Source organism: Acidobacteriota bacterium (genome assembly GCA_016196035.1).
GTDB lineage: Bacteria > Acidobacteriota > Blastocatellia > RBC074 > RBC074 > JACPYM01.
Window position 1 is genome coordinate 1 of record JACPYM010000036.1, and the last position, 57,671, is coordinate 57,671.

At 59.2% G+C, this 57,671-nt stretch carries 32 protein-coding genes and 1 riboswitch (1 of these 33 running past the window's edge); of the genes, 19 read left to right on the plus strand and 13 right to left on the minus strand.

The features are described from left to right. The 3 genes from HY011_12800 to HY011_12810 form a co-directional block, all read right to left on the minus strand. The coding region (locus tag HY011_12800) for a hypothetical protein (GenBank protein MBI3423809.1) at positions 1 to 5,588 on the minus strand (5,588 nt) is incomplete at its 3' end. A gap of 582 nt (positions 5,589 to 6,170) precedes the next feature. Beyond that, positions 6,171 to 11,909 carry an SBBP repeat-containing protein gene (locus tag HY011_12805; protein MBI3423810.1) on the minus strand — a complete coding sequence of 1,913 codons (5,739 nt, stop codon included), beginning with the start codon at positions 11,907 to 11,909 and terminating at the stop codon, positions 6,171 to 6,173. A gap of 357 nt (positions 11,910 to 12,266) precedes the next feature. Continuing rightward, positions 12,267 to 15,191 carry a VCBS repeat-containing protein gene (locus tag HY011_12810; protein ID MBI3423811.1) on the minus strand — a complete coding sequence of 975 codons (2,925 nt, stop codon included), beginning with the start codon at positions 15,189 to 15,191 and terminating at the stop codon, positions 12,267 to 12,269. Positions 15,192 to 15,422: 231 nt separating this feature from the next. On the opposite strand from HY011_12810, the gene HY011_12815 reads away from it, so the two are divergent. From HY011_12815 to HY011_12825, 3 genes are all read left to right on the plus strand, one after another. Next, on the plus strand, positions 15,423 to 15,821 hold the full coding sequence (locus tag HY011_12815; protein ID MBI3423812.1) for a hypothetical protein: 399 nt from the start codon (positions 15,423 to 15,425) through the stop codon (positions 15,819 to 15,821). 304 nt (positions 15,822 to 16,125) lie between these two features. Further along, positions 16,126 to 16,500, plus strand: coding sequence for an RNA-binding protein (locus tag HY011_12820; protein ID MBI3423813.1), 375 nt, complete (start codon positions 16,126 to 16,128; stop codon positions 16,498 to 16,500). A gap of 96 nt (positions 16,501 to 16,596) precedes the next feature. Further along, positions 16,597 to 17,841, plus strand: coding sequence for a DEAD/DEAH box helicase (locus tag HY011_12825; GenBank protein MBI3423814.1), 1,245 nt, complete (start codon positions 16,597 to 16,599; stop codon positions 17,839 to 17,841). A 231-nt stretch (positions 17,842 to 18,072) separates the two neighbouring features. Here the strand turns inward: HY011_12825 and HY011_12830 are convergent, their stop codons facing one another. Then, positions 18,073 to 22,662 (minus strand): S8 family serine peptidase, encoded by a 4,590-nt coding sequence (locus HY011_12830; protein MBI3423815.1) that lies wholly within the window; start codon positions 22,660 to 22,662, stop codon positions 18,073 to 18,075. 1,011 nt (positions 22,663 to 23,673) lie between these two features. Between HY011_12830 and HY011_12835 the strand changes: the two genes are divergently transcribed. From HY011_12835 to HY011_12845, 3 genes are all read left to right on the plus strand, one after another. Beyond that, the gene (locus HY011_12835; protein ID MBI3423816.1) at positions 23,674 to 30,651 is read left to right on the plus strand and encodes a PAS domain S-box protein; all 6,978 of its coding nucleotides are present in this window, start codon (positions 23,674 to 23,676) and stop codon (positions 30,649 to 30,651) included. Between the two features lie 51 nt (positions 30,652 to 30,702). Then, positions 30,703 to 31,329 carry a response regulator transcription factor gene (locus HY011_12840; protein MBI3423817.1) on the plus strand — a complete coding sequence of 209 codons (627 nt, stop codon included), beginning with the start codon at positions 30,703 to 30,705 and terminating at the stop codon, positions 31,327 to 31,329. A gap of 366 nt (positions 31,330 to 31,695) precedes the next feature. Beyond that, positions 31,696 to 33,141 (plus strand): hypothetical protein, encoded by a 1,446-nt coding sequence (locus tag HY011_12845; GenBank protein MBI3423818.1) that lies wholly within the window; start codon positions 31,696 to 31,698, stop codon positions 33,139 to 33,141. 49 nt (positions 33,142 to 33,190) lie between these two features. On the opposite strand, the gene HY011_12850 is transcribed toward HY011_12845, so the two are convergent. From HY011_12850 to HY011_12860, 3 genes are all read right to left on the minus strand, one after another. Beyond that, positions 33,191 to 34,228, minus strand: a complete 1,038-nt coding sequence (locus HY011_12850) for an RluA family pseudouridine synthase (GenBank protein ID MBI3423819.1) — start codon at positions 34,226 to 34,228, stop codon at positions 33,191 to 33,193. A 176-nt stretch (positions 34,229 to 34,404) separates the two neighbouring features. Then, complete coding sequence (locus HY011_12855) at positions 34,405 to 36,189, minus strand: methyltransferase domain-containing protein (GenBank protein MBI3423820.1); 1,785 nt, start codon at positions 36,187 to 36,189, stop codon at positions 34,405 to 34,407. A gap of 59 nt (positions 36,190 to 36,248) precedes the next feature. After that, positions 36,249 to 37,445, minus strand: coding sequence for a glycosyltransferase family 4 protein (locus HY011_12860; protein MBI3423821.1), 1,197 nt, complete (start codon positions 37,443 to 37,445; stop codon positions 36,249 to 36,251). A gap of 103 nt (positions 37,446 to 37,548) precedes the next feature. On the opposite strand from HY011_12860, the gene HY011_12865 reads away from it, so the two are divergent. Further along, entirely contained in the window at positions 37,549 to 38,580 is a 1,032-nt protein-coding gene (locus HY011_12865; protein MBI3423822.1) for a DUF1698 domain-containing protein, read from the plus strand. A 259-nt stretch (positions 38,581 to 38,839) separates the two neighbouring features. Here the strand turns inward: HY011_12865 and HY011_12870 are convergent, their stop codons facing one another. After that, positions 38,840 to 39,190 (minus strand): histidine triad nucleotide-binding protein, encoded by a 351-nt coding sequence (locus HY011_12870; protein MBI3423823.1) that lies wholly within the window; start codon positions 39,188 to 39,190, stop codon positions 38,840 to 38,842. Between the two features lie 256 nt (positions 39,191 to 39,446). Between HY011_12870 and HY011_12875 the strand changes: the two genes are divergently transcribed. Then, the gene (locus tag HY011_12875; protein ID MBI3423824.1) at positions 39,447 to 40,181 is read left to right on the plus strand and encodes a glutaminyl-peptide cyclotransferase; all 735 of its coding nucleotides are present in this window, start codon (positions 39,447 to 39,449) and stop codon (positions 40,179 to 40,181) included. A gap of 77 nt (positions 40,182 to 40,258) precedes the next feature. Here HY011_12875 and HY011_12880 read toward each other — a convergent pair whose 3' ends face one another. The 4 genes from HY011_12880 to HY011_12895 form a co-directional block, all read right to left on the minus strand. Continuing rightward, positions 40,259 to 41,665 (minus strand): sigma-54-dependent Fis family transcriptional regulator, encoded by a 1,407-nt coding sequence (locus tag HY011_12880; GenBank protein ID MBI3423825.1) that lies wholly within the window; start codon positions 41,663 to 41,665, stop codon positions 40,259 to 40,261. Positions 41,666 to 41,834: 169 nt separating this feature from the next. Beyond that, positions 41,835 to 42,506 (minus strand): SOS response-associated peptidase, encoded by a 672-nt coding sequence (locus tag HY011_12885; protein MBI3423826.1) that lies wholly within the window; start codon positions 42,504 to 42,506, stop codon positions 41,835 to 41,837. Positions 42,507 to 42,604: 98 nt separating this feature from the next. After that, positions 42,605 to 42,832: a cysteine-rich CWC family protein gene (locus HY011_12890; protein MBI3423827.1), complete on the minus strand. Its 228-nt coding sequence runs from the start codon at positions 42,830 to 42,832 to the stop codon at positions 42,605 to 42,607. 161 nt (positions 42,833 to 42,993) lie between these two features. Continuing rightward, entirely contained in the window at positions 42,994 to 45,456 is a 2,463-nt protein-coding gene (locus tag HY011_12895; GenBank protein ID MBI3423828.1) for a TonB-dependent receptor, read from the minus strand. Between the two features lie 46 nt (positions 45,457 to 45,502). Beyond that, positions 45,503 to 45,675, minus strand: a riboswitch (cobalamin riboswitch). Between the two features lie 309 nt (positions 45,676 to 45,984). Between HY011_12895 and HY011_12900 the strand changes: the two genes are divergently transcribed. The 10 genes from HY011_12900 to HY011_12945 all read left to right on the plus strand — a co-directional run bounded on the left by HY011_12900 (position 45,985) and on the right by HY011_12945 (position 55,858). After that, on the plus strand, positions 45,985 to 46,374 hold the full coding sequence (locus HY011_12900; protein MBI3423829.1) for a GntR family transcriptional regulator: 390 nt from the start codon (positions 45,985 to 45,987) through the stop codon (positions 46,372 to 46,374). Further along, entirely contained in the window at positions 46,374 to 47,435 is a 1,062-nt protein-coding gene (locus tag HY011_12905; GenBank protein MBI3423830.1) for a hypothetical protein, read from the plus strand. The genes HY011_12900 and HY011_12905 overlap by 1 nt, the downstream gene beginning before the upstream one ends. A gap of 20 nt (positions 47,436 to 47,455) precedes the next feature. Then, positions 47,456 to 49,378, plus strand: coding sequence for an alpha/beta fold hydrolase (locus HY011_12910; GenBank protein ID MBI3423831.1), 1,923 nt, complete (start codon positions 47,456 to 47,458; stop codon positions 49,376 to 49,378). A gap of 42 nt (positions 49,379 to 49,420) precedes the next feature. Then, positions 49,421 to 49,825: a VOC family protein gene (locus HY011_12915; GenBank protein ID MBI3423832.1), complete on the plus strand. Its 405-nt coding sequence runs from the start codon at positions 49,421 to 49,423 to the stop codon at positions 49,823 to 49,825. Beyond that, positions 49,822 to 50,895 (plus strand): isocitrate/isopropylmalate dehydrogenase family protein, encoded by a 1,074-nt coding sequence (locus tag HY011_12920; protein MBI3423833.1) that lies wholly within the window; start codon positions 49,822 to 49,824, stop codon positions 50,893 to 50,895. Before HY011_12915 ends, HY011_12920 begins: the two co-directional genes overlap by 4 nt. A 156-nt stretch (positions 50,896 to 51,051) precedes the next feature. Then, positions 51,052 to 52,116 carry a hypothetical protein gene (locus HY011_12925; protein ID MBI3423834.1) on the plus strand — a complete coding sequence of 355 codons (1,065 nt, stop codon included), beginning with the start codon at positions 51,052 to 51,054 and terminating at the stop codon, positions 52,114 to 52,116. 29 nt (positions 52,117 to 52,145) lie between these two features. After that, positions 52,146 to 53,888: an arylsulfatase gene (locus HY011_12930; GenBank protein ID MBI3423835.1), complete on the plus strand. Its 1,743-nt coding sequence runs from the start codon at positions 52,146 to 52,148 to the stop codon at positions 53,886 to 53,888. Positions 53,889 to 54,022: 134 nt separating this feature from the next. Then, positions 54,023 to 54,883: an AraC family transcriptional regulator gene (locus tag HY011_12935; GenBank protein ID MBI3423836.1), complete on the plus strand. Its 861-nt coding sequence runs from the start codon at positions 54,023 to 54,025 to the stop codon at positions 54,881 to 54,883. Further along, complete coding sequence (locus HY011_12940) at positions 54,880 to 55,338, plus strand: hypothetical protein (GenBank protein MBI3423837.1); 459 nt, start codon at positions 54,880 to 54,882, stop codon at positions 55,336 to 55,338. The genes HY011_12935 and HY011_12940 overlap by 4 nt, the downstream gene beginning before the upstream one ends. A 25-nt stretch (positions 55,339 to 55,363) precedes the next feature. Further along, positions 55,364 to 55,858, plus strand: a complete 495-nt coding sequence (locus HY011_12945) for a cytochrome P460 family protein (protein ID MBI3423838.1) — start codon at positions 55,364 to 55,366, stop codon at positions 55,856 to 55,858. 110 nt (positions 55,859 to 55,968) lie between these two features. Here the strand turns inward: HY011_12945 and HY011_12950 are convergent, their stop codons facing one another. Further along, a complete protein-coding gene (locus HY011_12950; GenBank protein MBI3423839.1) occupies positions 55,969 to 57,228 on the minus strand; it encodes an RNA polymerase sigma factor in 1,260 nt (419 codons plus the stop codon). A 126-nt stretch (positions 57,229 to 57,354) separates the two neighbouring features. Here HY011_12950 and HY011_12955 point away from each other — a divergent pair, with 126 nt between their 5' ends. After that, a protein-coding gene (locus HY011_12955) for a hypothetical protein (protein MBI3423840.1) crosses the window boundary here: on the plus strand, positions 57,355 to 57,671 show its 5' portion. Its footprint extends 91 nt past the window's final position; only the first 317 of its 408 coding nucleotides appear in the window; its start codon is at positions 57,355 to 57,357; the stop codon falls past the right edge of the window.

Consider the following 57,671-nt stretch of genomic DNA (forward strand, 5'->3'; position numbering starts at 1 on the left):
ATGTCGTCCTGCTGCCCGTGCGTGACGATCATGTTTTGCCCGTCGCTGCTGCGCCGCACGAACCAGGTGCCGCTGCGGCGGAAGACGCCGATGTCGGTCTTGCCATCGCCGTCGTAATCACCCGGCGTGGGAATGTCGAAATACGGCGCATAGTTCGCGCCCCAGAATTGCAGGATGGCCTGCCCGTCGGAAGATTTGCGGATGTACCAGATGCTGTCGGCCCCGCGCCAAATGGCGTGATCGGCCTTGCCATCGCCGTCGTAATCGCCCGGCACGATGTCGTCGAAGTAGGGCGCATACCCCGCGCCCCATTGCTGCGTGACAGTCGCACTGTTGCTGCTATTGAACACCGTCCAATTCGGGAAGGGCGGCGCGGCGGTGGGACTGAAGACGCTCAGATCGGTTTTGCCATCGCCATCGAAGTCGGCTTTGACCGCGTTGCGCCTGACTGTCAGCGTGAAGCTGGCATCCGTGCCTACGCCGCAATTGTCGGTCGCGCGGATCGTGATCGTATGCGCTCCTAACGGCCCGGCATTGCCGAGCGTCACGACACCCGCCGCATTCACCGTAATCGTGCCGGTGTATGTCCCCTGGCTTTGCACGACGACGGTGTTGACCGAGCCGTTATCGCTCGGCCCGCTGGCCGGATTGATATTCAAGCCCCCGTTCAAGGCCGCCGATTGATTGTTATACGTCAACGCCGGTGGCGTATTGGCCGTGACATTGACGGTCAAATCGCCCGTGCCGGTCAGGCTGCCATCCGAAACCTGGAAGCGCACCGTGCCGGACGTCGCCGTACACCCCGCGCTGACCAGCGCCGTGATCGTGCCGCCAGTGTTAGTGATCCCCGTAACGGTGATGCCGGTCGCCGTGCCGCCCGCGATCTGTGTGACGGTCAAACTGCCTGCCGCAGTCGAGGCATCGGCGGCAGTGCCGACCGTGACCGCCGCCCCCGCCGGGCTGCCTTGTTGCCGCGAAAGGGCGGCGGCGGGCGTAAAGGTCGGGGCTGTGTTCGAGACGTTCAGCGTGAACGTGCCGTCGGTCGTCGCGCCGCAGTTGTCGGTGGCGCGCACCATAATCGTGTGCGAGCCGGGCGGATTGGCATTGCTGATGGTGACCGCGCCCGTGCCGTTATTGACCGAGATCGTGCCGGTGTAGGTGCCCTGGCTTTGCAACACAATCGAAGCGACGTTGCCGTTGTCGCTGGGGCCAGTGGAGGGATTGACCGTGAGCGCGCCGCCCGCCGCCACGTTTTGAGGCGTGCTATAGCCCAGCGTCGGGGCAGTATTGGCGGTCACGTTGACCGTCAAATCACCCGTGCCGGTCAGACTGCCGTCGGAAACTTGAAACCGCACGGTGCCGCTGGTCGCGCCACACGCGGCGCTGACTTGCGCGGTGATCGTGCCGCCGGTGTTGGTGATGCCGCTGACGGTGATGCCGGTCGCCGTGCCGCCCGCGATTTGGGTGACGGTCAAGGAACCCGCCGCCGTTTGGGCGTCGGCCACGGTGCCGACAGTGACGGCTGCACCCGCCGGGCTGCCTTGCTGCCGTGTGAGCGCCGCTGCCGGCGTAAAGGTTGGCGCTGTGTTGACGGCCGACACGGTCAGCGTAAAGCTTGCGTCAAAGAAGGCGCCGCAATTATCGGTGGCGCGAATCGTGATCGTATGCGTTCCCACCGGCATGGCGTTGCTGATCGTAACCGCGCCGGTTCCATTGTTGACCGAAATCGTCCCGCCGTATGTGCCCTGGCCTTGCAGCACAATCGTGTTGACCGCGCCGTTATCCGTTGGCCCGGTCGCCGCGTTGACTGTTGTCGCCCCGCCTATGGCTACGTTGGCGTTGGCATAGGTCAGTGTGGGCAACGTATTGGCCGTGACGTTGACGGTCAAATCGCCGGTGCCGGTCAACGCGCCATCCGAAACCTGAAAGCGCACCGTGCCGGAGGTTGCCGTGCAACCGGCGCTGACCTGCGCGGTGATCGTGCCGCCGGTGTTGGTGATGCCGCTGACCGTGATGCCGGTTGCCGTGCCGCCCGCGATTTGTGTGACGGTCAACGAACCTGCCGCCGTTTGCGCGTCTGTCACCGTGCCGACCGTGACCGCCGCGCCCGCTGCGCTGCCTTGTTGCCGTGAGAGCGCCGCTGCGGGCGTGAAGCTCGGCGCGGTGTTATTGACCGTCAGCGTGAAGCTGGCATTCGTCGTTGCATTGCAATTGTCAGTGGCGGTGACGGTGATGGTGTGTGTGCCAAGCGGCGCCGCGTTGCTGAACGAGACTACGCCGGTAGTCGGGTTGACCGAAATGGTGCCGGTGTAGGTGCCTTGCGATTGCAGGCTGTAACCAGTGATCGAACCGTTGTCGGTGGCCGTGGTGGGCGAATTTGTGGTGGAACCGCCGCCATTCACCGCCGCATTGGCGTAAGCCAGCGTCGGCGCGGTGTTGGCCGTCACGTTGACCGTCAAATCCCCAGTGCCGGTCAGACTGCCATCCGAAACCTGAAAGCGCACCGTGCCGCTGGTCGCGTTGCAAGCGGCGCTGACTTGCGCGGTGATCGTGCCGTTGGTATTGGTGATGCCGGTGACGGTGATGCCCGTCGCAGTGCCGCCCGCGATTTGGGTGACGGTCAGCGAACCAGCGGCGGTCTCGTTATCCGTTACCGTGCCGACCGTGACTGCTGCGCCTGCCGCGCTGCCTTGTTGGCGCGCAATGGCGGCAGCGGGCGTGAAGGCCGGCGCGGTGTTTGACGCTCCGGCACAGTTGCCGGTGAAAACCTGGGCGCGAATCAGCCAGTCGCCAGGGGCGGCGCTGAAGGTGGCGCCGTTGTCAGAGGAAATGTAGGAACGATTCGCGGTCAGTGTGCCATCGTGCAAACCGGAGCAAGTATTGGTTGGGAAGCTGAAGCCCACCACGAAGTCGCCGGAGTTGATCGTGACCGGGGTAATCGCATAGCTGGTAAATGACCCCAAGGCGCCGACGGTGGCGTTGACGGATTGGAAACTCACTCCATTGATGTTGGTACTGCCGCTGGGATTCGGGGCGGCCACCACGGTAAAGGCCGTCCCTTGGGCAATCCCTTGAAAGCCGCTGAATTCAACCAGGACATTGCTCAGCGTGGCGGGGTAGGCGGACGGGGTGGTGCGCACTACGTAATACGCGCCAGCGCCAAAACCATTGCAATTCGAGCCGAAACCGCCGTCGTAAGTCAGGGTCACCGCGGCATTGGGGCAGATGATCAGCGCCGCGGTTTGCAGATTGGTGCAACCGGCTTTGACGATGGTCAGCGGGCCGGTCGTCGCGCCGGCGGGCACGGTCAGCGTGATTTGCGTATTGCTGTTGACGGTGCAATTGGCGCTGGGGCAATTCACATTCGCGCCGGTGAAATTGACCGCCGTCACGCTGGTGAAATTGATGCCGGTCAACACGACCTGGCCGCCGATGTTGATAATTGGGGGACTGAAGTTGCTCACCGCCGGACAGCCGTCGCCGGGCGTGAGGCTGAAATCAGCGTCCGAAATGTCGAAGTAAATGTTGCCGAGAGCTTCGACTTTGACACGCGCCATCGTGCTGAGCAGGCCATTGGGAAAGGTGACGCTTTGGCTGCCGTCGTTCGGCGTGCTGGCGGCCAACACGATAGGGAACGTGTTGCCGCCATCGGTCGAGAGTGAAAGCTTGACGTTGGCCGTATTGATCGGCGCGCCGCTGGTGCCCGCCACATTCCAGGTTACAGCGGTCGCCGCGCCGCCGGTGATGTTGTTGGCGCCATTCGGAGAAGTCACCGCAAAAGGGCCTGAAGGGCCATCCACCGTAATCACGGCAGTCGCTTCGTTGACGCCGCCGCCGCCAGCGCGATTGTCACGAATCGTCGCGCGGAAGTTCATCGTGCGCGCCACGCTCGGCGGGTTCTCGCCGGTAATGAACCCACCCACGGTCGCGGGCGGCACATTGGCGTTGTTCAGAATGTAGGTCAGGCTCGGAAACGTGCGCGCCGGACTGCTAGCGGCTGGGTAGGGACGAAAGAGCGGGCGCGTCGTCGTGTTTGGGTCCCCCGCCTGATCGCCGTAGAGCGGATTGGGATACAGCGAACCGCCCGCGTCTATTTGATCCCAGGTGTAAGTCAGATTGGGCACGTCAGCGACATCGGCATCCGCGCCGCTGGCCGTGAGCGTAAACGGCGTTTGTTTCGGGATGGTGAAGTTGCCGCCCGCCGTGACCGTCGGCACGTTGTTGCCAGTGGCAATCCAATTCCCGTTGTTGCAAGTGGCGGCGGCGAGGATCGTCGTGATTTGCGCAAAGCTCCCGGCGTGCAGCCTGAATTCTTTCCCGGACAGATTGTTGGTGGTGCAAATTCCGCCATAAGACATCAGCGTCGAACCGCTGGCGACCTCGTAGGCCGTCGCGCCGGAACGGTTACCCGCCGCGCAGTTGCCCGAGGCTTCCAGCGCATTGAAGGTATGCGAAGCGCCCAATTCATGGCCGAATTCGTGGGCGATCACGCCCAGTTGGCCCGATTGGCCGGACGGGCCGCTAAACAAGGTCGAGCCTTGGGCCTTGCGCTGCCCGCCGCTGGAAGCCGAGCTGTCACAAACAATACCCACACCCGCCAGGCCAGAGCCGCCTGAAGCAATGGTGCCAAAGACGTGGCCGATGTCGAAATTGGCCGAGCCGATGTTCGCGCTCAGCACGGCTGGCACCTCGTTGATCATCGTGTTGTTGTTACCGTTGGTGAAGCCGTCTGGTTCCGCCGTAAAGATGACCGTGTTATTGGTGCCGACCAGCACCAGCCGCACGGCGACTTCCTTTTCCATGATTGCATTGATGCCACTCAGCCAGGTGGCCAGCGACGCTAACGTGTTGGCGACCGTACCGCCGCCGAGATTGGCTTGATTCGTATATTCCACGGTCGTCGCGATGGCGACGCGGTACACGCGCAACGTCCCGCCGACCGACGCCGCTGGCGCATTGGGCGAGGTGGGGCGGGCGGCTCTGGCTTGCTCTTTCTCATCCACCAAACAACGCAATTCCTGCGCGTCCGCCGGCAAATCCTGGCTCGCATAGCTGACATAGGTCTTGATGTCGTCAGAGTGGGCGGGCTGAATGCTGACCGCGCCGTTGTTGGTCAGCACAAAGGCGTGAAAGCCGCGCGGCGACCAAAGCAGGCGCGCAGTGACGGCGGGATTGTCCAGCCCTTGAGCGCGATAGGTTTTGATCGTTGGAAACTTCGCCGCGAGCGCCGGTTCCATCAGGGGAGATTCCTCGATTTGGAAACGCTCGAGTGCGCCCCCAGGCATCGGCAAGGCGAGCACGGCTGTATTGTTGCCCGGCGCGGTGAATTCGCGCGGGGCGCGGCTGAGCACTTCTTCGAGCGCGTTGCTGTTGAGTTGCCAGGCTGTCAGTTGCCCCGCTCTGCCTTCCGCTTGGGTGGTGCCGTTGCGCTGCCAGATCACAGCCGGCGAACTTTGGCTGCCGGGACTGGCTGGGGTGGCGGCCTTGGCGCGCCAGGGGTACCAGTTGATTCCGAAAGCCAGCGAACCTGTGGTCAAAAACAACAGCGCAAAAAGAAAGTGGCGGCGATGGCGAAGCGGGAATTTCATCGTTTTTCTCCTAGTACTCCATCAAGCTGAAAATGAGGGATGTAGGGCGGGATTAAATCCCGCCCTACATCCCGGATGCGCTCTCAGCATCCATCACTTACAGCTTGATGGAGTACTAGCAGACGAGAGCAAGAATTTGTGTAGGGGATAGCTCCAACGCGCGCGTTGAAACTGCGGGCAATTGTCATAGGTGAGATTTCAGGCGAGCAAGCAAATCAATCACTCTGCTGGCGACTTTCCGACGCTTGCGTCACACATCCTCTCATTGGCTAAGGGGGAAATAAAAGGAAAAAGTGTCCTCTAAAAAGAAAAATTCAGGACTTACGCAGAACCATTGCCACAGAGGCACGGAGTCACAGAGGAAAGGCCTGCATGACTGGTAAACTCTCGCTTGCTCTGTGTCTCCGTGCCTCTGTGGCAATGGTTCTGCGTAAGTCCTAAAATTGAGCGCCTTCTTTGACCCGGCCCGCCCACGCAAAGGAACAGCGGCACAACGGTGAACTGGGAAACGCCCTCATCGGGTGTAAGCCTTGTCGCGTCATGTCGCTGTTCCTTTGCGCCGCGTGCTTATGTGCTTTCTCGTCAACGCACGCCATAAGCCGGCACAGGCACATCGCCATTTTGCCCCTGGTTTTGAATCAGAAAGCTGCCGTTGCTGCTGCGCTTGACGAACCAAGTCCCAGAGCGTCGCCAGACCGCAATATCCGCCTTGCCATCGCCGTCGTAATCGCCCGGTGTCGGCACATCGAAGTAGGGCGCGTAATTCGCCCCCCACAGATCGAGGATAAAACCGCCATCACTGCTTTTGCGGATGTACCAGATCGAATCCGCCCCGCGCCAGATCGCCAGGTCGGCTTTGCCATCGCCGTCATAATCCGCCGGTACCGGCGTGTCGAAATACGGCGCATAGCCCGCCCCCCATTGGATGCTCGTCACGGTGTTCGTTGAGCTGTTCAGGATGAGCCAGTTCGGTGTGGGCGCAATCGCGCCGGGCCGGAAGACGGCCAAGTCGGTCTTGCCATCGCCATCGTAATCGGCAGGCACTGGGATGTCGCCGTTCTGGCCGTGCGTCTGAATCAGGAACGAGCCATTCGAACTGCGTTTGACATACCAAGTGCCATCGCGCCGCCAGACGGCGATGTCGGTCTTGCCGTCGCCGTCGTAATCACCCGGCGTGGGAATGTCGAAATACGGGGCGTAGTTCGCGCCCCAGAATTGCAGGATGGCTTGGCCGTCGCTGCTCTTGCGGATGTACCAGATCGAATCCGCGGCTTTACCATCGCCGTCATAATCACCGGGCACGATGGTATCGAAATAGGGCGCATAACCCGCGCCCCACTGCTGCGTGGCGGTTAGCCCATTATTGCTGTTGAGCACCATCCAATTCGGCACGGGCGGGGCGGCGCTGGGGCTGAAGACGCCCAGATCGGTTTTGCCATCGCCATCGAAATCGGCTTTGACCGCCAGCCCGCGATTTTGCGTCACCGTGAACGTCTGCCCGGCGATGGTCAGCGTGCCGCTGCGTTGCGGGCCGGGGTTGCGCGCAACGCTGAACATCACGGTGTTGTTGACATCTGAAAGGATAGTCAGCCAGGGCGCATTGCTCGCTGCCGTCCAACCGCAAACGCCGGGCGTAGTGACGGTGACGCTGCCAGCGCCGCCGCTGCCGGGAAAAGTTTGACTGGTCGGATTGATCGCGTAACTACAACCTGACGACTGCGTCACGGTCACGGTCTGTCCGGCGATGGTCAGTGTGCCGGTGCGCGCGGGGCCGGTGTTGGCGGCGACGGTGTAATTGGCCGCGCCGCTGCCGGTACCGCTGGCGCTGTTCGGCGTGATCCAAGCCACATCGCTGGTGGCGGGCCAGGCGCAACCGCCGGTCGTGGTGACGTTGCTGCTGCCATTGCCGCCCCCCGCGCCCAGGTTGGCGCTGGTTGGGCTGATGTTGAAGGTGCAGCTTTGCGCTGCTTGCGAGACGCTGACGGTTTGACCGGCCACGGTCAGCGTGCCGCCGCGCGCGGGGCCGACATTCGGCGCGACGGTGAAATTGACTGTGCCGTTGCCCGCGCCGCTCGCGCCGCTGGTGATCGTGATCCAGGGTACGTTGCTGCTGGCCGTCCAACCGCAGCCACCAACTGCGGTAACGTTGGTGCTCGCGTTGCCGCCAGTGCCCGCGACGTTGTGGTTGGTGGGTGCCAGGCTGGTCGTCGTGTTGACGGTCGTTTGCGTGTCCGGCGGCGCGGCCGGGTTCGCTTCAAAGTTGCCCGCCCGATCGCTGGCAATGCTGTAGAAGCGATAGGTATGTCCCTGTTCGCCGATGAAAAACGCCGACGTGGCCGACGTTGAACGATACGGTGAATAAGGCCCGCCGTTGTCAGAAACGTAAATCAAAAAGCCGCCGATGCCGGAATCGGGGTCGCTGCCCGACCATTGCACGTTGAAGCTGGCGCACGAATTCGCGGGCAACGCCGTGACCTGACTGGTGGGCGGCGTGATGTCAATCGTGTTGCTCCACACCGGCGTATCAATCGGCGGGTTCGCGTCAAAAACAATCCGCGCCTGATTGGTGATGACCGTGCCGGTGGTGAGACCCGCTTTGGGCGCGACGGTGAAGAGCACGCGGCCTTCGCCTTGTGGCGAGGTGACGTTGGGCGGCAGGAAGCCCAGCACCGGGTTGGTGGTCGGTTGCCCGGTGGCCGGATCAATCGAAGCGAACGTCCACGTAATCAAGCCTGTGCTTTGATTGAAACTCACGTTGATGCGCGCGAACAAATTCGTCTGCGGGCGCAGGTCAACATCGGTGTTGAAAGTTTTGCTGCCCGGCGGCGGAATCACCAATTTGTTGCCGAAAGCGATGGGGCCGAGTTCAAAGGTGCTCAACTCCACCTTGGCCGGGTCGAGTTGATCGGTGATGACCACGTCTTGCGCGGCGGCGGTAGCTTCCGCTTTGTTCTCGAATAGGACGGCGTAAGACAGCGTGGGTTGGATGCCGATGTAATGTTGCGCGCTGGCGCCGTCAGGGCCGAGCTTCAGGTTAGGATCGCCGGAGACGATAACCTGACCTTGCTTGCCCGCGCCGCCGCCGTTGCCGAAACAATTATCGAAGAAGTTAATCGCGGACGTGGTGCATTGAAAGACCGCAAAAACTTCTCCGATAGGCGAACAATTGATAGCCGCGTGCACACCGCCCCAGGCGATCCCGGCAAAAGTACCAGCGACATCGCCACTGCCCGTGCGCGGATCAAAGCTTGTCGCCGCTAGTGAAGTCAGCGCTTGCCCGCCAAACGCCGCGAGCGAGTCGGCGCACAGCAGCGGCGGAAACGCTACGCTCCCGCAATCAAAGACCAAACTGATGAAGGACTGAATGCACTTCGGCGAAGGCGCGAAGCCAGCCTGCGGCGCATTCGGCGCGTTGGGGGAATTGGGCGGACGTGGTGCGCTGGGGAAGGTCATCACCAACGGTATACCGGGCGTCGCCAGAATGTTGAACTGCGCGTGGGCGTATGTGAAGACATCGGCTACGCGCAATTTAACGGTGACCTCGCGCACACCGCCTGCCGGTACCATTGGGTAAAGAATAACGCCTTCGTTGCGGCCGTTACTGCGCGTTGTGAATGACGCCTGGCTGTAATCAACCGGCGGGACGCCCGCCGGTTGCGGCGGATTGATGATGGTAAAGCCCGGCGTCAGCGTGATGAAATCCGGCACCGAAACTCTGACCGGCACGACAAAGGCGTCCACATTGCCGCGATTGCCGCAGACAATGGTGTAGGTTTGATCGCGCCCGCCTCTGAGGTAGTTATAGCCCAGAATCTCGGTATAGAGTTGCGGCGCGCGCCCTTCTTCGACAGTGAAGCCGCTGGTGATGGTACGCGTTTGGCCGCCGGGATTGGTGACGACCACGTCATACACGCCGCGCGCCTTGCCCGTCAGATCGAAGGTCGCATTCATCCGGTTGCCGAATTCATAAACCGCAACCTGCTCGCCCACGATGTCCGGCTGCCCCGTCCGAACCAGCTTGATTGTTGCGCCAATGTTCATGCCAGTACCGAAAATCACGCAAGATGCTGTGCCGGTGTCGCCGCCGCGATTGGCTCTGATCTCGGTCAACGCGAACATGCTTTGCTGGCCGCCCAGCTTGGTGATGAACACGTCATCACCCGCGCTCAAGGTTGGTTGCAGGTTGGTGACCACCGGAAAGTTCGTCGAACTGGTGACGCCGGTTACGTAGATGTTGCCGTCGCTCGTCGCCGTCAAGCTCTGCGCGACGTCGTTGTTGTTGCCGCCAAGAAAGGTGGAAAAGAGCCGCGCGGTGCCGGTCGCATTCAATTGCGTGACAAAGGCATCGCTCGCGCCGCCGCCGTAAGTGAGTTGCACCGCGCCGGTCAAAGGGAAATCTGTTGAACTGGTCGCGCCGGCCACGTAAGCATTGCCAGCTCCATCCACGACGACATCCAGGCCAAAGTCGCTGCCGTTGCCGCCGAGATAGGTTGAGTAAACGAGCGCCGAACCCGTGGGGCTGAGCTTGGTAATAAAGGCATCGCCGTTGCCGCCGTTGGCCGGTTGCAGCGGATTTCTCGTCGGGAAGTTGGTAGAGGCCGTGTCCCCGGAAAGATAAGCATTGCCTGCCGCGTCCACAGCCAGCGCCAGGATTTCGTCTTGGGCGTTGCCGCCCAGATAGGTCGAATAGAGCAAGGCGTTGCCCGCCGCATTGATTTTGGTCACAAAGCCGTCCCGCGACCCTCCGCCAAAAGCCGGCTGAAAGGCGTTCAACACCGGCAGGTTGGTCGAATTGGTTGGCCCGGCCAGATAGATATTCCCCGTGCTGTCCACCGCCAACGCATCGCCTACGCTCAGCCCCGAACCGCCATCATCGCCGTTGCCGCCGAAGTAAGTGGCATAGAGCAGCGAAGCCATGCCCGTCTGGGTCGTATCGAATTTGGCGACGAATTCGTCCAGGTTACCACCGTTGGTGGCTTGCAACGGATTTTTGACGGGCAGGTCGGTTGAATTCGTAATGCCGCTGACCCACACGACACCGGCGTCATTCACGGCGAGATCGCGGCTGTTCTCGAAACCCGTGCCGCCGAAGTAAGTCGAATAGAGCAACGCATTGCCCGCCGGATTGAGCTTGGCGAGCGAGCTATCATAAAAACCCGTGTTAGTCGTGCGGAAGGCATTGGCCGTCGTCGGGAAATTGGTTGAAGTCGTGGTGACCGCAACATAGACGTTACCAGTTGCGTCTACGCCCAAAGCGCCAGCCAGGAGGTCATCGCCGTTGCCGCCGAGATAGGTGGAATAGACGAGCGCCGAACCCGCCGCATTCAGCTTTGTGATAAAGGCGTCGCGGCTCCCGCCGCCGTAGTTGGGTTGCAGCGGATTGGCGCTGGGAAAGTTGGTGGAGGTCGTGAAGCCCGCCAGATAGGCATTCCCGTTGTTATCCACGACGACACGCTCGCCGGTTTCATTGTTGTTGCCGCCCAGATAGCTGGAATAGATGATCACCGGATCAATCACCAGCGGCAACTCTTTGTCGTAAGCATCCACCGCGAAGCTGACTTCATTCGCCCCGCTCAGCACATAACGTCCGGCGAGTTCTGTGCGTCCGCCCGACGTTTGCTGATAAACCACGGGCGCGCGAAAGCGCGGACCCTCCGGTTCGTCCTGCAAACTCAATTCGCCGTTGTCGGCCACGCGCAACGCGCCCGCGCCGCTTACCGCCAGCTTGATGACGTTGAGATCAGCCCCCGGCGCGACGATCAAGTCGTATTCCACCTGCCGCCCGTTGCCATAAAAGACCAGATCAATCCCAGGATAGATTGCGCGGTAGCGTACTTTGGCGTAGGTCGGTACATTGGTGCGCCACTGGCGTGGGTCGTTGCCGATGAAGTGATTGTTTTGGCCCGGCAATTCATCTACGCCCTCGACCAACGGCGCGGGGTTCGCCCCGATCAGGCGCAACCGCGTCACCTGGGAATTGCGGCGTGCGGCATGCGGCGAGTGGAGTGCGGAGTGTAGTGTTTGCGCTGTCGCAGACGGCTCAGCGGTTGGCCCCGCGAACGTTTGCAGCACGATCTCATCCGCTGTCAGTGACAGGCTGTAGCCGTTGCCGCGCGCGCGGAATTTGACTTGGCTGTCGGTTTGGCCTTGATTGGCTTCAAAACTGAGCGGCAGTTGGCCAAAGGCCGCCAGCGAGGGAGCCACCGGCGTCGGGGAGGCGTTGGCATGCGGCTGTTTAGCCCACCAACCCACACTCAGCAAGAGCAGACTCAGCGTGCCGAAAAGGGCGACTTTGAATGAACTAGCGGGCTTGAACTGCATGAATCCTCCTTAAAATACGAGCTTAAATGCGGGCAGATGTAGACCTGCCTGCGGGTGTCAACGAAGCAGACTTGGCTAGGCTTCGCTGGCGTTTAACGGGCTTGAACAAACGCCACGGCGGTGCCGTCTGCCAACCTGAATTGCCTCTGCCCGGTAATGCGCAAACCGGTCGCGCATTGGCTCAGTTAGAGCAAAGTATTTTTATGTGCAGTTGAATTCGCTCGGTTGGTTGGCCCGGAGGAGGTTTTTCGTTTTGGCGGAATACAGGGGTAACAGCAAAATAGATAACGCCCGCTTCCACGTGTTTAGATTACACGCGGAAGCGGGCGTTAAGTTTGGAACAAGGCCAGCGCGGTGTTACCGCACGCCAAACGCGGGCACGGGCACATCCCCGCTTTGCCCCTGGTTTTGGATCAGGAACGAACCATTGCTGCTGCGTTTGACGAACCACGTCCCTGAACGTCGCCAGACTGCAATATCCGCCTTGCCGTCACCGTCATAATCCCCTGGCGTCGGAATATCGAAGTACGGCGCATAGTTCGCCCCCCACAAATCCAGCATTGGGCTCCCCGGATTCGCGCTCGGCCGGATGTACCAAATCGAATCCGCGCCGCGCCAGATCGCCAAGTCCGCCTTGCCGTCACCGTCATAGTCCGCCGGGACTGGCGTGTCGAAGTACGGTGCATAGCCCGCCCCCCATTGAAGACTGGTCACTGTATTCGTCGAACTGTTCAGGATGATCCAGTTCGGCACAGGCGCAATGGCGTCAGGCCGGAAAACGGCCAAGTCAGTTTGGCCATCGCCGTCATAATCCGCCGGCACCGGGACGTCGCCGCTTTGCCCAAACACCTGAATCAGGAACGAGCCATTCGAACTGCGTTTGACATACCAGGTGCCATCGCGCCGCCAGACGGCGAGGTCGGTCTTGCCGTCGTTGTCATAATCGCCGGGCACCGGGATGTCGAAATACGGCGCATAGTTCGCGCCCCAGAGATCGAGAATAGCGCCGCCATCCGAAGATTTGCGGATGTACCAGATGGAATCGGCGCCGCGCCAGATGGCGTGATCGGTCTTGCCGTCGCCGTCGTAATCGCCCGGCACGATCACGTCGTTATAGGGCGCATAACCCGCGCCCCATTGCTGCGTAACGGTTGCACTATTGCTGCTGTTGAACACTGTCCAATTCGGCGTTGGCGCAATGGTGTTGGGGCTGAAGATGCTCAGATCGGTTTTGCCGTCGCCGTCGAAATCGGCCTTCTTGGCGCGCACGATGCCGCCGCCGCCGCCGGAAGTGATCGTGAAGTTGGTGTTGGAAATATCGAAGAAGATATTGCCCAGCGCTTCGACTTTGAGGCGCGCCTGCGTGGTCGGCAGGTTCGGGATATTGATGATGGCGGAGCCATTGTTCAGCGCGCTGCCGGCCAACACGATTGGGAAGCTCTGCCCGCCATTAGTGGAAAGCGTAATCTTCACATTGCTGCAACTGACGGGCGCGACGTTGGTATTGGCTACATTCCAGGTGACGAGTTGCGCGGTTCCACCTGGGATGGTGACGGGCGTGTTCGGTGCCGTCACGACAAAGGGGCCGGCGTCGGCGCGCGTGAAGACTTGCAGCGTGGCATCTTGAATGCCGCCGCCGCCCGCGCGGTTGTCGCGCGCGATCACTCTGAAATTCAACGTGCGCGTCGTCGTCGCCAACGCTTCGCCGACGCTGCTGGTGTTGGCCAGCAAATCGGCGAGCCTGGGAATCGTGCGCGTCGGCCCGGTCGTGGGGTTATACGAACGCATGATCGGGCGATTGCCATTGTCAGTGTTGGGCGGGGCCGCCGTGCCGAGATCGTATTGTTCCCAGCAATAGCTCAGTGTGTCGCCGTTCACATCGCTGCCCGACGCGGTTAAGGCAAAGGGCGTTTGCGCGGGAATCGTAAAGCTGGCACCCGCGTTGACCGTGGGCGGGTTGTTGCTTGTGCCGGTAGCAACCGCGCAGCCACCGCCGGTGCCGTTGATGAAGGCGTAAATCTCTTCCAGGCTTTTGGCGTGAAAGTAATCATCGCTGTGCGGTTGCAAATCCTCTGCGCCGCAGATGCCGGCATAGGCCATGATCGTCGAGCCGCTGCCGGTTTCGTAGGCTGCCGCAGCGGCGCGATTGCCGCTGCAAGAGCCGGTCGTGCCGTTGAAGGTGTGATTGCCGCCAAATTGATGGCCCATCTCGTGGGCTACGTAATCAATGTCGAAGCCGTCGCCGACGGGCGCTGAATTGCCCGTCACGCCGCGCGCTTTGCTGCCGCTGACGCAAACGGAACGCAAGCTGGCAACGCCGCCACCGCCCGTGCTGAAAACATGTCCGATGTCATAGTTGGCCGCGCCGATCACGCTGTCGAGCGTCGTCTGATTCTGGCCCAGCATCGTCGAGCCGCTGCTATTTGTGTACGGGTCAGTCGCGGCATTGGTGAAGATGACGCTGTCATTGTTGGCGACCAGCACCATGCGCACGGCGACTTCGCGTTCGTAAACGCCGTTGACGCGATTCATCGAAGTCACCATCGCGGACAGCGCGCCTGCCACCGTGCCGCCGTGGAAGGCTGTGTATTCGCCCGTCGCCGCGAGCGCCAGCCGATAGGTGCGCAGCGTTGTGCCGCCGGTTAAGAAGGGACTGGCGGGCGGCGCGGGCGAGGCCGCCAATTCGCTTTGCGCGAAGCATTCAACCGCCCAACCCGGTTTGCGCAATTCGTGCTTGGCATAGCTGAGATAAAAATCCGCATTGCCTCTGGCCAACGGGTCAATGTAAGTGGTTTCGCCCGCCGACAAAATCATGGCGTGAAAGCCGGTCAGCGTGACATCGAACCGCACCGAAGCGGTTGGGTCATCCAGCCCTTGCCCGTAATAGGTTTTAAGGGCAGGGAATTTGGCGGCCAGTGCCGGCGCCATAATCGGCGCTTCGACAAAGCGGAAACGGCCCATGCCGTCTGCGGGCAGGGGCATCTCGATGATGAGCTGTTTGGATTGTGCTTCCGGCGTGCGTTCGAGCGGTGCTTGCGCCAGCAGTTGGGCCAAGGCGGTTTGGTTCAAACGCAACCCGCGATAAGTCAGCGGGTGCACCCAGCGCTCACCGCTCACGCCGTTGAGTTGCGTCGCGGAAACATCCTGCCAGAGCGGCTCGCTTTGCGCGGCGGCTTGGCTGGGTTGAATCAGAAAATGTTGGATGAAGACAGCGAGGCAGAAGGCCAGTGTCAGACCTGCGCTGAAAACGTGCAGGCGAAGCTTGCGGGGGAAGTGTCTCATTGAAGTTTCCTCTTAAGGACATGCGAATTTGCGATGGATTGTGGGGTTAAGGCGGGCTAGGTTACACGGCGTTTGGGGGTGAGTAAAGTCGGGCGGCCCAATGGCAAAGATGGTTGGTAAAAGTAATGTGGACGCCGCTATAATCGCCGCTGTTCACTCTGTTGGAAGTGAACGGACAGCCCAATGAGCGCAACCAAAACCCAAACGTTTCGCAGTCGCTAAGGAGGCAATATGAAGATGAAGCCGTTATTGATAACGCTGGCATTGTTGGCCGGACTGGCGTGCTCCAGCTATGCTCAAACAACAGAGCCGTCAAAGGAGGCCGGAACCGGAGTTTTGCAGAATGTGACTTTCAAGGATGTCGAGGTGAAAGATGCGATCAAACAGATTGGCCGAACCTTGAAGGTGAATGTGGTGTTTGATGAATCAGTTCGAGTACAACTCAAATTAAACATCGAGCTACAGGATGTGACACTGGAAGCCGCACTGAAGATTATTTTTATTCAGCAAAAACTTCGTGCCAGTTGGATCGAGGAGCGAACTATCATCGTGTATAGCGACTATCAGCAAGCGCGGGAGCGATTCCAGGAGTTCAAGGTTTGGGAGCCAAAGAACAAGCTTAGCAAGTGAGGAACGCAATCAATCAAGCACCAGTTCGTCCGCCAATCGGCTGGCGCTGAGGGATTGCATCTGCGAGGTTAATCGTGCATAGTGCAAGCGTTCATTCCTTCTCTCGCGCATCAACGGTGATGCGCCACCAGCCTCTCCTTCAGAGTGGCGGCGTTAATTGGATAGTTCGAGAGCAGGCCGATCACTAACACAGAAGCCGTTCCTCTGAACGTCCGAACGCAAGCCTTCGCTGCTACCGTTACACCGAAGCCCCTTACATTCGAAGCTTCTCTTAACACTCCTTAGAGGAGAGGTATATCCACCTATGAAACTTTATGTTGGCAATTTGTCGTTCCAAACTTCAGACGGAGAATTGGAAGAATTGTTTTCCGGTCTGGGCACGGTAAATTCAGCCTCCGTGGTCACCGATCGTGACACGGGCCGTTCACGCGGTTTCGGCTTTGTCGAAATGTCATCGCGCGAAGAAGGTCTGGCCGCCATTGAGCAACTCGATGGGCGCGAGATCAATGGCCGCAACCTGACCGTGAATGAAGCCAAACCCCGCGAGAATCGCGGCGGTGGCGGCGGCTTTGGCGGCGGCGGCGGTCGTGGCGGCGGTGGCGGTCGTGGCGGTGGCGGCGGTCGTGGCGGCGGTGGCGGTTACGGCGGCGGCGGCGGCGGCGGCCGTTCGCGCTACTAAGCTCGCCTAACAGTCAGGCACGGGTCGTGGAGCGTGCGTCACGACCGCGACCCGTGCTTCTGCATGGTGAATTTATGTGGCGCGATAAGGAATGCAATGAGTTTTTCAGAATTGGGACTCGACGCCGCGTTGGTGCGCCGTTGCGAGTCTCTTGAATACACCGAGCCGACGCCCATTCAGGCTGCGGCTATCCCGTTGGTTATCAGCGGGTCAGATTTAATCGGCTGTGCCGCGACAGGCACAGGCAAGACAGCGGCTTTTTTACTGCCGCTGTTACAAAGATTGGCGGGTCCTACTTTTCCGGGTAAACCGGCCAGTAAGTCAGTGCGTGCGCTCATTCTGGCGCCGACGCGTGAATTAGCCGGACAAATCACCGCCAGCTTGCACGAACTGGACGGGTCGCAACGCACGAAGGTTGCTACGCTGACCGGGGGCGCCAGCATGACACGGCAACGGGCGGCGTTGTTGCGTGGCCCCGCCGTCGTTATCGCCACGCCCGGACGTATGCAGGATCATTTGGATTCCGGCCTGCTCAGTCTCGCACAGGTTGAAACGTTAGTGTTGGACGAGGCCGACCGTATGCTTGATATGGGTTTCTGGCCAGCGATTCAAAGGGTGCTGGCGCGCTTGCCTGTGAAGCGGCAAACGCTGCTCTTTTCCGCGACGATGTCACCGGCCATCGAACGCATCGCGCGGCAGAATATGCGTCAGCCGCAATTGATCGAAGTCAGTCCGCGCGGCAAGGCTGCGATCACTGTCACACAGAAAGCCTATCCGGTTGCGCTGGAATCCAAAAATGCGTTGCTGTTCGATCTGCTTGAACGCGAGCGGTTCGAGCGTGTGTTGGTGTTTACCCGCACACGGCGCGGGGCTGAACGCCTGGCCCGACTCTTGTCGGCGCGCAAACATCAGGTCGAGCGCATTCACGCGGATCGCTCACAACCCCAACGCGAAGCGGCTTTGCGCAGCTTCAAAAATGGCGGTTGCCGTGTGCTGGTGGCGACCGACATCGCCGCGCGCGGGATTGACGTGGAGGCCATCTCGCACGTCATCAATTTCGATGTGCCGGTGGCGCCCGAAGATTATGTCCATCGCATCGGGCGCAGTGGCCGCGCCGGTAACGAAGGGCAAGCTATCACGCTGGTCACGCTGGCCGAAGAACCGGCCTTGCGCGCCATCGAAAAGCTGACGCAACAGCCGATTGAACGTGTCCTGTTGCCCGCCTTTGGCGGACGGGAATTGTTAGTCAAACCGCCTGTGAATCCCATCGCTTCAACGCGGCGGCAGAGCGGGTACGGCAGCGGCGTGCGCTCTTTCTCACCGCGCCGCGCGGGCCGTTGAAGGGTTCACTAGCATCAATCAGCAAACGCTCAAAAAGAAGCGCCCGCCAGTTTTGCACTGGCGGGCGCTTCTTTTTTGAAATTGGCGCGCAAAGACGAATTGCATTGCGCTTTGACCTGCTCAGAACTTACGCAAAAACTTGCCACAGAGCCAGACCAAGAACTTCTCCAACAAACGACAAATCTCTGTGGCTCCGTGCCTCTGTGGCAATTCTGCGCGCCCTGCTGCTGCTTATCTCACGCCGTAGGCAGGCACGGGCACATCGCCGCTTTGTCCATACCCCTGCCCCAGGAAAGAGCCGTTACTGCTGCGTAACACAAACCAAGTGGCACTGGCCGGACGCCAGACGGCGATGTCCGCCTTGCCATCTCCGTCGTAATCACCAGGGCAGGGAATGTCGTTGTAGGGGGCATAACTAGCGCCCCACAAACGCAAGATCGGTTGAAAATCGCTGCTCTTGCGGATGTACCAGACCGAATCCGCGCCACGCCAGATCGCCAGATCAGCTTTGCCATCGCCGTCATAATCGGCTGGCACAGGCGTGTCAAAGTAGGGAGCATAGCCAGCGCCCCACTGAATGCTGGTGACGGTGTTCGTCGCGCTGTTCAGGATCAACCAGTTCGGATCAGGCGCCAGCGCACCAGGCCGGAAGATCGCGAAGTCCGTTTTGCCATCGCCATCGTAATCGGCGGGTACCGGAATGTCGCCGTTTTGCCCCAGCGCTTGAAGCAAGAACGAACCATTGCTGCTGCGTTTGACATACCAGGTGCCATCGCGCCGCCAGACGGCGATGTCCGTTTTGCCGTCGCCGTCGAAATCGCCCGGCGTGGGAATGTCGAAATAGGGCGCATAGTTCGCGCCCCACAAATCCAGAATGAAGCTGCCATCCGAAGACTTGCGGATGTACCAGATCGAATCCTGCCCGCGCCAGATGGCGTGATCGGCCTTGCCGTCGCCGTCGTAATCGCCGGGCACGATGGTGTCCAAATACGGTGTATAACCCGCGCCCCATTGCTGCGTGGCGGTTAGGCCATTGTTGCTGTTGAGCACCGTCCAATTCGGAGATGGCGCAATGGTGCTGGGACTCCAGACGCTCAGATCGGTTTTGCCGTCGCCGTCGAAATCGGCCTTGACGGCCACTCGATTGACCTTTAAGGAGAGCGCCTTTTGCGCCTGTACCATTTGAGAATCCGTCACGCGCACTGTGAAGTTAAACGTGCCGGCTTGTGTAGGTGTGCCCGCGAGTGCGCCAGCGTTATTAAAACTCAAACCGGCGGGCAGTGCGCCGGATAGCAGGCTCCAGGTGTAAGCGGGTATGCCGCCCGTGGCCTGCAAGTTTTGCGCGTAGGGTTGGCCGGTTTTGCCATCCGGTAACGTGGCTGTCGCGACAGCCAAATCACCAATCAGGAGCGAGTAGTTGCGTTGGCCCAGGCAATTTTGCGCATCAATCACACTCACTATCAGCGGGAAACTACCTGCTTGAGTCGGTGTGCCGGAAAGCAAGCCCGCCGGGGTGAAACTTAATCCCACCGGTAACGCGCCAACCAAGCCGAAAGAAACTGCGCCCGTGCCGCCGCTTTGCATAAACGTCTGTGCATAAGGGTTGCCGATGTTACCCGCCGGGATGGTGGGCGGATTGACCGTGAGCGTCCCGCAGGTGGTGTTGTTGCAACAGGTCGCGGTCGTCGTCGTCAGGTTCAAGCGCCAGCCGGTCAGCGCGCCTGTGTCGCCATCGGCATCGTCCATCAAATAAAGGCTCCACGTGCCGTTGGGGTTCAGGTTGTTGAAGACCGTCAAACTCGGTTCGGCATACGGCCCGGCGGGCGCGGGCGCATTGAAGATGTCGCCGTCGCCATAATTCGTGGGGCGAAACGTGCCCGCGCTGATGGCTGTGGCATTCGGCAAGGCTACGGCTGCATCGTCCAAGGTGAAGCTCAGATTGCTGAGATCGGTATCGCCACCGCAGTCAGAGACAAGCAATACTTTTTGCCCGGTAGGCCCGACCAGCAGGATGTCCAGATCGTCAGGGTTCGTGTGCGTCAGCCCGTTCAGCGTCACCGTCACTTTGCTGACCGTGCCCGTCACGCCCGAAACATTGATCGTCGAGGGATAAGGCGTGGCTGGGCCGGTGGTCGTGGCGGGCGCGCCTGACGGAATGGTGAGCGCGGCGCTGCTGTTAAAGTTCACCGTCGTCGCCATCAACTGACCCAGGCTGATGGCGAAACTGACATTGCCAAGATTGGTCGCGCCATCCTGCAAATTCAAGGTTGCGCTGAGCGTGCCGCCGCAGACACCCACCGCAGTGAAGGTGAAATTGCGCGCCACCGCCGGGCCGCCTGCCGCGAGCACGCCGTAGGTTTGCGCCGCGCTTGGATTGATGACGCCGCCCGTAGCCTGCAAGGTCGCGATCAGGTTGGACGTGCCAAGCGTGCCTACGTTTTGCAGTGCCAGACTCATCGTCACGGTCTCAGCCGGATCAACCATGTTATTGGCGGGCAGACAGGTTTCCGTGACCAGCGTGGCAGTTCCGCCGCTGATCACGGGCTGCGTGGTTTGGGTCGCATTGGCAATCACCAGAGCAAAATCCTGATCAAGCGCGCCGCCAAAATTCGGCACACCATCACCGGCGATATTGGTGGCTTTGACCGTGACGACGAATGAACCGGTCACACCGGCAGGCAGCGTGACGCTTTCGACATTGTTGCGCGTATCGGCCAAACCGCCCGTGACTGAAAATTCGCCTTGATAGACGTTGCCTTTGTAAGTTTGGCCGTTGAGCGTGACTTCGAGATCGAGATTGTTGACAAAGGCATTGCCGACCGTCGAACCGGGCGCATCCGTCCAGGCCAGCGTAATGCGCAGCGGCTTGCTTGAATCCGCAATCACGCCGGTAAAGACGCGCTGCTGGCCGGAACTGGTAAAGATTTCGGCGGCGAGTTGATCGTGCAGGACAGTCTGTTGTGCAAACAACCCGAAGAAGCTGGTTAAGTTGACCTCGCCCAGGCCCTGGTTGTTTGACCAGCGGCTGTCATTGGCGTTGTTGCCGGTCAGGTAGCGCGCCGTATTCAGCAGCACGGCTTTGGTCATCGCGGGGCTAGGCGCGGTTAGTCCTTCATTTAGGAATCGTTGGCGCACCAGAGCCGCTGCTCCTGCCACCGCCGGGGCCGCGTGGCTCGTGCCGGAAGAGGCCGTATAAAACTGCTGCCCGCCAGGAAAGAATTTGATGCCGCCCGGCCCGCCGCATGTCGTGATCCCAAAGGTCGCGTTTAGGTAACAATCGGCAGCCGTGCCATTGCTGCCCGGATTCGAGGCCTGAAAAACACCGCCCGTGATATGTGTGCCGGGCGCGACCAGATCGGGTTTGTTGCGGCCATCGGCGGTTGGCCCCCGGCTGGAGATATTCGCTACGTCGTTGGCGTTGTTGGCTTGGTCATCGGCGATGTTGCAACCATCCGCGCCATTAAACGCATTGACGCCTTCCGCCGCGCCCACCGTGATGACGTTTTTTGCCGAGCCGGGCGAACCGATGGAACCGGAGACCGCGCCATTGCCTGCCGAAAACACGATGACCTGCTCTTGATTCCCGGCGGCGGGGACGGGGGCATTGCTGGGTTGCGCATCGCGCACCAGCGCGTCATAGGCCTGCGCATCAATCGTGTAAGCCCCATTGGTGGGCGCTCCCCAACTGTTTGACGAAATGCGCGCGCCATCCTGATAAGCGCGGGCTTCAACATTGATCAGGTTGGGAAAGGTGTAACGCGAGGGGTCAAAAATAATGGTCGAACCCAGACGCACAAAAGGCGCGACACCCAAGCCGTAGCGGAAGGCTTGCCCGTCGGCGTGCGGAAAAATGTTGAACGGATTGCCCGATGGAACAAAGCCCCCAATGATGTGCGCATTGAGCGTGCCGTGGCCGTCGCAACCTTGCAGCGTACTGGTCAGATTCGGCGTCCCTTCAAAACGGGCATAGGCGATACGGCTGCTGCTGGCAATGTTGCCGCCTAGATAAAGCGCGAAGTGATTGGGGAGCGTGGTGGCGTTATCAACCCCGCTATCCGAAACGTTGACGGCGAAATTCGAGCCGCTGAATTGCGCCTGGGTGAGGCCCTGGGCATTGAGATAACTCAGATAATCAATCGCGTTCGGTTGGCCGCTCGTCAGGTTGCCCGTCAGGATGATGTTCTGGCGCTCGTCCTGCTTGACCGGTTCGGCGTAGCGCATGATCGAGACGATGTCGCGTCGGCCCACTAAAGCTTTTTCAACCGCGCTCAAGGGCAGCCGCACGATCACATTCAGATAGTTCAGCACTCGATACTGCGACTTGATGGGATCGAGTTTTAGCGCATTAATGATTTGCAGCGTGTCCGGGTTGACGGTGGCATCGTTGACCAGTTGGATGGCGAACAGATCGTTTTGATTCGGAATTGTTTGTGCGCCCTTTTGCGCGCGCAGTTCGGCCACGCTGGGATCCAGCTTGAAAGACTCTTCATAGCCGCCATCCCACTGCACATAGGCGCGGCTCGTCGCCCATTCCTGCAATCGCATCAATTCCGCCGCATCGCCATAAACCAAGTAAGTATTGTGCGGGACATAGGCGATGATCGTGACGCCGGTTTTGAGCAGTTCGTTGTACCAAAATGGTTTGATCGGGCCGGCGAATTGCACCAAACGCAACGCTGGCCCGGCTGCAGCCTGGCGGTCTTGCTGCGCACGTGCTTGTTGCAACGCAATGTTTACAGTGTCCAGCACGCCGCTGTTGAGCAGGATCAGGTTTTCCTCGTCTCGCAACTCGTAGCCATTTTCCGGGAGCGCATCAAGCATGGCCTCATCAACACTGAGCAGCCACTCGCGCTCATACTGCGCCAGCAGCCTTGCGCCACGGGCGACAAGGGTTTCTGTGAGAACGCTGTCGCGCAGCCGCACCTTGTGATTTCGGTGCGGGCTGCGATAGGCGCTTTGACGAGTTGTTTGCGATGGCGCGGCTGGCCTGGCGGCTTGCGAAATAGGGTGCCCGGAAAACAGAGGAAACGCACAGGCAAGCACGAGCAAAAAAAACAGGCTGAAACGCCAGCCCCGGCTGGTTGGTGTCAACCGCCGGTTGGCGAAACGCGCACACGCAAATTTAGTTGTCTTCAGCATAGCCGGATAACGCATAGACGAATGCAGCAAAAAGTCGGAGCAACTTCGGTTTTCGACGCCGAACCATAGACGATAGCCTTGCCGGTAAGTGAGGCTCGGGCCAGGAACAAGGTGGATTAGAGTGCCGCCCAGTGAGTGCAAAAAAACTAAAAAGGCCGCGCCAGCATGGCCTTGACAATTGTTTTGCTGGAAACGCGGGCTTGATTTCCGATCGGCGGCGAGTGTACAGGATGGGGTAGAGGCCGTCAACGCAGCCCTTTGTGAGCGGAAAAATGTGTAATTAACTGTGGCTTATCTCACTCCTAAGCGGAATGTTAGGCTGTGTTTCCGGTGACATCCCGCTATCCCAAGCTGGAACCAGCCCTCAGTCGTCCGTCGGCAGCGCGCCCTAGGCAGGCTTCCCAAACCAAGGCGGGCGAAAAATAAAGATAAGACAGGACATCAGTTGCCCCGCGCTGGCCCGCGCGCCAGTCGCTTTCCTCTCCCGGACAACGCCGCTCCCTATACAGTGAGTGCGGGCAGCGCTTTATTTACCGGTTGTCCGCTTTCTCAAACAACTGCTGTCCTAAATTCGCAATTTGTTCAGTACCGATAATTCAATTACATCTGCAAAGGTGAACGCGCCGCAACTTGAGGGGAAAATCAGCACGAAGGGGCGGCGGCAGGAAGGGTTTGGCGTAGGAGAATTGTCAGATGAAATCGTCGAATGGGCATAAGGCCGCCATCGTCGAAGCGGGACAGACGAAAAACTTGAATGGCCGCCAGGTGAAAAATGGCAAGGCGGCTGAGCCTCTGCCTGACCTCCTGCCACTCGATGAAGTCGAAACCCGCCCCAATTTTGACACCCCTTCAACCAGAAGCACCCGTTCGCTCAAACCGCGCAAAGGCCAGACGGGCAAATTGCAGCAATGGCTCGCGCAGTTTGACGAAAGCCAGACGCAGAAAAAAAACACTGTCAGTGAAAGCCTCGGCTTTTTGCAGACGCTGGTGGAAGGCAGCCCTGACGCCATTTTCATCAAAGATGGCGAGGGCCGGTATCTGTTTGTCAACGATACTTTCGGGGCCTGGATGCAGCGCGATCCGCACGCGGTGCTCGGCAAAACCGATACGGAACTGTTCCACCAAGCCATTGCGCAAAAGCTCGCCGAATCCGATCCGCAAGTCCTGGCGGATGGCCGTGCCTTCACCGAAGAAATCTGGCTCGATGACGGCGCGCCAGAGAATGCGGGCGCTGAGCGCAGCCTCTTAACCACCAAAGTTCCCTTTCGTGACAAAGACAATCAAATCGTAGGTCTCTTCGGCATGGCGCGGGACAACACCTTGCGCAAATTGATGGAAGAGGAATTGCGCGAGGCCAAGCAATTCAACGAACAGGTCATTGCCCACGCCCGTGAAGGCGTGGTGGTTTACGACGCGGATTTGCGCTATATCGTCTGGAACTCGTTTATGGAAGAGTTCTCCGGCTTGCCGCGCCACCGCGTCATCGGGCGTCACCCGCTGGAAGTCTTCCCGACCATTCGTGAATCGGGGATGATGGAACAGATTGAGCGGGCCTTGGCAGGGGAAACGATCATCGGCGCGGATACGCTGGTGAATTCAGCACAAGGCGCCAAGACGGCCTGGGCGCGCTGCCTGTTCGGCCCCTTGCGAGACGCCAAAGGCGATGTCACGGGGGTCATTGGCCTGATTTCCGACATCAGCGAATACAAGCGCACCGAAGCGCGGCTGCGCCGTTCCCAGCAGTTCAATCATCAAGTGATCGCCAACGCCAGCGAAGGCATCGCGGTGTATGACCGCGAATTGCGCTGCATGGTTTGGAATCCGGTGCTGGAAGACCTGAGCGGTCTAATGGGCGACGATGTCCTGGGCCGTCCGATTCTGGAATTGGCGCCTGCGTGGCGCGCGGCCGGGTTGGGCCAAATGCTGCAACAGGCCTTGCAGGGCGATACGGTCGAAGCGCCTGATTTTTTGATGGGGCCGCAAGGGGATCGTTGGGTTTCGGCGCGTTACAGCCCGCTCACGGATAATGACGAACAGGTCATTGGCGTGATCGGCATTTTGACTGATGTGACGGCGCGGCGGCAGGCCGAAGACGCTCTGCGCGAATCACAACAGTTCAATCAGCAGATTATTGATAGCGCCCTCGAAGGCATCGCCGTTTACGACCGCGAGCTAACTGTCGTCGTTTGGAACCCGGCGATGGCCGAGATCACCGGCACGCATAGCGCGCAGGTGCTGGGTGAAAATGTCATCCAGGTCTTTCCGTATTTGGAAAGTACGGAATCGCCGGCGTATTGGCGGCGCGCGCTGGCCGGCGAGACAATTCGCGGGCGGCAGTTTGCATTTAGCGGGCATTCGGATAAATGGGTCGAGGCCTCTTATGGGCCGTTGTGCAATCCGCACGGCGAGATTGTCGGGGTGCTCGTCACCATGCGCGACATCACCGCCCGTAAGCGCGCCGAAGAAGCCTTGCAAGCCTCGCAGGAATTCAATGGGCAGATCATCACCAACGCGCGCGACGGTATCATCGTTTATGACAGCACGCTCACGTATCTGCTCTGGAATCCCGCGATGGAAGAGATCAGCGGCTGGCGGGCGGAAGACCTGGTAGGGCGGCGCGCCGTCGAAGTCTTCCCGGCGATGTCCGGCGCCGGGATTTATGAACGGCTGGAAAGGGCATTGCGGGGCGAGACGCTGCCGCGCGAAGATATTGCCTACGATTTTGGGCTGAAAAAAGGGTTTTACTCACGGCTGGATGCGCCGTTGCGCGACGAAACCGGCGCGATTGTCGGCGTGATTTCCACCGTCAGCGAGATCACCGACCGCAAAAAAGCCGAAGCCGAATTACTGGAATCGAAACAGTTCAACCAGGAAATCATCGCCAGCGCGAACGAAGGTATCGTGGTTTATGACCGCGATTTTTACGTCAGAATCTGGAACCCCGCGATGGAAACGTTTAGCGGGTTACCGGCCGCTCAAGTCCTGGGCCAAAATATCTTCGACCTTTATCCTGAGTTTCTTGAGACGGCTGTCCCCGAACGCTTGAATGAGGCGTTGGCAGGGAAGACCTCGGTCAGTAAAGACTTCCAATTACGGACTGCCGGTCTCGCGCAGCCCGCCTGGCTGGCGGCCCGGTATGGCCCGCATCGCAATCGCGCCGGCGAAGTCGTCGGCGTGATTTCCGTCATCCGCGATGTGACGGCGCGCAAATTGGCCGAGGATCAATTGCGTAAGAGCGAAGAGCGCTATCGCGAAATCCTGGCCACCTTGCAGGATGGTTATTGGGAACTCGATCTGAACGCGCAACTGAGCTTCTTTAACGAAGCCGTCTGCGAAATCTTTGGGCGCACGCAGGAAGAAATGAATGGCCGGGGCGTGCAGCAATTCCTGGCGGAGGAAACCAAACAACGCGCCCATGAGATGTTCCGGCAGTTGCTCAAAACCGGCGTGCCGGTCAAGACCTTTGAGTTTGAAATCGTGCGCCCCGATGCGACGGCGCGCGCGCTGGAGACTTCGATCACCCTGATGCGCCAGGCGGATGGTTCTCCCGGCGGGTTCCGCGGCATCGTGCGGGATGTGACGGAACGCAAGCAGGCCGAACGCCTCATCAAAGAGCGCGACGAACGCTTCCGCGCCTTGATCGAAAACAGTTACGACGGCATCGTGCTCATCTCGGCAGACAACAAAACGCTCTATATCAGTCCCTCTTATACGCGCCAGCACGGTTATTCTTTGGAAGAAGTGCTCGATACTACGGGTGCCGACCGCATCCATCCGGATGATTGGCCCAAGCTCAATCAATTGCGCGAAAACCTCGCCCCCGGCGCGAGCGTCCCGATTGAATATCGCTTGTGCGCCAAAACCGGCGGTTATCGCTGGGTTGAGGGCCGCATCACCAATTTGCTCGAAGAGCCGAGCGTGTGCGCTTACGTACTGAACTTCCACGACATTTCCGAACGCAAAGCCGCCGAGACGGAACGCGCCCAGGCCGAAGCCAAATTGCAGGCGAGCGAGGCCCGGTTCCGCGCGCTCGTCGAAAACGGGTTTGACGGCATCTCGCTGCAAGATGCCGAAGGCCGCATTACTTATGTCAGCCCTGCCTATGAGCGCGTGCTGGGCTATTTGCCGGAAGAGGTGCTGGGCCGCCAACCGCTGGCGCGCGTGCATCCGGACGATGTGGATGAAGCGCTGCGCGCCCGGGAAGAGGTTGGGCAAACGCCCGGCGCCAGCCGCTCGCTTCAATTCCGCACGCAGCATAAAGACGGGTCATGGCGTTGGTTGGAAGTGACCATGACCAATTTGTTGCAGCAGCCGGATGTGGGCAGCATCATCGTGAATTTCCGCGACATCACCGAGCGGCGTGCTTCGGAAGTGGCCGTGCGTGAGAGCGAAGAAAAGTTCCGCGCGATTTGGGACAACGCGCTGGATGGCATGTTGATCGTCAATGACGACATGCAATATGTGGATGCCAACCCCGCTGCCTGCCGGTTATACGGCGTCACGCGCGCAGAACTGCTCGCCCAGACGATGGCCGATTTTGTCAAACCTGACAACAAGGATGTCGCCCGGCGTTCGCTGCAAAAACTGGTGGAGCAGGGCGAGCGCACCGGCCATTTTCAACTGCTACGCAGCGATCACACCTTGCATGAGATCGAATACAACGCGCGCGCCAATTTCCTGCCGGGGCTGCATCTTTCGATGATGCGCGATGTGACCGAACGTCACCGCGCCGCCGAATCGTTGCGCACCTCAGAAGAGCAGTATCGTTCGTTGGTCAGTGTGCTCGAAGAAGGCATCCTAATGCTCGATTCCGAAGGCGAACTGCTGACTTGCAACGAGAGTTGCGAACGCATTCTGGGCGCGCGCCGCGACGCCTTGCGCGAACGCGCCTTAATCAATCCCGAATGGCGCGCCATCCGCGAAGATGGCACGCCTTTCCCCGCCGATGAAGCGCCCTCCGTCGTGACTTTGCGCACCGGCAAGCCCTGCTCCGGCGTCGTGCTGGGCGTCATCCGGCCGGATGGAAATCACAAGTGGCTTTCGGTTAGCTCACAACCGGTTTTCCATCAGGATTCGGATGAACTGCAAGCGGTGGTGCTTTCGATCAGCGACATTACGCAACGCAAACATGCCGAAGCCGCCTTGCGCGAATCGGAACTGCGGTTTTCGGCGGCCTTTGACGATAGTCCGCTGGCCGTGTCGTTGACTGAACAGGCGACCGAATGTTTCGTCAACGTCAATCAAGCCTGGTGCAAGCTCTTCGGCATCACTTCCGTCGAAGCCATCGGGCACACCGAGCTTGAACTGGGCCTGTGGGAAGCGGCCGATGAGCGCGCTGAATTGTACCGGCAAATGGCCTTGCACGGCGGCGCCTGGGAACAGGAAGCCCGTCTGAAAACGTGCGCTGGCCGCATCGTCCAGGCGCTGGTTTCCGTGCGGGCCATGACGCTGGGCCAAAAACAATATGTGATTGTGCTGGTGCATGACATCACCGAGCGCAAACTGGCTGAGGAGCGCTTTGCGAAAGCCTTCAATGCCAATCCGAGTCCGATGGCGATTAGCTCTTTACCGGCAGGGAAGATCGTCCAGGTGAATGAAACCTGGGCCAGCTTTACCGGCTTCGATTTCGACGAGACACGCGGGAAGACCGCCGCTGAATTGGAGATGTGGGTGGAGCCCGGGCACCGCGAACGGTTCTTTGCGCTGTTAGAGCAACAGGGTCGAGTGCGCGAATTCGAAACCTGCTTGCGCAGAAAAGACGGCGCGGTGCACACCATTTTGCTCAGCGGCGAAACGATTGATTTGGGCGGGCAACCGCACATGCTTTCCTCCGTGACGGACATTACCGCTCGCAAGCAGGCCGAAGAAGACGTGCGTGTTTCGCAAGAGCGCTTTGCCAAAGCGTTCAACGCCTGCCCCGAACCGATGGTCTTACAACGCCTGGAAAATGGCTGTTATATCAGTGTGAACCGGGCCTGCCTCACCGCGCTGGGCTTGGAAGAAGACGAGATGCTCGGCCGCACCGCCGATGCGATTGATCTGTGGGTGAATGCCGACCAGCGCCGCGCCATGGGCGAGACCCTGCGCAAGGTCGGTGAAGTGCGCGACGTCGAATGCGACTACTATGTGGGCAGCGGCCGCATCGGGCACTTTTTGGTTTCCGCCGAAATCATCGAGATCGAGGGCGTCCAACACGTGCTCTCGGTGGCGCGTGACATCACCGAGCGCAAGCGCGCCGAAGAGGCGCTGCGCGCTTCGGAAGAGCGCTTTGCCAAAGCCTTCAATTCCAGCCCGCAACCAATTGCCATCACCTCTTTGCCGGAAGGCCGCTTCGTTACCGTCAACGAAGCCTGGACGCGCGTGATGGGGCACAGTGTTGAAGATACGATTGGCCGCGATGCCGTCGAACTGGATCTCTGGGTCAACCGCGCGCAACGCAAACAGATGAACGCCAAGCTCAGCCGCGGCGAAACCATCCGCGATCAAGAGCTGACGCTGCGCGCCAAAAACGGCGAATTGCGCTATCTGATCGTTTATGGCGAAGCCATCCAATTGGCCGGTGAAGACTATCTGTTGCTGACGGCGCAGAACGTGACCGAACGCAAATTGGCAGAGCAGGCCCTGCGCGCGACCGAAGAACGCTTCCGGTTGTTATTCAAACGCAATCTGGCTGGTGTTTATCGCGCGACTGCCGAAGGCCAATATCTGGAATGCAATGACGCTTATGCGACGATGTTCGGCTTTGCCTCGCCCGAAGAGTTAAAGGACACCGAGGCCTGGTGGATCTACCCGGATCAGCAACTGCGCGCCGAGATGCTCGAACAATTGCGCCGTCAAGGCGGTTTGAATAACTATGAAATGCAATTGCGGCGCAAAGACGGCAGTGCCGTGTGGGCGTTGGCCAATATCACTTACCGCGAGGCCGATGGGCAGACCCCGGCGATCATCGAGGGCATCGCGCTGGACATCACCAAACGTAAACTCGATGAAGCCAAACTGGCCGAATCGCGCGAACAGTTGCGCGCCCTGTCCGCCCGGCTGGCGGCCATTCGCGAAGAGGAACGCACCGCCATCGCCCGTGAGATACACGATTCGCTGGGCCAGATGTTGACCGGGCTGAAGCTGGATGTGGCCTGGCTGCATAAACGTTTGACCAACGGCACGTCGGGCGATGCCCAGGAAGCCCTGGTGCAAAAGGCCGAGGGCATGGCGAGTTTACTGGATGACACCATCCAAACCGTGCGCGATCTGGCGACGCAATTACGACCGGGCGTGCTGGATACGCTGGGCCTCACCGCCGCCATCGAATGGCAGGTGCAGGATTTCCAGGCGCGCACCGGCATCGAATGCGAAATCTGGCTTTGCCCGGAACCCAAAGATTTGCCCCAGGAAAAAGCCACCGCGTTGTTCCGCATCCTGCAAGAGATTCTGACCAACATCATCCGGCACGCTGACGCCACCCGCGTGGTGATTCATTTGCTGCCCAGAGAAAACGCCTTGCTCCTGAGTGTGGCGGATAACGGGCGCGGCATTACTACCGGCAATCTGCGCGATGGCAAATCGCTGGGGTTGCTGGGCATGCGCGAACGCGCGCTGATGGTCGGCGGTGAGGTTGATTTTGAAGGTTCCCATGAACGCGGTACGACCGTGACGGTCAAGGTGCCGGTGTAACCTGGCAGCGGAGCTTATTCAGCTTGCGCCCAGTGATAAAGGAGAAAGACGATGTTCAAAGTTTTATTGGTGGATGATCACGCCGTCGTCCGGCGCGGTATGCAACAAATTATTGCCGAAGAGGCCGACCAATGGCTGACAGGCGAAGCGCCCAATGCCACCGAAGCGTGGCAGCGTTTGCGCAGTGAACCGTGGGACGCCGCCGTGCTCGACCTGACCATGCCCGACAAGAACGGCCTGGATTTACTGGTCGAGATCAAACGGGAGTTCCCGGCGCTGCCCTGCTTGCTATTAAGCATGCATCCGGAAGATCAATTCGCTTTGCGGGCGTTGAAACTGGGCGCGTCCGGCTATTTGACCAAAGAAAGCGCGCCGCACGAATTACTCAACGCGTTGAAAAAGATTGTCTGCGGCGGACGCTATATCAGCCAGACGCTGGCCGAAAAATTGGCCTTCCCCGAAGAGAGCAATCGCCCGCAACCCGAACTGCTCTCGGAGCGCGAATATCAGGTTTTGAAAATGCTCGCGTCCGGCAAGACTTCGACCGAGATTGCCAACATGCTGGCGCTCAGCGTGAAAACCATCAGCACCTATCGCGCGCGCATCCTGACCAAAATGAAAATGCGCAACAACGCCGAATTGACCTATTACGCCGTGCAGAACGGCCTGGTCGGTTGATCTCAAGTGAAGCGGGGCTTGCCGCACGCTGCCCCGCGCTTGGCTGGGCTACTTGCTTAGCGCCAATCATGCTAGACTCCGCCCGCATCTCGTAGTGAAACCCTTGCAGTTAGCCGCGCGTGGCGCGTGGCTGGCTGTAACTGTCCAGCGTTTCGACGAATTGCCAGTTGTCACGGTACGGACATCATCGTTGCACCCCAAGTCCGCCCGGTAAGCCGTTTGGCCGTGGCGGGAAATAATTCAGCCCCAAAGAAAATCCTGTTCTTACCTAACTCAGTGGTCTGCTGGCCCGGTGCCCGCCTTAGCTGGCTGTCCATTTTTACCGGCGTGCTGCTTACGCCGTGTTGTTTGCGAAGGAGCTTCTCGATGAACAAAGAATTGCCGTGTGATCAAGCAAGCGTTTTGCCAGGCCGTGTGCGCGGCATGGTGGTGAGAAATGTCCTGCCCATTCTCTTCGTGCTGCTCTCTGCCGGTGTCAGCGCGCGTGCCGGCGATGCGCTGTATTTTACCTTTCAAGATGCCACGGATTTGCCCGCCAACCCTTCGAGCATTTTGATTCAGTCGCCGAGTTTCTTAGACGTTCCGGCAGGCGCGGTGCTCAAAGTTCATCTCATGCGCGGCGATGTACGGCTGTCCACCAGCACGTTGACGTTCGCGCAAGCCGTCAGTAGTGCGGCTTTGTTACCCGCGCGGCAATTTGCTTCTTTTGTGCCGCAAACTGAAACCAACGTGCAAGGCGAAGTATTGCCGGGCGTTACCCTCGTGGCCGGCAATGCGGATTTGAACGCCGTGACGCAGGCGCCCTTGCAATATCGGTTTCTTTGGGAGCTTTCCGCTGGTGTGATGGGCACGCCCAGCCGCACGGTGATCACCGGCCCGCGCGAGATGTTCGTCATTAAATTCCTGGATTTGAAATTGTGCGCCGTCTCAGCGGCCTCGAAACTGGATGATCAGAAACCCGGTTCGCTGCTCTTTTTCACCCGCTACACATCCAGCGCCAGCAATGCCGCGCGCGAAAATACGCAACTCAGTCTGACCAATACCAATCCCGGCACTAGCGCGCTTGTGCGGCTCTTTTTGGTCAATAGCTCGACCTGCGAAGTCAGCAACTTCACGCTGTGTTTGGCCGCCCAGCAAACCGTGAGCTTTGCCTTGAGCGATCTCGATCCGGGCGTGAAAGGTTACATTATGGCGGTCGCCACCGATGCTGGCGGACGTCCCACCGATTTCAACTGGCTGATTGGGCAAGCCGTCGTCAAGCAACCGCTCGGCGGGCGCAACGTGTCGGCCTTGCTCAAAGCCTACACCGTCGCCAAGCGCAAAGAAGGAATCGTGACGGCGGATGGCAACAATCAGGCAGAGATGATTTTCGACAATGTGAATTACGACCGGTTGCCGGCGCAATTGGGGTTCGATGGTGTGCCGACGCAACTCAACGGTTTGAATACGACCCAGCTTTCGTTGTTTCGACCCCTGGCGAATTTTGCCGGGAGCGGGAGTTCGACGAACCTGCAAATCACGGGCTTCGGCACGGGCGCTTCAAATCAGGTCGTTTCAACCAGCGGCACCACGCCGTTGTCCTGCCTGACGGATGTGAACATCGGCTCGTTGCGCTTGGCGCCGCTAACTGTCAGCAATTTAATTCAGCCCGGCAACTTTGCCTGGTTTTCCGTTTCGACAACGGAGTTGTTGCCGCTGTTGGGAACGCAACTCACCAGCGGCGAGGTCAATGGCGGCACGACCGCGCGTGTGTTGAGTTACAGCACGGAATATCGCATCAAAATTCCGGTCAGCAGCGCCGCCTGTCCATAGTGAGTTTTGTGTAAACGTGCTTGGCACAAAAGAGCGGCCCGCCGAAATTTCAAGCTAAGCCTGCGTTTCGGACTTGATCCAGCAAGGCCGATAGCTCTGCTGGCAAGGGCGCCGTGAAATCCAAACGTTGCCGTGTCGCCGGGTGGGTGAAGCTTAACCGGGCGGCGTGCAGGAAGGGCCGTTTCAAGCGCGTGACTGCCGCGCGTATTTGCGGATGTTTGAGTTGTTGCGCGCGGCCCGCGTCATAGGTCGTATCTGCCACGACAGGGTGATTCAGATATGCCAGGTGCACACGTATCTGGTGCGTGCGCCCGGTCTTGATTTCCACCTCCAGCAATGTGAACTCAGCAAAACGTTCCACCGCCTGATAAAGCGTCAAGGCGGAGCGTCCCTCTTTGACGACGGCCATTTTCACCCGGCTACGCGGATCACGGCCCAGCGGGGCTTCGATGCGACCGGCATTCTCTTTGACGTTTCCGTAAACCAACGCAAGATAGTTTTTGCTGACCGTGCGCGCCTCGAATTGTTCGGCCAGGTGCAGGTGCGCCTGGTCTGTCTTCGCCACGACAATCAGCCCCGAAGTCCCCACATCCAAGCGATGTACGATGCCGGGCCGCGAAACGCCGCCGCGTTTGGGCAGGGCGGCGGCTTGCTGTTGCAGGTGATGCACCAGCGCATTGGCCAGCGTGCCTGACGTGACGCCCGCGCCCGGATGCGTGACCATGCCAGCGGGTTTGTTGATGACGATCAGGGTGTCGTCTTCGTAAATGAGGTTGAGCGGGATGTCTTCGGGGACGGCTTCGATGGGCGGCGCTTGCGGAATCGTTCCGGCAATGAATTCGCCCACGGTCAGCCGATGACTGGGTTTGACGAGACGGTCGTTGACGGTGATTTCACCGCCCGTGATCGCGCGTTGAATGGCGGAGCGGCTAGCCGTGCTGACTCGTTCGACCAAAAAAAGATCAAGCCGCTGATTGTCAGCTTCGACGGGGACGGATAACGCCAGGACGGCAGCGGCGCCGTAATCGTCGTCTTCCGCTAATCGTTCTTTTACTTCTTCACGCGCAGTCGCAGTCGTGTTAGCCATTATTCGATTGGGCACTCGTAGCGCAACCCGCCGAGGTTGCGCGGCTTCAGCAAAAGACCACAGGGAGTCCATGGTTGGAGTGAAGCAAGCCGCGCAACCTCGGCGGGTTGCGCGACTTGGAATGAGGCGCTCTTCGTGCTTGGATTGAGCTTCTCGTAAATATGTCCCGACATCTGTTACTCGATGTAAAACTCTTTGGGATAACGTTCGACCGGCGGGCCGGACTTCTGGGCGAGCGCGAAGATGTTGTCGCCGCGCATGTCGGTCGGCAGATTGACCTCTTCCAGCAGCTTCAGGATCGCCGGATTGGAGCGCAGCCAAACATCTTCAGTTTCCAATTCGATGGCGGTGAACCCGGCGGCGGCCAGCGCGATGCCGACTTCATACGGCGCGTATTCGCGGTTGTGCTGGTCAGCGGGGGAAGTCAGATTGTATTGCGAAAGCAGATAGGGCGCGCAGCCGATCAGGACGCCTTCCAGTGAACGCGCGCTGGCGATATTGGGCGTGGTCAATAGCAAAAAGCCGTCGTCCTGCAACACGCGGTTGCATTCCCAAAGCATGTGCAAGGGATCGCGTTGCAAATGTTCGAGCAATTCGCAGCAGAGCACGACGCGAAAGTGTTTGTCGGGATAGGGAAAGGGATCGGACTCGACGTTGAAGTTGCGCAACTCCACCTTGTGGCTTTCGCTGCCGTTGACCTGTTTGATGATCTCGACGGTCAGTTTCTCTGCGCCTTCCCAATAATCCGCGCCAAACACTTGCTGATAGCCGCTGAATTTTTTGAGCGCGGGGACGAGGTGTAACAGACTGCCGAGTTCGAGCAGGCGGTCGGTCGAACGTTGTGGCGGCGGAATGCGTTGCAGCGTGGACAGGAAGCGGCGCAGGTGCTGCTGGGTGTATGCGCGCTCACCGGCATCGCTGATAAAACTGAGAATGTAATCCACCACTTCGCGTTCGTCGGCAGTGAACTCGGTCAGCTTGTCGGGCGCGACCTTTTTCCAGTCGAGAATCTTTTGATAAAGCGTGGCATCGGTCGTCGGCAGCTTGGTTGCGCCAATCAGGCCGCTGCTTTGCGCGAGTTTGAGGAAGGATTGCACGGGCGCGGGCGGCTCAGTTTCGGCAGGTGTGGCCGCCGGGTGATTGCCGTTGGTCTGAGCTTTGACCTCGCCGCCAGCCTGTTGTTTGGCAAGCTGTTCGCGCAAGGCTTTGAGCTCGCGCCGCTGTTGATCAAGCCGCTGCTCAAAGATTTGCAACATCACGTCGGTGCGGTCGAGGATGTCGGCCCGGTTGAGTTTCAGGTTCGCGTCGGTACGTTTCTCGTGCCGCTCCATGCGCGTGTCGGTGAGCTTTTCCAGGGCCACGAAACGCTCGTCAATCTGGCGTTCGGCGCGGGCAAAGCGGTCGTCAAAGCGGTTGTCGGTAAGGCGCATGTGGCCGTCGAAGCGTTCATCCAGGCGCTGCGCCAGCGCGATCAACTGGGCATCGTTGCGTTGTTCGATCACGCTGAAACGTTCATCGGTGTGCGCTTCCAGCTTGGCGAAACGTTCGTCTACGCGCACATCGAGCGCCGCTTCATAGTTGTTGGCGCGTGTTGTCGCTTCCTCTGCCTGAGCGCTAAAACGCAATTCCAGCCGTTCATCCACCGTTTGATCGCGCGCGTCCAAACGCTCATCCACCGCCTGTTCACGCGAATCCAAGCGCTCATCCACGGTTTGTTCGCGCGTGTCCCATCGTTCATCCAACGCATGTTCACGGGCGTTCAGCCGCTCTTCAAGAGCCACGGCCCGCTCTTCCAGTCGCGTATCAAGCGCGCGTTCGTAGGCGTCCGCACGGGTGTCAGCGCGTTGTTCAACAGCGTCAACCCGCGCGTCCAGCTTGTGTTCCTGTTCGTCTAAGCTCGCCGCAAGTTCGCGCGAGAACAGGAAGCGCAGATTGAGCCAGAAAAGTTTAAGGCGATTCATCGGTAGTCGGTGGTCGGTGGTCGGTAGTCGGTAGTCAATCGAAGGCTACTGACTACTGACTACTTTTTGTGCCAGTAGTTAAAGACTTCGTCGTAAACCGCTTGGGTGGCGCGGGCGGCGCGCTCCCATGAAAAGAGCTGAGCGCGTTCCAGCCCAGCCTGTTGAAAATGTGCGTGCACATTGAAATCACTGAGCAGCGTTGCCATTGCTTCCGTCAACGCCCGCGCGTCATCGGGAGCGTGCGTGAGACCGGCTTGGCCGACGACTTCCGGCAAGCTGGTCACGTTGCTGGTAATGACCGGCGTACCGCAGGCCATCGCTTCGAGCGGCGGCAAGCCGAAGCCTTCGTATGATGAAGGATAGACAAAGGCCTGCGCCGCCGAATAAAGCGCGGGCAGGTCGGCATCGTCCACATAACCGGTGAACGTGACGTGCTCTTGCAGTTGCAATTCTTCGACGAGCTTGAACACTTCGTCAAAGAGCCAGCCCTTGCCTCCTGCCAGCACCAATTGTGGGCGCTGTTCGGTCGTCCGCAGCAGGTCGGCGTAGGCACGCAACAACGTCAGCAAATTCTTGCGCGGCTCAATGGTGCCGACGTAAAGCAGATATGGCCCGCGAATATCGTGCTTTTCCAACACCGGCTGGATTTCATCTTCGCGCAGCGGGTGCAGGTGCGGGCGCGCGGCTTCGGGAATGACGCGCAGCTTGTGTTCTTTGACGCCCAAATGTTCGATGGTTTCGCGCTTCGTCCATTCGCTGGGCGCGATGATCAGCGTGGCGCGCCGTGCCATCAAGGGCATGCGCCGTTTACCGCGTTTGACGTTCTCGTTCTCGTGCGTGTGGGCCTGGGTAAACAGCGATAGATCGTGAATGGTCACGACCGTCGGACAGTTGGCCCACAGCGGAATGCAGTAGTTGGTGCCATGAAAGACATCGAACGGCGAAATGCGCATCAGCGCAGGCAAGCCCACCAGCCACCAATGGCGGAAGATCGAACGCACCGGTAGAAATTGTTTGATCAGATTCGGCGGCTTACTCTGGCCGTTGGAGTGACTGTCGGCCTTGCCATTGCCATTGCTTAACCCGCTGGACTGGCCGTTGAATTCAAAGGGAAAATCAAAGGGAGAAAGCAGCGTGTACTGGTGTTCGTGATGCGCGCGTGCCAGGGCATCGGCCAATGCGTCCGTATAATGTCCGATGCCTGTTTTTGCCGCTACTAAGGGAATTGCGTCGAGGCCCACTCGCATAGGGCGCAAGCTTACTCATACGCTTCTGGTTTGGCAAATTCGGTTTTAGACAAAGCGCGCGCGTGTTGTATGCTCCGGCCAAAGCATTCCGCATTCGTCATCCTAAAAACGCATGAATAGTACTGAACTTCGACAAAAACTGCTGGACGATGCCCAGCAATCCAATCAAGAAATGGCGGCTGGTTCGTGGTGGCACAGCCTGGATTTGGGCAATGGCCTGGTCACGCCGGGCGTGCATTCGCTGGCCGAATTGCGCGACAACTTCGGCCATTTCAACTTGCCGGATGATCTGGCCGGACGCAGCGTGCTCGACATCGGCTGCTGGGACGGCTTCTATTCGTTTGAAGCCGAACGGCGTGGCGCGCGCGTGACCTCGGTGGATTGCTGGCGGCCCGAAAACTTTTTCAAAGCCAAAGCCGCCCTGCATGCGCAGGCTGAATTTCATGAGCTGAGTGTTTACGATGTGACCAACGCGCGACTGGGCGCGTTCGACATCGTTTTCTTTCTGGGCGTGCTCTATCACCTGCGCCATCCTCTGCTGGCGTTGGAGCGGGTGTGCGAAGTGACGCGCGATTTCGCCATCATTGAATCGCACGTGGTGGACAAGCTACACGCCGCGCAGGAACCAGTAATGGAATTTTACGAATTCGACGAACTCGGCGGGCAATATGACAACTGGTGGGGGCCGAATGCCGAGTGCATGGCGCGGATGCTGCGTTCCGCCGGTTTCGCCCGCGTCGAACTGTTGCGGCAGGAAGCCACGCGCGCGACCTTCAAGGCGCATCGCCATTGGCACGATTATCCGGCCAAGTCCGCACCCACATTGCGACTGCGCGAACTGTTCAACGCCGTGACGATCAAGCCAGAATTTCCGCGCACGGGGCGGCACGCCTTTTTGGCGGCGCTGGTGGAAGGGCTGCCCACGCACGCGCAACGTTGGGACACACGGGTGGAAATCGGGAGCTTCGGCATTCATCCGATTTATGTCGGTCCGTCCGGCGATCCAGCCAAGGCTGGTTTGACGCAGATCAATGCGCCGCTGCCGCCGGGGCTGGCGTTAGGCGAAGCTGCGGTGCGGATTTGGCACGCTGGGCAGCGCACAGAAGACGGCAGGATTGAAGTGATTGAAGGCACGCAATGGTAGGAAATGGGAAAGTCTGGCGAAGTCTAGAGAAGTCTGGGGAAGTCTCGCTAGTTACCATCTGCAGGTTTGCCTGCGAGAGTTGATTTGCCATGACATTTCCAGACGGCAGTGGTTCAAGCAGGAGAGATAAAAGAGAGATTACGGAACAGACGGAAATAACGGAACACACGGAACTGGCTTGGTGAGTACTGTTCCGTTTGTTCCGTAATCTCTCTCCTCATTGATCCACTACCTTCCAGACTTCGCCAGACTTTAAGCTTTAGCCCGGCGGCCAAGTCATCGGCCGTCCGCCCAGCAAATGGATGTGCAAATGATCAACCGTCTGGCCGCCCTCGCCGCCCGTATTGATCACGGTGCGAAAGCCGCTTTCGGCAATGCCCAACTGGTTGGCGATCTTGGGTACCAGGCGCAGCAGGTAGCCCAGCAAGGGTTGGTCGCTCTGACTGGCGTCGTTTAATGAGTCCAGGTGTTCTTTGGGAATCAACAGCACATGGGTGGGTGCCTGTGGGTGCAGGTCGCGGAAGGCCAGTGCTTGGTCGTCTTCATAGACTTTCTCGGACGGGATCGTGCCCTCCGCAAGTTTGCAAAAGAGGCAATCGGCTTCTGTCATTCAAACTCCTTACAAAAGATAAAATTGATTGAGCGGCGATACTAACACAGACTTTCGCCTTTGCGTGCCGAAGACTGCGCTTGACCGCGCGGGGTTGTTATTTTAGGGTTGCCGCGTCCCCTGGCAGCTTTTCACGAGGTAAATTACGATGCGGTTATTCAGTGTGATTATAATCTTGGTTGGCGGGCTTTGGCTGTCGGCATGTCATACGCCCGCTCCCGTCGCGGCTCAAAGCACTGAGCCTGAGCAGCAGGATATGCCTTTAACAGCGCCTGTCAGAGTGCCGGTTTACACTTACGAGGTGGTCAACGTCTATCCGCACGACGCGGCGGCGTTCACCCAGGGCTTGGTGTTTTACCAGGGCGCGCTGTTTGAGAGCACCGGGCTGAATGGCTCATCCAGTTTGCGGAAAGTCGAATTGGAAACCGGGCGCGTGCTGAAAAAGCTGGATGTTCCGTCGCAGTATTTTGCCGAAGGGCTGGCCCTGTTCAATGGACGCTTGTTGCAACTGACCTGGCAAAACCACGTGGGTTTTGTTTACGACCAGGAAACCTTTCAGCAACTCAACACTTTTTCCTACTCCGGCGAAGGTTGGGGCCTCGCCAACGATGGCAAGTCGCTGATCTTGAGCGACGGCAGCAACCAGATTCGCTTTCTCGACCCGAACACCTTTCAAGTGCAACGCACCATCACCGTGCGTGATCGCGGACAAGCGGTGGCGCGGCTGAATGAACTGGAATACGTCAACGGCGAAATCTTCGCCAACATTTGGTACACCGACCGCGTGGCCCGCATCAATCCGGCGGATGGCAGCGTAGTGGGCTGGATTGAGCTAAACGGCTTGCTCACGCCACAAGATGGCAGCCGCGCCGATGTGTTGAATGGCATTGCCTATGATGCCGCCACGAATCGTTTGTTTGTGACGGGGAAGCTGTGGCCGAAATTGTTTGAGATTAAGTTGAAGGTTGGGCGGAATGAAGTGAGAAGGTAGCTGGCAGTAGGCCGCAACCGCCAACCGCCAACCGCCAACCGCCAACCGCCAACCGCCAACCGCCAACCGCCAACCAGTCACGGCTTGATGTTATAAACCTTGATCTTGCTATTCAGCGTCGTGTTGTTCATCCCCAACAGCTTGGCCGCTTTGCTTTGATGCCCGCCTGTCAGTTCGAGCGCGCGCCGAATGAGTTCGACCTCAAAGCGCGAAACTTCATCGTAAAACGAAATGCCGCGAGCGATGTCGAGCGCGCCAGCGACATCCGAAGAATCGCTGTCGCCGGTCTGGCTGGCCCGTGGGTGCAAAACTTCCTCGCGCAAACATTCGGGCGTCAGTTCATCGCCACGGGCGACAATGACGGCGCGCTCGATGGCGGATTCCAATTCGCGCACATTGCCGGGCCAGGGGTAGGCTTCGAGCAAGCGCAAGACTTCGGGCGAAAGCTGCTCGGGCAGATTGCGCCCATTCTCGGCGTTGTATTTGCGAATGAAATGTTGCGCCAACAAAAGAATGTCAGAGCGCCGCTCGCGCAACGGCGGCAGATGAATGTTGATGACGTTCAGGCGGTAAAACAGGTCTTCGCGGAAATCGCCTTGCTTGACCGCGCGCTGCAAATCGCTGTTGGTGGCCGCGATGATGCGCACATCCACGCGGCGCGGTTGCGTGTCGCCCAGCGGCGTGAACTCGCGTTCCTGAATCACGCGCAGCAAGCGCGCCTGTGTTTCAGGCGGAATCGTGGTGATCTCATCCAGAAAGATCGAACCGCCGTCGGCGACTTCAAACAAACCTTTTTTGGCAGCGACCGCACCCGTGAACGCGCCTTTGGTGTGGCCGAAGAGTTCCGATTCGAGCAGTTCAGACGGGATGTTGCTGCAATTGACGGCGACGAATTGGCCGGCCTCGGCACGCGGGCTGGAAAAATGAATGGAGCGTGCGACGACCTCTTTGCCAGTACCCGATTCGCCCGTGATCAACACCGTCGAACGCGCGGGCGCAACCTGTTCGATCAGATCGAAGACTTCGCGCATCGGAGTCGAAGTGCCGACAATCTGGCTGCGATCCGCCGAAGTCTTCAAGGTGCGCCGCAACACGCGACGTTCTTCATCGCCCCGGCGGCGCGAAATCCCGGCGGCGACTGTTTTCAAAATTTGCTGATTGTCGAAAGGCTTGCGGATGCAATTGAAGGCGCCCAATTGCCAAGCCGCGATGGCCGTGTCGAAGGTCGCATAGGCCGTGATCATAATCACGACGGCTTCGCTATCCAGCTTCAGAATTTCTTCCAGCGTGCGCAAGCCGCCGATGCCGGGCATCGAAACGTCCAGCAAAACCGCGTCGTAAGTGCGCTCGTGCAAGCGCGCCAAGCCCTCTTCGCCGGTCTTGGCCAAATCCACGCGAAAGCCGTCGCCGGACAGCAGGCTTTCCAGCACGTCGCGCATCACTTCTTCATCGTCCACAACCAGGACATTGCCCTTTTTTGCCATAATCAAAAGGTAGCGTAATTTCGGCGAATGCGCCAATCAGCGGGAACCGAATGACGCGGCATTAGTAGCGCAACCTGCCGAGGTTGCGCCGCTGCATCAACTACAACCCCGATCGCAACTGAAGCCATTGTCGTAATCAAATGAAGCCGCGCAACCCCGGCGGGTTGCGCTACTCTGTCGCCAGCCGCCCGATCATTGACGGTTCATCGCGCCTCGGGCTGTTGACCGCCGTCGAGACCGGATAAGCTTCCAACTCGCCATCCGGGTAAGGCCGCAACAGCGGCAGCACCTGCGCGGGTTTGTTGGCCGGATCGAGCCACGCAGCTTCGTCTTCAGGCCGCAAGAGCGCCGCCATGCGATGGTGAAAGCTGCGGATCAGCGCGTTCGGCTCGACCGTGATGATCGTGCACGTTTGCAGCCGCGTGCCATCCAGCAGCTTGCATTCCTCCCACAAGCCGGCAAAGGCGAACAGCCTCGCGTCGCGCCGGTGGATGTATACCGGTTGCGCCGGTTTAGTACTTTTATCCCATTCGTAAAAGCCATCGGCGGGAATCAGACAGCGGCGTTTTTCGAGCGCGTATTTGAATGAAGGCTTTTCGGCCAGCGTCTCGGCCTTGGCGTTGATCATTTTGTTGCCCATAGCCGGGTCTTTGGCCCAGTACGGCACCAGCCCCCATTTGCAAAGCCGCACGTGCCGACCCGCGTTGAAATAAATCACCGGTACGTTTTGCGAAGGCGCGATGTTATAGCGGGGCGGGCCGAATTCAGCCTCGTCCGCCTCGACTTCAAAGCGTTCGGCGATCTCTGCCGCCGTGTGTTTGCGCGTGAATCTTCCACACATAGCTGTCAACTCATTTAGGTTTTGAAATTGCAACGTTGCGGCGTCAGCTTACCATTTTGGACACGGGCGCTGTAACTCGGGGCGGCAGGTGCGGCCAATTAGGGATTGTCCGCAGGCGTTGGTTGCGCAAAGCGTTCCAGGCAAGCCTGGCACAGGCAAGCGCAGTACTGCGTGCGCATGCGTTGCCGCGTAACCTCGTCGAGTTTGATCTTGAAACACCAGCAGCCGGTCAACGAAGCGCCGCATTGAAACGGCTCTCCACACGCTTCGCATGTGCTTGGCGCGCGACCTGAGGGCAAGATGAATTGGGTGAGTTCACGCAACATGATTGTTAGTGCAGTGGAAGCTGTTCGACAGGCATTCTCCATTCTCAATTCTTCATTCACTGGCAGGGAATCATCGTTGCCAGCGACCTCTTGCCGGGAATTGAGAATGAAGCATAGAGAATTGAGAATGCCTGGCCTTTGTCAAAGCTCAAGGCGTTCAGTTAGAAACGATAGCTTGCGCCGCCGCTGAATTGCGCTGGCGGTGTACGGAAGCCGCTCTCAAAGTAAACGCGGTTCAAGACGTTGTCCACCTTGCCATAAAAACGCCAACTGCGGTCGTTGCCCACCGGCAGCGTATAACTCGCGCCCAAATCCGCCTTGACCGGCCCGTCGAATTGGAACGCGCGCGACGGGAAGCCCAAGGCCAAAAAGTATCTGTTCGCCGCAAACAAGTCGAAGGTTACATCCATGCGTTTACCCACGCGGTGATTCATGTATGCCGAGAACTGCTGCGCCGAAATGCCGAACGCCGGGATGAAGCCCGCCACCGATGACGGCCGCCGCTGGTCGGAGTTGGTGTAGGTGTAACTGAACTGCACGTCGGTCGTGCGCGTGGGTTTGGCTTGCACCGAAAGCTCAACCCCGCGCGCCAGCCCTCCACCGGTGTTGCGGTAACCGCCGAAGCGCCCGAAAGGATCGGTCGCCGGATTGATGAAGCCGCTGAAATCGAAGAAGGTCACTTCCTGCAAGCGCGTGTAAAAATAGGTCGCGCTTGCCTTGACGCGGCCAGCCAGGAAACTTTGATCCACGCCGCCATCCACCGCAATCGAACGGTCGGGCCGCAAACGCGGGTCGCCATAGGCGCTGAAGCTGCCGCCGAAGAAGCCCGAGCCGAAGCGCTCATACAGCGACGGTGCGCGATAGCCGTTGCCGACGTGCGCGCGCAGCTTGGTGCCGCTGGTTTTGATGAAGTAGGCGATGGAGCCGTCGCCGGTGTACGCATTCGGCGGGGCCGGGAAACTCGCGTTGGTGAACACCGGCGCGCCGCCAAAAAAATCGGGCCGGGCAAGTTGAAAATGTTGCGCACGGAAGGCCAGCGAGATTTGCAAACGTTGGCCGAGCAGGCGCAGTTGATCTTGCACAAACAGCGCGTGGCTGCGCTGGCTGACTTTGGTGCGGGCGTTGACACGTTGCGCCGGATTCGGATTTTCATCTTCGGTCGGATTGTCGAAGGCTTCGCGCTCGAATTCATAACCGCCCGTGAATTGGTTCAAGCGATTCGCCAGCAGATCAAAGCGCGCGTTGACTGTATCAATGCGCGCGTCAAAGCCGCTGCGGTTGTTGAATTGCGGCTCAAAGCGCACGCCCTGCGGCCCATCGCGAAAGGCGCGCGCCGTCAGCAGGCTGTTGTAGCTCAGTTCGTAGCTCAACCGGCTGTTGAGCGCGTGATTGAAGCGCAATGCGCCGGAAAAATAGCCGGCTTGGCGGCGGTAATCAGGATCGTTCAAATCAGGGAAAAACGTGGCGTTGCCCAAATTGTAAGTCCGCCCCGTCTCAAACAGCCGCTGTTGCGCCAGCGCCAGCGGAATCGCTTTGATGATGCCGCTGGCGGGCAAATTGGCGGTGGGCGCATTGAAGGGGCTGTCATTGAGTTGGGCGAAAACTTTGCTGGCGTAAAGCCGCCCGCTCAGTGTGGCGGCAGGCGTCAGTTGATAGCGCGCGAAACCCTGCGCGCTGGTGTTGCGGGCTGCGTCATTGCCGTCCAAGCCGCTGGCAACATTGAGGTGCGCCAGCCCCGCGCTGTAAACAAACCGGTTTTCGTTGAAGCCGCCCGCCAGCGTGGCGCGCGTCCTGAACAGACCCAATTGGCCGCCTTCCAATTGCACCTGACCATGAGGCGCGCCGCCGCCTTCGTCTGAAACCACGTTGATGACGCCGCCGATGGCGTTGGTGCCGTAAAGAGACGAACCGGAGCCGCGCAGCACTTCGACACTGTTGGGATTGACAACGAGCAAATCGGAAATGAACGAGAGCGCGTCGCCCGCGATGGACGAAGCGTCGCGGAAGCGAAACCCATCAAGCAGGATTGCCGTGTCTTCATTGCGCAAGCCGCGCGTTTTGATCGCGGTGAAAGCCTGTGGCCCGCCGTTTTGTTGCACACGCAAACCGGGCGTCAAACGCAGGGCTTCGGCCAGCGAAAATTCGTTGCGCTGTTCGATCTCGGCGGCGCTGATGGTGCTGACCGATTTGCTGACTTCATCCACCGCTTGCGGCGTGCCGGTGGCGGTGACGATGACGCCGTCATTGATGCCGGCAGTGTTTAACTGCAGGTCGAGCTGGGTTGTTTTGCCTTCCACCGTCACGGTGTGAACGGCGCGCGCGAAGCCCGCCGCTTCGACCGTGAGCAAATATGCGCCGCTGCTGAGGCGCGCGAAATGATAGCCGCCCTGGCTGTCGGTGACCGCATTGACTCGGGCGTGGTTGGCGCGGGCATAGACGGTAATCGTCGCGTTGGTCACCGCCGCGCCTTGGGCATCGGTGACACGTCCGCTGAGTTCCAATCCGCCTTGCGCATAAAGCGCGACAGTTTGGAAAAACAGTACGAAAGCAAAGGTGCAGGGAAGTAAGTTGTGTAGGCGAGGGCGTCGTTCGATCAACGCCAGAATAGAAACAGGCGATCTCATGTGCCAATCCTTTCACTCGAAGGAGCATTCAAACTGCCAAACGAATCGGTCTCCTGACTTGCGGCTTCAAACCTACTTTCCCGTCTTCCCATCAGGCCAGCCGTGCGGTTTGGGGCCGCACAACCTAACACTAACAGTGACATCGTCACTACAAAGTTAAGGGATTTCGTATCCGCTTACAGTTGCGAGGACAGCGGTGGAATTGCACCACACTTCCCGGCATCCGTTGGCATTGCTCAGTTGTCAAAAGTGTAGCGCCGTCGGTGTGAGGGCGCCGTTGGAGTCATTCACCCTGAACGACGCCGACACCCTAGCATGGGCCGCGCCGATTCCAAAACATCCTCCCGCCCTGCCCCAAAACATACGGCGGCATCTCTGGCAACGGCCAGCCAGCGCGCGCGACAAAACGGAACCGCAGTGAGCGCCATCCGCTGCCACTTTTTTCAAACGACCCTTGGCCTGGCTGGATTGTCTAGTGTATAGTAACACTAGACAATTGACTTGACGGGTAAAGGAAAGGAGATCACGATGCAAATCACGATTGATCAGGCTGACGCGCGACCGATCTATCGGCAGGTGGCGGATGAGATCAGAGCCTTGATTGCGCAAGGCGAGCTGCGCGAAGGCGCACCGTTACCGCCCGTGCGGCAATTGGCGGCAGATCTCGGCGTCAATATGAACACGATTGCGACGGCTTACCGCGAGTTGCAAGACGCAGGATTGCTGGCCGTCAAACATGGCTCGGGCGCGTCGGTGACTTCGCGGCAGACGAGTGCGGAAAGCCGGCCCAGTACCGCTGATTTGCGCCGTGGCATACGCGCGGCGCTGACGCAGATGGTGCTGGCGGGTATGCGGCGCGGGGAAATTATGACGCTGATCGCGGACGAATTGCGCGCCCTGCTGCAAGGAGCGAAGTGATGCAATCAACACCGCTGGTCGCGCTCACAGTTGGAGTGTTTTGCCTGAGGCTGCTGTCGCACAGGCGATTCTGGCAGTTGCCGCTTAAACAGGGCGAAGCATGGTTTCTGACTACGCCAGTAGCGCCGGGTTTTTATCAAGGCGCGGGCAAAAGGCTGTTGCGACAATATCGTGGTTGGTTGTTGGCGCCGTTCGCGCTGGATGGGCTGACACTGCCGCTGCTGCTGTTGAGCGGCAGAGCGTTTTATCTTTTGCACGTGCAGGTGGCCACACAGGCGCTGACAGCGGTCTATTACAACCTGGTGTTTTATCAATTCGCCTATCGGGCCAAACCCTTTGCCGCGCCAAGTGCCGAGCCGCCCGTGACTGCGGCGCAATTGGTGATGGAGCCGCGCCGCTTGCGTGATCACACGAACCGGTTGCTCGAAGCAGCAGTGCTTGTCGGGCTGACGCTGTCAAGCGCGCTGCTCGGTGCTTGGTGGCGCGGCTCACAAGAGGCCACGCCCGCTTTCTGGGGCGTATTGTGGTTGCTGTATCTGCAAATCGGTTTGTGGCTGCTCAAACTGGTTTTTGTGCGCTGGCGTATCAAGCTGCCCTTGCGCCGGACGGAAGATTTTCGACGCTGGCGCGCAGCCTGGCTCGTTTACCACTTGCGGGTCTTTGATGCCATTCGGCTGTTGCTGGCCGTGTTGCTGGTGACGCTGGCGGTTGATCAAGCCTTCGGCGAGAGCTGGCAGATGGATTGGATGACGATCTTGCTGGCCCTGGCTGTTGTAATCATCGCCATCTATTGCGCGCGCGAAGGCCGCCGGGTGACAGCCGTACAACTCGAAGTGCAACCCATGACGCTGGCGCGCGAGTTTCCGCCCGCGCCCGTGGCTGAAGGACGTTTCTTTGCCAGCGGGTTGCTGTATTTCAACCCGGATAACCCGTTGGCGTTGGTACGTAGCCCGCAGGGGCTGGCCTTCAACCTGGCGCATCGCGCGACCTGTTTGTGGATCGTGTATTTGGCTGGTTTGATTTTACTTTTGGTGTGGCAAATCAGCCGCGCTTCAAACTGAAAAAATACGGAGAAAAAATTATGCAGAGAGTCATCAACCTAGTACTCCATCAAGCTGAAAATGAGGGATGTAGGGCGGGATTTAATCCCGCCCTACATCCCGGATGCGCTCTCAGCATCCATCACTTACAGCTTGATGGAGTACTAGGTGCGCTGAGCCTGTGCCTAATACTGCTGTGCGCTTCAGCAACCGCGCAAAACGCCGCCCCTAAGCTGCAACTCGAACCTTGCCGACTGGCGGGCTGGAATGAAGACGTGCGCTGCGGGCGTTATGAAGTTTTCGAAGACAGAAAGGCGCAAGCCGGGCGCAAAATTGCGTTGAAGATCGTGGTGTTGCCGGCGCTGAATGGCAAGGCGCTGCCCGATCCGATTTTTTACTTCACAGGCGGGCCGGGCGGCAGTTCGACTGAAACCATCGCACGCGCAGGCAAAACGTATCTGGCCAGCCTGCGCCGCGAACGCGATCTAGTGTTCGTAGACCAGCGCGGCACGGGCGGCTCCAATCCGTTGCCCTGCAATCTTTATCCTGACAAAAACGACATGGCAGCCTACTTCAGCGAAGTGTTATCGGTGGAACGAATGCGCGCCTGCCGCACGGAGTTGGAAAAAGTCGCGGATTTGAAACTCTATTCGACACCCACGGCGCTGGACGATTTGGATGAGGTGCGCGCGGCGCTCGGTTACGCGCAGATCAATTTGTACGGCGGGTCATACGGTTCGACGGCGGCGTTGGCCTATCTGCGTCAATATCCGCAACACGTGCGCACTGTCACGATTCTCGGCGTCGCGCCGCCCGATATGAAATTGCCGCTGCCCGCGCTCAAAGGCGTGCAGAACGCGGTGGAGCGCGTCTTTGCCGATTGCGCGGCGGAGGAAAAATGCCACGCCGCCTTTCCGAACCTCAAGGCCGAGTTGGCAACGGCGCTGCAACAGTTGGAAAAAGCTCCTGCGAAATTCGAGACAGTCAATCCATTCACGCGGCAACCGGCCCAAATCGCCATGTCGCGCTCGGCCTTTGCCGAAATGTTGCGCACGCTGCTCTATCAGCCCGCCACCTCGCGCTGGGTTCCGTTGTTGGTGCATCAGGCCGCAGCGGGCGAATTTGGTCTGTTCGCTTCTGTTGCCTATCAAAGCTTTCGTGGGATTGAAGACGTCATCGCGCGCGGCATGCATTTCTCGGTCGTGTGTGGCGAAGACCTGCCATTCATCACCGACGCCGATTTGGCGCGCGAGAAAGCAGGTTCGTTTTATGGCGCTGCTCGGGTGCAAGCCTATCGTAAGGTCTGCGAATTCTGGCCGCACGCGAACGTGTCCGCGAGTTTTACTACGCCCGTCAAATCGGACAAACCCGTCCTGCTGATTTCAGGCGAAGCCGATCCCGTCGCGCCGCCCTGGCTGGCCGCCGAAGCCGCAAAGCATTTGCCCAACGGTCGCCACTTGATGATTCCGCACACGGGCCATTTCTTCGCGTTTCCTTGCGTGGACAAACTGGTGGCCGAATTTGTGACGCAAGGATCGGCTAAAGAGCTGGACGCCGCCTGCGTCAGTGCAATTCGTCCGCAACCATTTATGACCGAAGAGCTGCTGAACGAGATGGCGCAGCAACAAACGGCCAGCAGCAAGCAACTGCCTGCGGCGAACGAAGAACGCTGGGAAGGCGTGCTGGAAGCCGGGCAGCAAAAGCTGCGCTTGATTTTGCGCCTGGCCAAAGCGGCGGACGGAAAACTGTCTGGCAAGCTCGACAGCCCGGATCAAGACGGGTTAAAAGACTTGCCGATTTCGACTCTGACGTTAAAAGAGGGCAAGCTGCGCTTTGAGATGAACCTGATCGGCGCGTCGTATGAAGGCAATGCCAACAGCGCTGGCACGGAGTTTATTGGTCAATGGCAACAAAGCGGCTTGAGCTTGCCCCTCACGTTCAAACGTCTGCCCGCCAGTAAATAATCAGTTTTGCTGGCGTCTGGCAGAGGGCCTGAAAGGAGGCAAATGATGACGGATGTTCCGAATTTGTACCGCGTGATTCTACAAGTGTCTGACTTGGATCAGGCAGCCAGGTTTTATGCTGATTTGCTAGGCATCACCGGCAGAAGTATTCGCGGCGGGCGCTACTATTTCGACTGCGGCCCCGTCATCCTCGCGCTGCTCGATCCCACCGGCGAAGGCGCGACGGCACAACCGGCTCCCGACAATATCTATTTTTCTGTGAAAGACCTTGACGCCGTTCACGAGCGCGCGCGCAAACTGGGTTGCCTGTTGACGGAAGAGGTTCACGGCGCGCGCGCGGGGGACATCGTCACGCGGCCTTGGGGCGAGCGCTCCTTCTATGTGCGCGACCCCTTCGGCAATCGCTTGTGCTTTGTCGCGGCGGAAACCATTTTCACAGGGCAATGAAAGACACACCTCAAACTTTTCGGATTGCGGTCTTACCCGGAGACGGCATCGGGCCGGAAGTGATGACCGCAGGCGTTCAGGTTTTGCGCGCCGTTGAAACCCGCTTGACCGGCGTGCAATTTGAATTGCAAGAATTTTCGGTCGGGGCTGGTGAGTATCTGAAAAGTGGCGACCCGCTGCCACCGGCAACTTTTGCGGCCATTAAACAGCACGACGCGATTCTGCTGGGAGCGATGGGCTTGCCCAATGTGCGCTGGCCGCACGGCGTGGAGATGACGCCGCAGATTGATTTGCGCGAACGGCTGGATTTGTATTGCGGCCTGCGTCCGGTGCGGCTCTATCATGCGCAAGACACGCCGCTCAAAAAATACGCCGCCGGTGAGATTGATCTGCTGCTCGTGCGCGAGAGCACCGAAGGGCTGTTTTCATCGCGCCTCAACCAGATTCCGGCAGGCGCGCGCGAGGCGACCGACACGCTGCGCGTCACGCGGCACGCCTCCGAGCGGCTGTTTCGCGCGGCCTTTCGTGAAGCGCGCCAGCGGCGCGGGTTGGTTGCGCTGATTGACAAAGCGAATGTGCTGCCTTCGATGGCGTACTTTCGCGGCATCTTTGACGAGATCAGCGCCGAGTTCCCGGATGTGCGCACCGAACGAATCTATGTGGATGCCGCCGCGCTGTATCTGGTGCAGCAGCCGCAGCGCTTTGACGTACTGGTCACGGAAAACATGTTTGGCGACATTCTTTCCGATCTGACCGGCGGGCTGGTCGGGGGGTTGGGCATGGCGCCGTCGGCGGATATTGGCGATCAATATGCTGTCTTTCAGCCCGCCCACGGCACCGCGCCCGACATCGCCGGGCAGGGTATTGCCAACCCGACCGCGACGATTCTTTCGGTTGGCATGATGCTGGATTGGTTCAAACACGAAGAAACGCGGCGTGGCGCGGCCATCATCCGGCGCGCAGTCGAACACGTCTTCGCCGATTCACACAATCGCACGCGCGACCTGGGCGGCACGCTCTCAACCGTGGAATTGGCCGGCCTCATTCAACAGGTCGTGCTTGAGGATTAAGGATGAGAAGAGACGTTCGCCTTTAAGCTTGATCCGCGCGAAGTCGCCGACAAAAGCAAACAAAACATCTTGCGGAAGACAGCCTGCCAAGTGGTTGCCGATGGCTGTCGAGAGGTTTTCATGTCCAAAATAAAACGCCGCGAATTTCTGTTGACCATGCCCGCGCTCACGCTGGCCGCGCAAGCGAGTTGGGCTGGCGCTGGGAATACGACCGTCTCCATTCAGGGCGAGCGGTTTTTCATCAACGGCCGCCCGACCTACGCAGGCCGTGCCTATCAAGGGATGAAAATCGAAGGATTGCTGATGAATGCGCGGCTGGTGCAAGGGATTTATGATGATTTGAATCCCGACACGCGCAATCGCTGGCAATATCCCGACACCGGCAAGTGGGACGCCGAACGCAATACGCGTGAATTCATCGCGGCCATGCCGGCCTGGCGCAAGCACGGTTTGCTGGCCTTCACGCTCAATTTGCAAGGCGGCAGCCCGCAAGGCTATTCCAAAGAACAGCCCTGGCATAACAGCGCCTTCGCGGCGGATGGTTCGTTGCGCGCGGATTACTTGCAACGCCTCGCCCGCATTCTTAACCGCGCCGATCTACTGGGCATGGTCGTGATTCTGGGTTATTTCTATTTCGGCCAGGATCAGCGCTTACGGGATGAAGCCGCTGTCAAACGCGCGGTCGTCAATGCGACAAACTGGTTGCACCAAAAGGGCTGGCGCAACGTGCTGGTCGAAGTGAACAACGAATGCAACATTCAGGCTTACGACCACGAAATCCTCAAAGCCGAACGCGTGCACGAACTCATCAATCTCGTCAAAGCCACCACCAGCAAAGGCCGCCGCTTCCTGGCGGGGACGAGTTATGGCGGCGGAGCTATCCCGACGACCAATGTCGTCCAGGTATCGGACTTCCTGCTGTTGCACGGCAACGGCGTCAAAGACCCCCAGCGCATTGCTGAAATGGTCGCGCTCACGCGCCGCGATCCGGCTTATCGTGCGATGCCGATCCTCTTCAATGAAGACGATCATTTTGCTTTCGATCAGCCCGTCAACAATCTAATGAAAGCCGTGAGCGCTTATGCTTCGTGGGGTTATTTCGATCCTGGGCAAAGCGATTACAGTGATGGCTATCAATGCCCGCCTGTGAATTGGGGCATCAACACTGAGCGCAAGCAGTCCTTTTTCAATCTGCTCAAGCAAATGACCGGCGCAGTTTAACCGCCGCTTCTGAACCAAGTGAGATCAGCATGAAAACGAGAAACTTATTTCGCTTTTGGCAGACAGTTGTGTTCACTGCCTGCCTGCTGGCGGCGCGCCCGTCGGGGCACCTTACGCCAGCCGAGGCGCAACGCCCGAACGCGCGCCCGAATATCATCATCATTATGTCCGACGACATGGGCTGGTCAGACATCGGTTGTTACGGTGGTGAGATCAATACGCCCAATCTGGATGGGCTGGCGGCAAATGGGTTGCGCTTCACGCAGTTTTACAACAATGCGCGCTGCTGCCCGACACGCGCCAGCTTGCTGACGGGTTTGTACCCGCATCAGGCCGGCATCGGACACATGATGGAAGATCGCAACCACGAAGGGTATCGCGGCGACTTGAACCGCAACTCGGTGACGATTGCCGAGGTTTTGAAGCCCGTCGGCTATGCCACGTATGCCGTCGGCAAATGGCACGTCACGCCCGGACTGAATAAAGAGACGTTGGCGAAAACGCACAACTGGCCGTTGCAACGCGGCTTTGATCGTTACTACGGCACGATTCACGGCGCGGGCAGTTACTACGACCCAAGCGCCCTGGTGCGCGACAACCAACTCATCACCGTTGCCAATGACACGGAATATCAGCCCTCGCAGTATTACTACACCAACGCCATCAGCGACCACGCGACGCGCTTTATCCGCGAGCACAAACAGGGGCAGCCTTTTTTTATGTACGTCGCCTATACCGCCGCCCATTGGCCGATGCACGCCCTGGAAAAGGACATTGCCAAATACAGGGGCAAATATGCGCAGGGTTACGGGCCAATTCGGCAGGCGCGGTATGAAAAAGCCAAGCGGCTGGGCTTGCTTGATCCGCACTGGCTGCTGTCAGAGCAGGCGCTGGATTGGGGCAAGGTTGACAACAAGGATTGGGAAGCACGCGGCATGGAAGTGTATGCCGCGATGATTGACAGCATGGATCAGGGCATCGGGCGCATCATTGCTGAGTTGAAACGGCAGGGACAATTCGACAATACCCTGATTTTCTTTTTGCAGGACAACGGCGGTTGCGCCGAATTGAACGGGCGGGCGACGACGCCGCGCAACCCGTACAAAACACGCCCGGAAAAAGCTGTGTATGCACCGATGGCGAAAGACGATCAGCAGTATAACTCCGCGCCGCAACAGACGCGCGCTGGCCGCGCCGTGCTGATGGGGCCGGGCGCATTGCCGGGGCCGGCTGACACCTTCATTGCCTATGGCAAAGGCTGGGCGAATGTTTCCAACACGCCTTTCCGCGAATATAAGCATTGGACGCACGAAGGCGGAATTGCGACACCCTTGATCGTGCATTGGCCCAACGGCATTGCGCGCGCGCAACGCAACAAGCTGGTGCAAACGCCAGGGCACTTGATTGATCTGATGGCGACGGCGGTGGATTTAAGCGGCGCGCCATATCCGACCGTCAGCAACGGCCAGCCAATTCACGCGCTGGAAGGCATCAGTTTGCAGCCCGTCTTCACCGGCAAGCCGCTCAAACGCGCGCAGCCGATTTGCTGGGAACACGAAGGCAATCGCGCCATCCGCGCCGGCCAGTGGAAACTCGTCGCCAAAGAAAATCAGCCGTGGGAACTCTATGACATCGAAGCCGACCGCACCGAACTGCATAACCTGGCGGCGCAACAACCCGACAGGGTGCAAGAACTCGCCGCACAATGGGAGACGTGGGCGGCGCGCGCCCACGTCTTGCCGCTGGGAACGTGGCGGGCGCAAGCGCGTTAGCAAGAGAGTCCGCTTGCTAAGCCCAAGACACATTTCTGAAATCAAGGCGCTGGCTGTTCTTGGTCAGCAAGTGCCTTTGACAATGCGCAAGATTTGCCAAGCCGAGGTTGCGGACAGTTTGCTATGCTGCGGCTATGTTCGCTCCTAACTACCGCGAAAACATCAACCAAGTCATCAAAGCGATCATCCGCCATCCGGGCGACGCTTGGACGACGCAGAATTTAGCGGGCCTTGCTGGGATTTCCCCGTTTCATTTTCATCGCATCTTTCGCACGCTGACGGGCGAGACGATGTTTGCCTTCTTGCAACGCCGCCGCCTGTTGCGCGCGCTTGAACTCATCAACGAAGACCGCTTCACATTGACTGAAATCGCGCTTGAGTGCGGCTTTGATTCCGGCTCTTCGTTATCGCGCGCATTCCGCAAACACCTGGGCTGCTCGCCCTCGCAATATCGGCGGCAACACTCCGCTTTGTTGTTGCCGCCCGCGCGCCCACGCTTGTCTGACGGGGCGCAGATGGCCGTCGCAATCAAAACGACGCCTGCTCGTGCCGCCGTCATTGTCGAACGCAAGGGCATGATCGAGCAGGATTTTACCCTGGCCGCCACCGCTGCCTTTCGTGTGCTCGTCGGCGAACTCAAACGCGTGAATGGCTGGCCCGCCATCCGCGAGCGCATTGGCATTTGTCCCGACGAAGCCAGTCTCGTGCCGGATGCCGAGGCGCGGTATCAGGCCGGCTTTATCTACGAAGGCCATTTGCCGCCGCTGCACGACGAAGTGTGGCACGTGACGATTCCGGGTGGGCGCTGGGCGATGTCGTTGCATCAAGGCGCGCACGAAACCTGTTGGCAAAGCTGGAACCGCATGTATCGTGACTGGCTGCCGGCATCGGGCCATCAATTGCGCGAGGTGGCGCCGTTTGAGATTTACCTCAACACTCGGAAGCAGGTCGCGCCTGAAGAATTGCGGACGGAAATTTGGATACCCATTTCATGAAACCACAACTCCTTCAAACAATTTTGTTGGGTGGCTTGGTGGCGGGTGCGTTGGATATTACCGCCGCCTCCATCAACAGCACTTTGCACGGCGGCGGGCCGGTGCGGGTCTTTCAATCGGTGGCTGGCGGCCTGTTGGGGCGCGACACGTTCCAAGGCGGCTGGAAGACGGCAGCGCTGGGGCTGGCGGTTCATTTTCTGATCGCGACGGTGTGGATGGCGCTGTATGCCGCCGCGAGTTTGAGGCTGCCTGTGTTGTCGCGCCAGGCGATGTTGTGCGGCCCGCTCTATGGCATCGTCGTGTACCTGGTGATGTATGGCGTCGTCTTGCCGCTCTCGGCGTATCACTCCAAATTCTTTAACCAGGCCAAGACGGCGCTGCTCACCGCCGTGCTGATTCACATATTCTGTGTCGGCTTGCCGATGGCGCTGGTGACGCGCTGGCGGTTGAAATGATCACGTTCCGGAGAAGGGAAAACCGATGACCAAAAGAATCACTGCGCTCGTCTTGTTGTTGTGCGCGTTTGCGCTCTCAGCCTTGTCACTCTGGGTGAAGGCGGAGGATGCCGTGCCCTATCCGGCGGGTTATCGTCAGTGGGTGCACGTGTCGAGCGCGTTGGTTGGCCCCCAAGCTCCCGGCTTCGCGGTGAACGGCGGGATTCACCATATTTATGCGAACGAAAAGGCGTTGGCAGGTTATCGCACCGGGCGCTTCCCGGATGGTTCGGTGTTGGTGGCTGATTTTCTGGAGACCAAAGAGAATAACGGCGTCACCACGGAAGCCGCGCGCAGGCGCATTGATGTGATGGTGAAAGACAGCCAACGTTATGCAGCGACGGGTGGCTGGGGCTTTGAGCAATTCCGGGGCGACAGCCAAACGGAGCGCCTGGTGACGGCGGAAGGCGCGGCCAAATGCTTCGCCTGCCACGCCAGCCAAAAAGAGACTGACGCCGTATTTAGTAAATTTCGGGAGTGAACGCGCTAGTACTCCATCAAGCTGAAAATGAGGGATGTAGGGCGGGATTTAATCCCGCCCTACATCCCGGATGCGCTCTCAGCATCCATCACTTACAGCTTGATGGAGTACTAGCCTGCCAACCGTAGCGCCGCCAGCCGCCGTTCCAGGAAGCGGCGCTCGCCGTCATTGGTCACCAAGGCCAAGGCCCGTTCGTAGCCGTGCGCGGCCTCTGCGAAAGAACCGGCGCGGCGCCAGAGATCAGCGCGCGCGGCGTGAAAGAGATGATATTCATCGAGTTCAGACGCCAGCGTGTCAAGCAACGCCAGCCCGGCTTGTGTGCCTTTGGCCATCGCCACGGCGACGGCGCGGTTGAGCGTGATGATGGGCGAAGGTTGCAGGCGCGCGAGCAAATCATAAAGCGCTACGATTTGCGCCCAGTCGGTTTCTTCCGCGCGTTTGACCTGACAATGCACGGCGGCAATGGCGGCCTGCACGGCGTAAGGGCCGGGGTCGTTGCGTAAGGCTTCCTCGACCAGCGGCAAGGCCTCGGCGATTTGGGTTTGATTCCAACGCGCACGATCCTGCTCTTCCAATAAAACAATCTCCCCCGCATCATCCAGACGTGCCGCGCGGCGCGCATCGTGCAATAACATCAAGGCGAGCAAGCCCGTGGCTTCCGCCTCTGGTCGCGGCGACAACAGATTGCGCAGCAGCAGTCCCAGCCGAAGGGCTTCGGCGCACAGATCGGCGCGCACGAGCGATGCGCCGTGCGTGGCGGCGTACCCTTCGTTGAAAATGAGGTAGAGCACCGTCAGCACGGCATCCAGCCGCACGGGCAGCTCGTGCGCTTCCGGTTCTTTGTAAGGGATGCCCGCGTCGCGAATTTTGCGTTTGGCGCGCACCAGACGTTGCGCCATGGTTTCGGTCGTGACCAAAAAAGCGCGCGCGATTTCATCCGTCTCCAAGCCGCCGAGCAAACGCAGCGTCAGGGCCACTTGCGCTTCGGGCGCCAGCGCCGGGTGGCAACAGGTAAAGATTAACCGCAAACGGTCATCCGGGATTTCGTTGGTGTCATAGTTTGGCGTCGCGCTCGCTGGTAGCAAACCGGAGGCGGCCAGCGCTTTCAGTTTTTCGGCGTGCCGGGTGCGGCTGCGCAAGCGGTCAATCGCTTTGTGCCGCGCCGTTTGAATGATCCACGCGCGCGGATATTCCGGCACACCGTCGCGTTGCCATTGGGTGACGGCGGCGGCAAAGGCTTCCTGGGCGGTTTCTTCGGCGAGATCAAAATCGCCGATCAGTTTGATCAAGGCGGCGACGATGCGCCCCCAATCGGAGCGATAGAGTTGGTCAATCGCGTGGGCGACTTCGGGTTGTGTGTAAAGATTCATAAGCAAGCAAATTTTTTTGGTGCGCTGTCGAATCCGCTGCCGGTCATTCGATCTACTTGCGAAGGACAACAAGGCAGGCAACAACCTGCCGAAAGGCTTCGTGCAAGCAGCGCAAAGGACGGTTCCATGAATAGCAAAGCGAATTACCGAGCAAGCGAATCTCCCTGTTATCAATGCGGTTCAAACGCGCGCGCGCAAGATCATTTTTGCCGCCGTTGTGGCGCCCGACGGCAAGTGACTGGCAATCATTCCGAACTGCCCGCTACGGCTTTATTGATGCCGACGCGCGATTTGGAGGAGACGGCGCGTTTTGTCACGGTGCCGCTTTCCGGCGAGCAAACTTATCATGCGATTTCAGGGCCGCTGGTCAAAGCTATAACCAGCAGCTTGCTGGCGCAACCCGTGGCGCGTAACAAAAAACGTTGGAGCAGAGGCTTGCTGGC

Coding starts and splice junctions, on each gene's coding strand:
- HY011_12805 (MBI3423810.1), bottom strand. CDS start 11,909: ATGCAGTTCAAGCCCGCTAGTTCATTCAAAGTCGCCCTTTTCGGCACG.
- HY011_12810 (MBI3423811.1), bottom strand. CDS start 15,191: ATGAGACACTTCCCCCGCAAGCTTCGCCTGCACGTTTTCAGCGCAGGT.
- HY011_12815 (MBI3423812.1), top strand. CDS start 15,423: ATGAAGATGAAGCCGTTATTGATAACGCTGGCATTGTTGGCCGGACTG.
- HY011_12820 (MBI3423813.1), top strand. CDS start 16,126: ATGAAACTTTATGTTGGCAATTTGTCGTTCCAAACTTCAGACGGAGAA.
- HY011_12825 (MBI3423814.1), top strand. CDS start 16,597: ATGAGTTTTTCAGAATTGGGACTCGACGCCGCGTTGGTGCGCCGTTGC.
- HY011_12830 (MBI3423815.1), bottom strand. CDS start 22,662: ATGCTTGATGCGCTCCCGGAAAATGGCTACGAGTTGCGAGACGAGGAA.
- HY011_12835 (MBI3423816.1), top strand. CDS start 23,674: ATGAAATCGTCGAATGGGCATAAGGCCGCCATCGTCGAAGCGGGACAG.
- HY011_12840 (MBI3423817.1), top strand. CDS start 30,703: ATGTTCAAAGTTTTATTGGTGGATGATCACGCCGTCGTCCGGCGCGGT.
- HY011_12845 (MBI3423818.1), top strand. CDS start 31,696: ATGAACAAAGAATTGCCGTGTGATCAAGCAAGCGTTTTGCCAGGCCGT.
- HY011_12850 (MBI3423819.1), bottom strand. CDS start 34,228: ATGGCTAACACGACTGCGACTGCGCGTGAAGAAGTAAAAGAACGATTA.
- HY011_12855 (MBI3423820.1), bottom strand. CDS start 36,189: ATGAATCGCCTTAAACTTTTCTGGCTCAATCTGCGCTTCCTGTTCTCG.
- HY011_12865 (MBI3423822.1), top strand. CDS start 37,549: ATGAATAGTACTGAACTTCGACAAAAACTGCTGGACGATGCCCAGCAA.
- HY011_12870 (MBI3423823.1), bottom strand. CDS start 39,190: ATGACAGAAGCCGATTGCCTCTTTTGCAAACTTGCGGAGGGCACGATC.
- HY011_12875 (MBI3423824.1), top strand. CDS start 39,447: ATGCCTTTAACAGCGCCTGTCAGAGTGCCGGTTTACACTTACGAGGTG.
- HY011_12880 (MBI3423825.1), bottom strand. CDS start 41,665: ATGGCAAAAAAGGGCAATGTCCTGGTTGTGGACGATGAAGAAGTGATG.
- HY011_12885 (MBI3423826.1), bottom strand. CDS start 42,506: ATGTGTGGAAGATTCACGCGCAAACACACGGCGGCAGAGATCGCCGAA.
- HY011_12890 (MBI3423827.1), bottom strand. CDS start 42,832: ATGTTGCGTGAACTCACCCAATTCATCTTGCCCTCAGGTCGCGCGCCA.
- HY011_12895 (MBI3423828.1), bottom strand. CDS start 45,456: ATGAGATCGCCTGTTTCTATTCTGGCGTTGATCGAACGACGCCCTCGC.
- HY011_12900 (MBI3423829.1), top strand. CDS start 45,985: ATGCAAATCACGATTGATCAGGCTGACGCGCGACCGATCTATCGGCAG.
- HY011_12905 (MBI3423830.1), top strand. CDS start 46,374: ATGCAATCAACACCGCTGGTCGCGCTCACAGTTGGAGTGTTTTGCCTG.
- HY011_12910 (MBI3423831.1), top strand. CDS start 47,456: ATGCAGAGAGTCATCAACCTAGTACTCCATCAAGCTGAAAATGAGGGA.
- HY011_12915 (MBI3423832.1), top strand. CDS start 49,421: ATGATGACGGATGTTCCGAATTTGTACCGCGTGATTCTACAAGTGTCT.
- HY011_12920 (MBI3423833.1), top strand. CDS start 49,822: ATGAAAGACACACCTCAAACTTTTCGGATTGCGGTCTTACCCGGAGAC.
- HY011_12925 (MBI3423834.1), top strand. CDS start 51,052: ATGCCCGCGCTCACGCTGGCCGCGCAAGCGAGTTGGGCTGGCGCTGGG.
- HY011_12930 (MBI3423835.1), top strand. CDS start 52,146: ATGAAAACGAGAAACTTATTTCGCTTTTGGCAGACAGTTGTGTTCACT.
- HY011_12935 (MBI3423836.1), top strand. CDS start 54,023: ATGTTCGCTCCTAACTACCGCGAAAACATCAACCAAGTCATCAAAGCG.
- HY011_12940 (MBI3423837.1), top strand. CDS start 54,880: ATGAAACCACAACTCCTTCAAACAATTTTGTTGGGTGGCTTGGTGGCG.
- HY011_12945 (MBI3423838.1), top strand. CDS start 55,364: ATGACCAAAAGAATCACTGCGCTCGTCTTGTTGTTGTGCGCGTTTGCG.
- HY011_12950 (MBI3423839.1), bottom strand. CDS start 57,228: ATGAATCTTTACACACAACCCGAAGTCGCCCACGCGATTGACCAACTC.